This is a genomic window from Roseomonas sp. CAU 1739 (assembly GCF_039839775.1).
GTDB lineage: Bacteria > Pseudomonadota > Alphaproteobacteria > Acetobacterales > Acetobacteraceae > Neoroseomonas.
Map to the genome: position 1 here is coordinate 1 of NZ_JBDOQQ010000029.1, position 52,559 is coordinate 52,559.

Annotated in this window: 43 protein-coding genes and 1 pseudogene; 25 read left to right on the plus strand and 19 right to left on the minus strand. The window is 69.0% G+C overall.

All coding sequences use genetic code 11. The annotated features are described in order from the left end of the window. Positions 1–43 precede the first annotated feature (43 nt). Positions 44–4,306, plus strand: a complete 4,263-nt coding sequence (locus AAFN86_RS27750) for a chemotaxis protein CheB (RefSeq protein ID WP_347546869.1) — start codon at positions 44–46, stop codon at positions 4,304–4,306. 989 nt (positions 4,307–5,295) lie between these two features. Here AAFN86_RS27750 and nhaA read toward each other — a convergent pair. Beyond that, positions 5,296–6,690, minus strand: coding sequence for a Na+/H+ antiporter NhaA (nhaA, locus tag AAFN86_RS27755; RefSeq protein WP_347546870.1), 1,395 nt, complete (start codon positions 6,688–6,690; stop codon positions 5,296–5,298). A 265-nt stretch (positions 6,691–6,955) separates the two neighbouring features. On the opposite strand from nhaA, the gene AAFN86_RS27760 reads away from it, so the two are divergent. Then, positions 6,956–7,483 (plus strand): PRC-barrel domain-containing protein, encoded by a 528-nt coding sequence (locus tag AAFN86_RS27760; protein ID WP_347546871.1) that lies wholly within the window; start codon positions 6,956–6,958, stop codon positions 7,481–7,483. Positions 7,484–7,675: 192 nt separating this feature from the next. Here the strand turns inward: AAFN86_RS27760 and AAFN86_RS27765 are convergent, their stop codons facing one another. Further along, positions 7,676–8,230, minus strand: a complete 555-nt coding sequence (locus tag AAFN86_RS27765) for a sigma-70 family RNA polymerase sigma factor (RefSeq protein ID WP_347546872.1) — start codon at positions 8,228–8,230, stop codon at positions 7,676–7,678. A gap of 486 nt (positions 8,231–8,716) precedes the next feature. On the opposite strand from AAFN86_RS27765, the gene AAFN86_RS27770 reads away from it, so the two are divergent. From AAFN86_RS27770 to AAFN86_RS27780, 3 genes are all read left to right on the plus strand, one after another. Beyond that, positions 8,717–8,929, plus strand: coding sequence for a cold-shock protein (locus AAFN86_RS27770; RefSeq protein ID WP_347546873.1), 213 nt, complete (start codon positions 8,717–8,719; stop codon positions 8,927–8,929). Between the two features lie 385 nt (positions 8,930–9,314). Next, positions 9,315–11,660 (plus strand): glycosyltransferase family 4 protein, encoded by a 2,346-nt coding sequence (locus AAFN86_RS27775; protein ID WP_347546874.1) that lies wholly within the window; start codon positions 9,315–9,317, stop codon positions 11,658–11,660. Then, a complete protein-coding gene (locus AAFN86_RS27780; protein WP_347546875.1) occupies positions 11,657–12,952 on the plus strand; it encodes a glycoside hydrolase family 130 protein in 1,296 nt (431 codons plus the stop codon). The genes AAFN86_RS27775 and AAFN86_RS27780 overlap by 4 nt, the downstream gene beginning before the upstream one ends. Positions 12,953–12,956: 4 nt before the next feature. On the opposite strand, the gene AAFN86_RS27785 is transcribed toward AAFN86_RS27780, so the two are convergent. The 4 genes and pseudogenes from AAFN86_RS27785 to AAFN86_RS27800 form a co-directional block, all read right to left on the minus strand. Further along, complete coding sequence (locus AAFN86_RS27785) at positions 12,957–13,868, minus strand: class I mannose-6-phosphate isomerase (RefSeq protein WP_347546876.1); 912 nt, start codon at positions 13,866–13,868, stop codon at positions 12,957–12,959. Between the two features lie 106 nt (positions 13,869–13,974). Beyond that, entirely contained in the window at positions 13,975–15,621 is a 1,647-nt protein-coding gene (groL, locus tag AAFN86_RS27790; protein WP_347546877.1) for a chaperonin GroEL, read from the minus strand. A gap of 49 nt (positions 15,622–15,670) precedes the next feature. Further along, the gene (gene groES / locus AAFN86_RS27795) at positions 15,671–15,985 is read right to left on the minus strand and encodes a co-chaperone GroES (RefSeq protein WP_347546878.1); all 315 of its coding nucleotides are present in this window, start codon (positions 15,983–15,985) and stop codon (positions 15,671–15,673) included. Between the two features lie 214 nt (positions 15,986–16,199). Next, positions 16,200–16,694 (minus strand): annotated as a pseudogene (locus AAFN86_RS27800) (transposase); the annotation flags it as partial. Here AAFN86_RS27800 and AAFN86_RS27805 point away from each other — a divergent pair. The 3 genes from AAFN86_RS27805 to AAFN86_RS27815 all read left to right on the plus strand — a co-directional run bounded on the left by AAFN86_RS27805 (position 16,685) and on the right by AAFN86_RS27815 (position 20,545). Then, positions 16,685–17,281, plus strand: coding sequence for a hypothetical protein (locus AAFN86_RS27805; RefSeq protein WP_347546879.1), 597 nt, complete (start codon positions 16,685–16,687; stop codon positions 17,279–17,281). The pseudogene AAFN86_RS27800 and the gene AAFN86_RS27805 sit on opposite strands and share 10 nt — an antisense overlap. Then, positions 17,278–18,519 carry a hypothetical protein gene (locus AAFN86_RS27810; protein ID WP_347546880.1) on the plus strand — a complete coding sequence of 414 codons (1,242 nt, stop codon included), beginning with the start codon at positions 17,278–17,280 and terminating at the stop codon, positions 18,517–18,519. Before AAFN86_RS27805 ends, AAFN86_RS27810 begins: the two co-directional genes overlap by 4 nt. A gap of 385 nt (positions 18,520–18,904) precedes the next feature. After that, a complete protein-coding gene (locus AAFN86_RS27815) occupies positions 18,905–20,545 on the plus strand; it encodes a recombinase family protein (protein ID WP_347546881.1) in 1,641 nt (546 codons plus the stop codon). Between the two features lie 26 nt (positions 20,546–20,571). Here the strand turns inward: AAFN86_RS27815 and AAFN86_RS27820 are convergent, their stop codons facing one another. From AAFN86_RS27820 to AAFN86_RS27835, 4 genes are all read right to left on the minus strand, one after another. Further along, entirely contained in the window at positions 20,572–21,231 is a 660-nt protein-coding gene (locus AAFN86_RS27820; RefSeq protein ID WP_408906638.1) for a superoxide dismutase, read from the minus strand. 270 nt (positions 21,232–21,501) lie between these two features. Next, a complete protein-coding gene (locus AAFN86_RS27825; RefSeq protein ID WP_347546883.1) occupies positions 21,502–22,524 on the minus strand; it encodes a helix-turn-helix domain-containing protein in 1,023 nt (340 codons plus the stop codon). A gap of 236 nt (positions 22,525–22,760) precedes the next feature. Beyond that, the gene (locus AAFN86_RS27830; RefSeq protein ID WP_347546884.1) at positions 22,761–23,381 is read right to left on the minus strand and encodes a DedA family protein; all 621 of its coding nucleotides are present in this window, start codon (positions 23,379–23,381) and stop codon (positions 22,761–22,763) included. Then, entirely contained in the window at positions 23,382–25,070 is a 1,689-nt protein-coding gene (locus AAFN86_RS27835) for a glycosyltransferase family 39 protein (RefSeq protein ID WP_347546885.1), read from the minus strand. A 321-nt stretch (positions 25,071–25,391) separates the two neighbouring features. On the opposite strand from AAFN86_RS27835, the gene AAFN86_RS27840 reads away from it, so the two are divergent. Further along, on the plus strand, positions 25,392–26,645 hold the full coding sequence (locus tag AAFN86_RS27840; protein ID WP_347546886.1) for a transcription antitermination factor NusB: 1,254 nt from the start codon (positions 25,392–25,394) through the stop codon (positions 26,643–26,645). A gap of 536 nt (positions 26,646–27,181) precedes the next feature. Here AAFN86_RS27840 and AAFN86_RS27845 read toward each other — a convergent pair. The 3 genes from AAFN86_RS27845 to AAFN86_RS27855 form a co-directional block, all read right to left on the minus strand. Further along, positions 27,182–27,361 (minus strand): hypothetical protein, encoded by a 180-nt coding sequence (locus AAFN86_RS27845; protein ID WP_347546887.1) that lies wholly within the window; start codon positions 27,359–27,361, stop codon positions 27,182–27,184. Between the two features lie 492 nt (positions 27,362–27,853). Continuing rightward, the gene (locus AAFN86_RS27850) at positions 27,854–28,474 is read right to left on the minus strand and encodes a DUF2459 domain-containing protein (RefSeq protein WP_347546888.1); all 621 of its coding nucleotides are present in this window, start codon (positions 28,472–28,474) and stop codon (positions 27,854–27,856) included. A gap of 45 nt (positions 28,475–28,519) precedes the next feature. Beyond that, positions 28,520–29,500, minus strand: a complete 981-nt coding sequence (locus tag AAFN86_RS27855; protein ID WP_347546889.1) for a tripartite tricarboxylate transporter substrate binding protein — start codon at positions 29,498–29,500, stop codon at positions 28,520–28,522. A 110-nt stretch (positions 29,501–29,610) separates the two neighbouring features. Between AAFN86_RS27855 and AAFN86_RS27860 the strand changes: the two genes are divergently transcribed. The 4 genes from AAFN86_RS27860 to AAFN86_RS27875 all read left to right on the plus strand — a co-directional run bounded on the left by AAFN86_RS27860 (position 29,611) and on the right by AAFN86_RS27875 (position 34,084). Continuing rightward, the gene (locus tag AAFN86_RS27860) at positions 29,611–30,081 is read left to right on the plus strand and encodes an Lrp/AsnC family transcriptional regulator (protein WP_347546890.1); all 471 of its coding nucleotides are present in this window, start codon (positions 29,611–29,613) and stop codon (positions 30,079–30,081) included. 441 nt (positions 30,082–30,522) lie between these two features. Then, positions 30,523–31,182: a ribulose-phosphate 3-epimerase gene (gene rpe / locus AAFN86_RS27865; RefSeq protein ID WP_347546891.1), complete on the plus strand. Its 660-nt coding sequence runs from the start codon at positions 30,523–30,525 to the stop codon at positions 31,180–31,182. Then, positions 31,179–32,840 carry a heparinase II/III family protein gene (locus AAFN86_RS27870; RefSeq protein WP_347546892.1) on the plus strand — a complete coding sequence of 554 codons (1,662 nt, stop codon included), beginning with the start codon at positions 31,179–31,181 and terminating at the stop codon, positions 32,838–32,840. The genes rpe and AAFN86_RS27870 overlap by 4 nt, the downstream gene beginning before the upstream one ends. Next, positions 32,837–34,084 (plus strand): MFS transporter, encoded by a 1,248-nt coding sequence (locus AAFN86_RS27875; protein ID WP_347546893.1) that lies wholly within the window; start codon positions 32,837–32,839, stop codon positions 34,082–34,084. The genes AAFN86_RS27870 and AAFN86_RS27875 overlap by 4 nt, the downstream gene beginning before the upstream one ends. Positions 34,085–34,158: 74 nt before the next feature. Here AAFN86_RS27875 and AAFN86_RS27880 read toward each other — a convergent pair whose 3' ends face one another. The 5 genes from AAFN86_RS27880 to AAFN86_RS27900 form a co-directional block, all read right to left on the minus strand. Next, on the minus strand, positions 34,159–34,791 hold the full coding sequence (locus tag AAFN86_RS27880; RefSeq protein ID WP_347546894.1) for a flavin reductase family protein: 633 nt from the start codon (positions 34,789–34,791) through the stop codon (positions 34,159–34,161). A 4-nt stretch (positions 34,792–34,795) separates the two neighbouring features. Then, complete coding sequence (locus AAFN86_RS27885; RefSeq protein WP_347546895.1) at positions 34,796–36,289, minus strand: tripartite tricarboxylate transporter permease; 1,494 nt, start codon at positions 36,287–36,289, stop codon at positions 34,796–34,798. A 620-nt stretch (positions 36,290–36,909) separates the two neighbouring features. Beyond that, the gene (locus AAFN86_RS27890; RefSeq protein WP_347546896.1) at positions 36,910–37,803 is read right to left on the minus strand and encodes a PhzF family phenazine biosynthesis protein; all 894 of its coding nucleotides are present in this window, start codon (positions 37,801–37,803) and stop codon (positions 36,910–36,912) included. Positions 37,804–38,065: 262 nt separating this feature from the next. Beyond that, positions 38,066–38,572 (minus strand): tripartite tricarboxylate transporter TctB family protein, encoded by a 507-nt coding sequence (locus tag AAFN86_RS27895; protein ID WP_347546897.1) that lies wholly within the window; start codon positions 38,570–38,572, stop codon positions 38,066–38,068. Between the two features lie 19 nt (positions 38,573–38,591). Continuing rightward, the gene (locus AAFN86_RS27900) at positions 38,592–39,551 is read right to left on the minus strand and encodes a tripartite tricarboxylate transporter substrate-binding protein (protein ID WP_347546898.1); all 960 of its coding nucleotides are present in this window, start codon (positions 39,549–39,551) and stop codon (positions 38,592–38,594) included. 710 nt (positions 39,552–40,261) lie between these two features. Here AAFN86_RS27900 and AAFN86_RS27905 point away from each other — a divergent pair. From AAFN86_RS27905 to AAFN86_RS27920, 4 genes are all read left to right on the plus strand, one after another. Then, positions 40,262–40,681 (plus strand): hypothetical protein, encoded by a 420-nt coding sequence (locus AAFN86_RS27905; protein WP_347546899.1) that lies wholly within the window; start codon positions 40,262–40,264, stop codon positions 40,679–40,681. Between the two features lie 131 nt (positions 40,682–40,812). Further along, on the plus strand, positions 40,813–41,427 hold the full coding sequence (locus AAFN86_RS27910) for a hypothetical protein (RefSeq protein ID WP_347546900.1): 615 nt from the start codon (positions 40,813–40,815) through the stop codon (positions 41,425–41,427). A 52-nt stretch (positions 41,428–41,479) separates the two neighbouring features. After that, positions 41,480–41,914 (plus strand): hypothetical protein, encoded by a 435-nt coding sequence (locus AAFN86_RS27915; RefSeq protein ID WP_347546901.1) that lies wholly within the window; start codon positions 41,480–41,482, stop codon positions 41,912–41,914. Further along, positions 41,911–43,089: a JmjC domain-containing protein gene (locus AAFN86_RS27920; RefSeq protein WP_347546902.1), complete on the plus strand. Its 1,179-nt coding sequence runs from the start codon at positions 41,911–41,913 to the stop codon at positions 43,087–43,089. Before AAFN86_RS27915 ends, AAFN86_RS27920 begins: the two co-directional genes overlap by 4 nt. A 410-nt stretch (positions 43,090–43,499) precedes the next feature. Here AAFN86_RS27920 and AAFN86_RS27930 read toward each other — a convergent pair whose 3' ends face one another. Continuing rightward, a complete protein-coding gene (locus AAFN86_RS27930) occupies positions 43,500–44,534 on the minus strand; it encodes a substrate-binding domain-containing protein (protein ID WP_347546903.1) in 1,035 nt (344 codons plus the stop codon). 148 nt (positions 44,535–44,682) lie between these two features. On the opposite strand from AAFN86_RS27930, the gene AAFN86_RS27935 reads away from it, so the two are divergent. Genes AAFN86_RS27935 through AAFN86_RS27970 form a run of 8 tightly spaced genes read left to right on the plus strand, consistent with a single transcriptional unit; the run spans position 44,683 to position 52,425 of the window. After that, on the plus strand, positions 44,683–45,546 hold the full coding sequence (locus AAFN86_RS27935; protein ID WP_347546904.1) for an ABC transporter permease: 864 nt from the start codon (positions 44,683–44,685) through the stop codon (positions 45,544–45,546). Continuing rightward, entirely contained in the window at positions 45,534–46,313 is a 780-nt protein-coding gene (locus AAFN86_RS27940) for an ABC transporter permease (RefSeq protein ID WP_347546905.1), read from the plus strand. The genes AAFN86_RS27935 and AAFN86_RS27940 overlap by 13 nt, the downstream gene beginning before the upstream one ends. After that, entirely contained in the window at positions 46,310–47,104 is a 795-nt protein-coding gene (locus tag AAFN86_RS27945) for an ABC transporter ATP-binding protein (RefSeq protein WP_347546906.1), read from the plus strand. Before AAFN86_RS27940 ends, AAFN86_RS27945 begins: the two co-directional genes overlap by 4 nt. A 26-nt stretch (positions 47,105–47,130) precedes the next feature. Next, on the plus strand, positions 47,131–48,174 hold the full coding sequence (locus tag AAFN86_RS27950) for an ABC transporter substrate-binding protein (RefSeq protein WP_347546907.1): 1,044 nt from the start codon (positions 47,131–47,133) through the stop codon (positions 48,172–48,174). A 3-nt stretch (positions 48,175–48,177) separates the two neighbouring features. Further along, complete coding sequence (gene hisD, locus AAFN86_RS27955; protein WP_347546908.1) at positions 48,178–49,491, plus strand: histidinol dehydrogenase; 1,314 nt, start codon at positions 48,178–48,180, stop codon at positions 49,489–49,491. Next, a complete protein-coding gene (locus tag AAFN86_RS27960) occupies positions 49,491–50,690 on the plus strand; it encodes a DegT/DnrJ/EryC1/StrS family aminotransferase (protein WP_347546909.1) in 1,200 nt (399 codons plus the stop codon). The genes hisD and AAFN86_RS27960 overlap by 1 nt, the downstream gene beginning before the upstream one ends. After that, positions 50,687–51,448: an SDR family oxidoreductase gene (locus AAFN86_RS27965; RefSeq protein WP_347546910.1), complete on the plus strand. Its 762-nt coding sequence runs from the start codon at positions 50,687–50,689 to the stop codon at positions 51,446–51,448. Before AAFN86_RS27960 ends, AAFN86_RS27965 begins: the two co-directional genes overlap by 4 nt. Then, complete coding sequence (locus AAFN86_RS27970; protein WP_347546911.1) at positions 51,445–52,425, plus strand: alcohol dehydrogenase catalytic domain-containing protein; 981 nt, start codon at positions 51,445–51,447, stop codon at positions 52,423–52,425. The genes AAFN86_RS27965 and AAFN86_RS27970 overlap by 4 nt, the downstream gene beginning before the upstream one ends. The last annotated feature ends 134 nt before the right edge of the window (positions 52,426–52,559 follow it).

Below are 52,559 nucleotides of genomic sequence, written 5' to 3' on the forward strand. Positions count from 1 at the left end.
TGACCTGAATCCGGCGGAGCCGCGATCGCGGCAATCGTCGCCTTTGAGCGCTGACCCTGATGCCTTCCCGGTTGTCGGCATCGGCGCTTCGGCCGGCGGCCTCGACGCTTGCCGGAGACTCCTGGATGCGCTGCCTGCCAGGAATGGCACGGCCTTCATCCTGATCCAGCACCTCGACCCGACGCATGAGAGCATGATGGTGGACCTGCTCGCCGGGCACACCGCGATGGCGGTGCGCCAGGCGGCAGACGGCATGACGCTGGAGCCGGACCACCTCTACCTCATCCCGCCGGGCACATACCTTTCCGTCCAGGGCGGCGCGCTGCACCTGTCGCCACCGCAGGCGCGCCACGGTGCGCGCCTGCCATTCGATTTCCTTCTGCACTCGCTGGCTGGTGCATATGGCCCGCGCGCCATCTGCGTGATCCTCTCCGGCACGGGGATGGATGGCAGCCTCGGCGCGCGCGCCGTGAAGGACAAAGGCGGCCTCGTCATCGCGCAGGATCCGACCGAGGCCGCCTTCGACGGCATGCCGCGCGCGGCGATGGCCACCGGTGCGGTCGATCTCGTCCTGCCGGTGGCCGAGATCCCGAACGCTCTCCTGCGTCCGGGCCATCGCACGCCGGCGGATGCCGCCGACAGGGACTACCTGCCCGACATCATCGCCCTTCTGGCTGCCAAGACCGGGCAGGATTTCGCGCTGTACAAGCCGGGCACCCTGCGGCGACGCACCGAGCGCCGCATGACGCTGGCAGGAATGGAACGCAGGTCGCTCGATCGCTACCTCGATCTGCTCCGGCGCGATGACAAGGAACTCGAGGAACTCGCGAAGGACCTGCATATCCACGTGACCCGGTTCTTCCGGGACCAAAAGGTATTCGACGCGCTGGAAGCGGCCATTCTGCCGGATCTCGTGCGCAACCATCCGCCAGACCGTCCGCTTCGCATCTGGATCGCGGGATGCAGCACGGGTGAGGAGACCTATTCGCTGGCGATGCTCATTCTGGAACAGATCGCCGCGACAGGCAGCGACATCAGGCTACAGGTCTTCGCCTCCGATATCGACCCGGATGCAGTCGCAAGCGCGCGCGAGGGTCTCTACCCGGACAGCATCACGGAGGCGGTGTCGCCCGCGCGACTCGCCCGCTTCTTCGCCCAGGAGGATCGAGGCTACCGCGTCCTGCCGGACCTGCGCGGGAGGGTGATTTTCGCGGTGCAGGACATTCTGGCTGATCCGCCCTTCTCGCGCCTCGACCTCGTCTCCTGCCGGAACCTGCTCATCTATCTTGGGCCCGAGGCACAGGCCCGGATTATCGCCTTGTTCCACTTCGCCCTTCGCTCTGGCGGCGTGCTGCTACTCGGCAGTGCAGAGACGGTGGGCAGCGGCGATGACGGCTTCGCGGCGATTGCCGGAACGGAGCGTATCTATCGCCGCATCGGCCGCAGCCGTTCCAGCGAGCTCCGCGTTGCGAGCACCATTGATGATGGTGCGCGGGCCGCGGCTCGCCTCGGGCCGATCGTCGCGCCCATGCGCCCCGCGGTGTTGGCCGAGCTGTGCCGCCGACTGGTCATCGACGCATTTGCGCCGGCAGCGGTCCTGATCGATCGCAACAGCGTCTGCCTCTATTCCCTGGGGCCGACGGATCGATACCTGCGCTTGCCGCCGGGACATCCGACCCACGATCTGCTCGCCATGGCCCCACCGGCTCTGCGCTCCAGGCTGCGTACGGCGATCCAGAAAGCCGGTGAAGGAAGGGCACGAATCATCCTTCCCGGCGGCCGCACGCAACAGGACGGCACGCCGACGCGATTCAATATCGACGTGCGGCCAGTGCTGCACGATGGCGAGACGCTGTTCCTGATCTGCTTCGTCGATGCGCCGGCCCTGATGGCCACGCCGGGTGCTGCCGCGGGGTCGAAGGAACTCCCGCGGGCCACCGAGCTTGAGCAGGAACTCGAAGCCACACGCCAGGAACTGCAGGCGGCCATCCATAATCTGGAACGCGCCGCGGATGAGCAGAAGACGATCCATGACGAAGCGCTTTCGATCAACGAGGAGTACCAATCCGCGAACGAGGAGCTGCTAACCTCGAAGGAGGAGCTGCAGTCGCTGAATGAGGAGCTGACGGCGCTCAACGGCCAGCTCCAGGAGACACTCGAACGGCAGCGCACGACGTCGGACGACCTGCAGAACGTGCTGTACAGCACGGATGTGGCGACGATCTTCCTCGACCCAAGCCTCCGGATCCGCTTCTTCACGCCTGCCACGAAGGCGCTGTTTCAAGTCATCCCAGGCGATGTCGGGCGGCCGCTTGCCGATCTGCGTTCGCTGGCGACCGACGAGACCCTCCTGGCCGATGCACAGGCGGTGCTGACAACGGCGGTCCCGAACGGCCGGGAGATCGAAGGCCGGGACGGCCGTTGGTTCATGCGGCGGATCCAGCCCTATCGCACGCATGATGGCCGGGTGGAGGGTGTCGTCATCACCTTCACCGACACCACCGAACGCAAGCACGCAACCGCGGCGCTGGAGGCCGCCAAGCACCTCGCCGAGCAGGCCAGCGTCGCGAAGTCGCGTTTCCTTGCCGCGGCGAGCCATGATCTCCGGCAGCCGCTCCAGACGCTGGTACTACTGCAGGGATTGCTTGCGAAGGCCGTGCAGGGAAAGCCGGGGCAAGATCTGGTGGCCCTGATGGATCCGACCCTGAGCGCCATGTCCAGCATGTTGAACACGCTGTTGGACATCAATCAGATCGAGACGGGCACCGTGACCACGCAGGTCGCGAGCGTTCCCGTGAACGACATCCTGACCCGGATGCACGAGGAATTCACGTATCACGCGCGCGCGCAGGGGCTTGTGCTGCATGTCGTGCCCTGCGGCCTGTCGGTACGCACCGATCAGCGCCTGCTCGGGCAGATGATCCGCAACCTGTTGTCGAACGCGTTCAAGTACACAAGGCAAGGCAAGGTACTGCTCGGTTGCCGTCGGCACGCAGGGAGGCTTCGCATCGAAGTCTGGGATACCGGAATCGGCATCGCGCCGGACGAACAGCAGGCGATCTTCGATGAGTATCATCAGGTCGACAATGCCGCGCGCGAGCGCAGCCGCGGTCTCGGCCTCGGCCTGTCGATCGTCGGGCGCCTCGGTGCGATGCTCGGACATCCGGTGAAGGTTCGCTCCGAGCCTGGTCGGGGTTCGGTCTTCAGCATTGATGTGGCCTTGGCCCCGCGTGGCTCCGATGCGCTTCCGTTACCGACGACAGTGCAGGCCGATGATTCAGACGGCGCGCGCCGCAGTGGCGTGATCCTGCTGGCCGAGGACGATCCCGAGGTGCGCGATCTCCTGACCCGGGTGTTGGAGGAAGAAGGCCATCGGGTGATCGCGGCACCCGACGGCAGCACCGCGCTCGAGCTGGTGGCAGGTGGAGGCCTCCGCCCGGATCTCCTTCTCGTGGACTACAACCTCCCGGGCGGCATGGATGGCCTGCAACTGTCCGCGACGTTGCGGAAAAGGCTGCACCATCATGTGCCAGCCATCGTGCTGACCGGCGACATCTCGACCAGCACGCTTCGCGAGATTGCAATGCTGGACTGCGTGCGGCTGCACAAGCCGGTGAAGCTGCCCGAACTGACCGAGACGATTCAACACGTCCTCGTGTCAGCGCCATCCCTGGCGCGTACCGCCGACGCGGCGTCGCCGACCATATTCATCATCGACGACGACAGCCAGGTGCGCGCCGCCATCCGGGCCGTGCTTGAGGATGCGGGCATGCTTGTCGAGGATCATGCAGACGCCAAGGCGTTCCTCGATGTCTATCGGCCTGACGGCGAGGGGTGCGTGCTGGTCGATGCCCGCCTGCCCGGGATGGATGGCCTGGAGCTGCTGGATCGGTTCCGGGCCGCGGGACATCGGCTGCCGACGATCATGATCACCGGCCATGGTGATGTGAGGATGGTGGTGCAGGCCATGAAGGCGGGTGCCGTGGATTTCATCGAGAAGCCCGTCAGCCGGGACGATCTGCTCGCCAGCATCGGCCGGGCGCTCGAGCGGGCGCGAGATTCGAGTAAGCGACTGGCCTGGCACGACAGTGCTGCGAACAGCATCGCAGGCCTGACGGAACGGCAGCGCGAGGTGATGGATCGGGTTCTCGCAGGACACCCCAGCAAGAACATCGCCGCGGATCTGGGCATCAGCCAGCGCACCGTGGAGAACCACCGCGCCGCGGTCATGCGGAAGACCGGGGCTGCGTCACTGCCTGCCTTGGCCCGACTGGCCCTCGCCGCGGCCGCAGGCGCACAACCATGAGTGGTCGCCGGCGCTCCGCGGTTAGGTAGTTTCCGAGGCTGGCACCTCGGTGCGTGGCGGCGTCTCCTGGCCATGCCGGCACCCGTGAGGGCCGTCCGAGGTGACTGCAGAGCCAACCACGATCCGGGCCGATAACCCCCGACACTCGCGGTTGTGCCATTGTCGCTCGGCGATCGGCCTCACGTGCCCGCGGGATCCTGGAGATCACCATGACGCAGTTGCCATCGCGCTCCCCGACAGACAGCCTGCTGACGATCGTGTTTGACCACGGGGTCGTCTCACGCGCCTTCGCTGGAAGCGTCACACTTGGCGATATTGCACAGATGCGGGGACGTGTGGCGCGCGGCCGCTACGGGGCTCCGGTTGCCATTTCGGTCGTTCTTGGACATCCAGGCGCTGACGCGTCCCGCGATGGTTCGGCATCCCGACACTGATCTGGATGCTTCCGCCTGCATCGTCAGGATGCTGGCCGTAGATCTCTCGATCCTGTTCGAGATGTCCCAGGTACCGAGTGTCGATGGGTGGGTTTAAGTTCCGGCCTTCCCAGACACCCTCGGCCGCGCCGGCCTCGTATTGCCCCCCCCGGGGCCGGCGCATTCTTCATGACACCATCAAGTCGCATGCGAACCGTGGCGTCGTCCGAACCCCCGCTCGCATGACAGGGCATTGTCATTGGGCCGCCTGTCCGATGCAGCGCGCCGTCGGCGGCCCCGATCCCCGATGTCTCTACCCTTTTCGGGCTGGCGGGGGCGCTGACTGCGCCCTTGTAGCGGAGAAGGGAGACGCAGCGGCGATCACCTTCACCTTGGATTGCTTGGGCTTCTTCGCTTCCCGGCTGTTCCGCTTCTGACTCTTGGCCATTGCTCTCTCCTGTGGTTGGCGGGCGCAGCACAACGCTGGTCGTCCGGCGCATTCTCATGTCACGTTGCGGTCCGCTTGGCCGCGAGCGATGTGCCTGCACCGTGCACGTCGTGATCCGCACCGTGGAATCACAGGGCACGGAGAGGCATGATTTCGTGCTGCCCGGCATCGGCAGCGCCCGCGATAGCCGCCCGACGGCGCCCGATATGACCAAGCCATGCCAGCAGCGAGAGTCCCCCCGCCGCCGAGATGACGGAGGCGACCAGGATGCCGAGCTTCGCGGCCTGAAGCAGCTCATCCTTGAAGGCAAGCTCCGCAATGAACAACGCCATGGTGAAGCCGATGCCAGCGAGCATGCCGCCGCCGGCCAGCACGCCCCAGCCCAGGGCCCTCGGTCGCACGGCCATGCCCGAGCGTACCGCCAGCCAGGCGAAAGCCAGAATTCCGACCGGTTTGCCAAGAGCAAAGCCGATCACCACGGCCAAGGTGACCGGATTGGCAAGACCGGCGAGGGAAACATGCACACCTGCATTGGCCAGTGCGAACAGCGGCATGACGCCGAGTGCCACCCAGGGGTGCAGGATCAATTCCAGTCGCTCCACCGGCGCCAGTGCCTCCCGCGTCGCCTTGCCAGCCGAGCGCAGCAACTTCCTGTCCTCGGTATCCCCGCTCCAATGGTTGCCGGGTGGATAGGCGAGGACGCGACGTAGGATGGCGCGCAGGCGCCGGTCGCTGACCCAGCCGCGCGTCGGCGTCAGCAGACCGAGCGCCACGCCCGTAACCGTGGGGTGGATCCCCGAGGCATCTATGGCAAGCCAGATCAGGATGCCCGCCAGCACATAGACCAGCAGACTCCGGATGCCGAGCTGCCTCAGGCCATACACGCCCGCGAGGCCCGTGATGCCGACCGCGAGCGCGGTCCAGCCGACGCCACTGCTGTAGCCGATCGCGACGACCAGGATGGCGCCGATGTCGTCAACCACCGCGAGGGACAGCAGAAAAACGCGCAGCCGCCGCGGCGCATTCTGCCCCAGCAGCGCAAGGCACCCGATGACGAAGGCGGTGTCGGTCGCCATGACGACGCCCCAACCGTGTTCGCCGGGCTGGCCGAATTGCAGCACGAGGTAGATTGCCGCCGGTGCCAGCATGCCGCCCGCTGCTGCAGCGATCGACAATGCGGCGATGCGTGGCTCCCTGAGTTCGCCGACAACCAGTTCGCGCTTGAGTTCGAGCGCGACGACGAAGAAAAAGAACGTCATCAGGCCATCGTTGATCCAGTCGCGAAGCGGGCGCTGGAACTGGAAGGAGCCGGCACGCAGGCCGATGGGTGTGTCCCAGAAGGCCAGAAAGCCATCGGCCCACGCCGAATTCGACAGTCCGAAGGCGACCATGGCAGCGATGAGAAGGACGGCGCCGCTGACAGTCTCGATCCGCAGGAACCGCGCGAGGGGCCTGGTGAACCGGTCGATGGGCTCCCTGGGCAATCGCCCGAGCCGAGGGTCTGCCTTCTGGTCTTGATCCAAGCCGGCTGACTCCGTTGCGTAGGCTTGGAACATGGTGATGACACGTGGTCGCTGCAGGACGGTGGTACCTTGCGGTACGTCGATTCCGGCACGCCTGGTCGGCCCTCACGCGCTTGGTCAGCCGTAGACGATCATGTGGGGGCCGGTGCGGGATCGGTGCACGATTCAAAACTCTATCCGAGCCCAGGCAACCTGAGGGGTCTGCGCCGGTTGCTCTTTCGATCGGCATATCCGCCGACCAGCGACCTCCCGGAGAATGCCACCCATGACCCCCCGCATCCTGATGCTGAAAGCCACCGTCTGCAGCGCGATACTCGTCGTGCCAATGTTGGCGTACGCGCAGACCGCCGATACGCGCGCCCCCGCCGCCCCGCAGGCGACGCCGGCGAAGCCAGCCGTGCCCGGCATCGCCTCCTCGACGACGACGACCACCCCGACGACACCGCCCGCTCCATCCGTCGCGGTCGCACCGGCCGCCGCCGCGCCGGGTGTCTCGCCGATGCCGACCCACGCTTCGGCAGAGCAGCGGACGAGCCGCATCGTCGGCTCCACCGTCTACAACAATGGAGGCGATTCGATCGGCTCCGTGGACGACCTGATCCTTGGGACCGGCCCTGCCGGACCGACGGCCGTGCTCTCGATCGGCGGGTTCCTGGGCATGGGCTCCCGTCTGGTGACGGTGCCGCTGCGGGATTTGACCTACAACCAGCAGACGAGCCGTTGGCAGTTCGCCAGTGCGACGAAGGAGAACCTGGCCGCGCGGCCGGCCTTCACCTACGAGCCCCGCGGCTGATCCGGCATAGCGCCGCGCCGACGTGAGCGCACCGCAGCGTCGTACGGAGTACCGACGCTGCGGGTTGGAGGCGTGATAGTCCACTCCGTCCCTCGTCGTATATCGTGCTTTCCGGGGTGCCCTGAGCGATGGCACTGTTCCTGGGAGACCGTGTCTGAATGTCGTCTTGGTCCGCGTCGCGTATCGAGCGGACTAGTGATAGGCAGACTGCATCTGCTTCCGCATTGCGGCCCGCGCACGATGCACCCGGCTCTTGATGGTGTTGACGGTGCACCCGGAATCCTTCGCGATGATCGCATAGGGAACCTTTTCGTCAGCAGCACGCCGCAGAACGAACTGCGCCTTGATGGGCAGAAGTTCAAACTGCCGCTGCAGATCCTGGAGCTCCAGCCCCTGCATCTGCGTGGGCGCGGTGCTCGCATTGTCCAGATCCACCGCATCCATGCATACGAGCCGTCGCTTGCTCCTCACATATGCGGTGAGGAAGCGGTTGCGCACGATGGTGAAGGCCCAGGCACGAAAGTTAGTCCCTGGTTGGAATCGATCCACCGCGGCCAGTATGCGGACGATGGAATCCTGAATCAGGTCTTCGGTGTCGTGATGATTGCGGGTCAGGGCGCGCGCGTAGCCTCGCAGCGAAGGCAGTGCCGCGAACAACGCGTCCATAACGCTTGGCATTGGCGAATTCATCGCCATCGCGGGCGGACGCTCGCTGAATTGCGAGTCAGGCAGTCGAAGCGGCCTCATGGCCACTCTCCTCTTTCGATGCATCAATGATGAAGTGAAGGCCGCCAGCGGTCATGGAGAGCCCGCGGCTACAACGTCCGTCAGGTACATGATCGCGAGCTCTTGGATGCATGCCGCTCAGGGCGAGCAGACATCGTGACGCATCTATGCATCGACGTGACGGTCGCGACAGCATCGGCTTCTACTCAGTGCCGGCATGGACGGCCTGCTGATCAGCATGCGGAGCCGTTCGATAACCTGGCTCGATCGTGGCTACTGCACGTGCAGCTTCGTGACGAGCACACCTGTCGCGCTGTCGTACGGTATTGCCTCGTTCAGGGTTGTAGAGCGTGCGGCGACGTCCCACTTGGAAAGGGTCAGAATCGTCCGGTCCGGCCTGCCCTCCTTGCTCACGATCGAGCCCCGAGTCCGGTGCATGTTTCCCTACGAGGCTTGAACCCCGCGCGTTCCAGCGCGGCGGCAGCGCTTTATGCGAGGAGCATCACAATGGCTGTAGGCACCGTGAAGTGGTTCAATGCGACGAAGGGCTACGGCTTCATCCAGCCGAGCGATGGATCGAAGGACGTCTTCCTCCACGCTGCTGACGTCGAGCGCGCGGGCATCGAAAGCCCGAAGGAAGGCCAGAAGCTGGAATATGAGCTCCAGCAGGGCCAGCAAGGCAAGGTTTCGGCTGGCAATCTGAAGGTTGCGCAGAACTAGGCGCGGCAGCTCCGCGGTGCGATGATCTCGATGAGCGAGGAGCACACGCTCCGTCCATCGGTACTTGCGGAACAGGTTGGCCTCGATCTGCATTCAGCATGAGGCCTTCTCGGGATTCAAACGAAACGTCAGCGCGACATCGGCGTTTCAGTCGGACGTGACGTGCATCTGGTATCCGCGCGTGATGACGAATAGGTCTGTCTCGGCCTGTTGGTTCGTGTAGGCGGCGTGTGACGCCCCCGCCTCAACGCGCGCTGCGGTGACCCGCAGATCGCACGTGTCGAGCCGCTGATGGGAAAGCAGGGTCGGTGATCCCTCCAGTGCTATCGAATCTCGCGCACTGGACCCAAAACCATCCCCCGGGCGGATCAGGAGCCATGCCACGATGAAGTCGTCAGTCCCACCGCTCAACCGTATCGCCTTCCTTGGCAATCATCCCCCGCGGATGTGTGGCCTCGCCACCTTCACGGGCGACCTGCGCAGTGCCGTCGCCGGCGCGCTGCCCGACGCCGAATGCTTCGTCATGGCGATGACAGAGGCGGGTGCCTGCCACGCCTATCCGCCGGAGGTCTGGCTGCAGATCCCGGAGAACGATACGTGCGCCTATGGCCGTGCCGCTGAATTCCTCGGCGAAGTGAACGCCGACATCCTGTGTGTCCAGCACGAATACGGCATCTTCGGCGATCGCGATGGGGAACGGGTGCTGACCCTGCTCGAAGGTGCCACGATGCCGGTGGTGGCGACGCTGCACACTGTGCTTGACCGCCCCACGCGCGGCCAGTTCCGCGTGATGGAGGAAGTGATCCGCCACGCCGGGCGGCTTGTAGTGATGACCGAGCGGTCGCAGCGTATCCTCACCAACGTTCACAACGTCCCCGCGGACCGCATCACCGTGATTCCGCACGGTATCCCGGATATGCCGGCCGAGACGCCACCCACCGGGCACAAGGCCGAGTTCGACGCCGTCGGGCGGACAGTGCTGCTCACATTCGGGCTGCTGTCGCCAGGCAAGGGGATTGAGCAGGCCATTCGCGCCATGCCTGCCATCGCCGCGCGCCGACCGGATGCACTCTATCTCGTCGTCGGCGCCACCCATCCGAATATCCTGCGACGGGACGGCGAAGCGCATCGCGACTCCCTCAAGCGCCTCGCGGCGGAACTCGGCGTCAGCGACCATGTGCGTTTCCTCGACCGCTTCGTCGATTTGCCGACGCTGACACGCGCCATTGCCGCCGCCGATATCTACCTCACCCCGTATCTGAATGAGGCGCAGAGTGTCTCGGGAACACTCGCCTACAGTTTCGGGATGGGGAAGGCGGTAGTCTCGACACCCTATTGGCATGCTGCGGAACTGTTGGCGGAGGGGCGCGGCGTGCTGGTGCCCTTCGCCGATCCGCCGGCGATTGCAGCCGCGGTGGTGGGCCTGCTCGCCGACCCTGACCGGCTGCGGGCGATGCGTGAGACGGCCTATACGCTTGGACACGACATGCGGTGGTCGCGCATCGGCGAGCGATATCGTGCCGTCTTCGACCAGGCACGGCTGGAAGCGACGCGTCGTGCAAGGCCGCAACAGCTGAAGGCGCCTGCGAAGGCGGGGGGTGCTGGCGTCGTGGCCTCGCTGCGGCGCAGCGTCTCACCGCAGGGCGGCATGGTCCCGCCAGTGAACCTTGCGCATCTCGCGCAGTTGCTGGATGCCACCGGACTTGCCCAGCACGCGACGTTGGCGATCATCGACCGCGAACATGGCTATTGTGTCGACGACAATGCCCGCGGGTTAATCCTTGCCACGCAACTGACTGGCGGCCGCGCGGCGTCGTCGCCCGCGGGTGATCTATTCGGCATCACGGCAGCCTTCGTGCAACACGCCTGGGATGCCGGGGCCGGGCGGTTCCGCAACTTCATGGCCTATGACAGACGCTGGCTGGAAGCCGCCGGTTCCGACGACAGCCACGGCCGCGCCGTTTGGGCGATCGGCACCGTGGCGGCAAAGGCTACCGACGCGTCGCATCGCGCCTGGGCTTATGGCCTGCTGGAACGGGCCGCGCCGCCCGTGCTTGCGCTGACCTCCCAGCGCGCTTGGGCCTTCGCCCTGCTGGGCATTGTCGAATCCCTGGCCGCACGGCCGGAGGATATGCGCTTGGTACGGCTGCGGTCGGCTCTCGCGGAACGACTCTACGATCACCTGCGCGGCAATCGACGCCCAGGCTGGACCTGGTTCGAGGAGGTCGTCTCGTACGATAATGCCCGCCTGCCGCAGGCGCTGATTGCTGCTGGCCATCAGGCCGGGCGGCCGGAATGGGTCGCGCTCGGCATCGAGGCGCTTGGCTGGCTCTGTCAGGCCCAGACTGCGGAGGCCGGGCATTTCCGCCCAATCGGCTCCGAGGGCTTCTGGCATCGAGATGGCGAACGCGCGGTCTTTGACCAACAGCCGCTTGAGGCCGCCGCGACCATCGGTGCGTGCCTCGAAGCCTGGCGCGTGACGGGCCATGAGGACTGGCTGACCGAGGCCCAGCGCGCCTTCGCCTGGTTCCTCGGCGACAATGATCTCGGGCAGCCACTGTATGATGCACGTACCGGCGGATGCTGTGACGGGTTGTTGTGTGACCGTGTAAACGGAAACCAGGGTGCAGAATCGACTCTCGCCTTCCTGATGGCTTCGACCGAGCTTCGCGCTGCGCTGACTGCGGCGTCACTCAGCCTTGCTGAAAGCTTCGTGCAGGTCGCCGAGTGACCGACAACTATGCCGGCCTCGTCAGGCTGCCGATCTTGATCGAACCCGACCCCGCCCGGGTCATTCTGCGTCCGTTTCTCTCCGCCCTTGATCCGCGGGACCTGCATCGGTCGGACCTGCTGCGCGCGACGCGCCTGATCGACCGGATCCTGGCGATGGACGTGGCGGCGGTCGAATCGGAGTTCGCGACAACGCTGCGCGACTTTGGTGCGCGACACGCCGACCTCGCGACCACCCTCGCCGAGCGGTACGCGCAGATCCGCGACCTGCTGGGCCTTGAGGAAGACCCGATCGAGTCGCGCCGATTGCTGATCGGAGCCTTCTTCAGCAACGAGTACACCTTTCAGTCGAGCGCGCTGTTCAACCCATCGATCGTCCCGCATCCCGACCAGACGGGTCTTGAGGCCGGAGAGCTGCGCTTCGTGATGAGTCTCCGCGCCACCGGCGAGGGCCACATCAGCTCTATCTGCTTTTGCTCCGGCGTGGTCACCGGGGCGGGCGAGATCCGCCTTGATCCACCGGGCCGCTTCGCCACGACCCCACGGCGCAGCACCGCGGCGCGGCTGGCCGATGCCTACGATGTGACCTTTCAACCCGGCACGGACCTGGGCGAGCGCGTCATCTTCCCGATCACGCAGCAGCAGCGCAACGGCATCGAGGATGCGCGCCTGGTCCGCTTCGTCGAAAATGACGGTCGCGCGACCTACTTCGCCACCTACACTGCCTATTCCGGGCGGGAGATCGCGCCCGAGATGCTTCGGACCGATGATTTCCGGCGCTTCTCCTTCATACCGCTGCGTGGGGATGCGGTCAGCAACAAGGGCATGGCGATGTTCCCGCGTCGCGTCGGCGGACGTTATGCGATGTTGGCGCGCTCGGATGGTGAGACGCTGCAGCTGGTGACATCCGACGACCTACACGTCTGGAACGACGCGACGGAGATCCTCTCCGCGGCGGAGCCCTGGGAATTCGTGCAGATCGGCAATTGCGGCAGCCCGATCGAACTGCCGGAAGGTTGGCTTGTCATCACCCATGGTGTGGGCCCGATGCGTCGGTACTGCATCGGCGCGGCGCTGCTGGACCTGAATGATCCAAGCCGGATGATCGCGCGGTTGCGCAAGCCTCTGCTCACGGCGATCGGGGCCGAGCGAAATGGCTATGTGCCGAACGTCGTCTATTCCTGCGGGTCTTTGGCGCATGCAGGAAGGTTGATCCTGCCCTACGCGACTTCAGATACCGCCACGCGCTTTGCCGTGATGCCCGTAGCGGATCTGCTCGCAGCAATGAGCTGAAGGCTCAGCCCATCGCGAGGCATGGGCTTGGGCCGGGGCCAGGATGCAGTACCGCGAGTGCCGCACCGGCGAATCTGACAGGGTTGCTCATCGCCGGGACGAACACGGCCGCGCCGCGCGCCAGGACGCGACCATCCATCGTGGCGCCGTCTGCGAGCGGCACGACGATATGCTCGCGGCTGCCGTCCGACCGCAGCGTGAGGCCGTCTTCGGTCTCAATTCGCTCCAGCACGAAGCGCGGCGCGACAGCCAGAGTCTGTCGCGCAGCCACCGTTGCGGCGCCCATGACAACGCGGGAACCGCGGAGATCGGCGACCGACAATGCCTCATCGAGCTGCAACGGGCGTGGCCGTCCGTAGTCGAAAAGGCGGTAGGTGACATCGATCGGATCCTGCACCTCCAGCAGCACCAAGCCGGCGCCAATCGCGTGCACCGTGCCGGCCGGAACGAATAACGTCTCGCCAGTGCGCACTGGGTGCTGACGCATCAGCGACAGCACGGTCCCGTCTGCTGACGCCGCGCGCAGCGTTGTGGCGGAGACCGGCTGGCGAAAGCCGATCGAGACCTGAGCGTCAGGCGCCGCCTCCAGGATATGCCAGGCCTCATCCTTCCCGGATGCGAGCATGCCAGACGCACGCGCCGCCGCGTCCGTCGGATGCACCTGCACCGATAGCGGCGCCGACGTGAAGAGCAGCTTGGCTAGCAAGGGCGGCCCGGTGCGAGCCGGCTGATCGCGCGCCAGCAGGGCACCGAGAGTGCCGCCGGTCTCGACCTCACAGTTTATGTCGGTCAGCCACGCTTCCCCGATCGGTCCGTGCGTGCCGACGCGAGAGGTGCTGACCCAGCCCCCCAGATCCCTATGGCCCCAGATTCTTTCGGCAAGGAGCGGCAGGATCCGTATTGGCGTTTGCCTCATGAGTTCCGGCTCCAGGCTGGCACGCTGTTGGTGGGCGATCCAAGCGCGAAGGGCGGGCCTCTCGACCCGCCCCCCCCTCAAGATGCCCGGATGTCCAAGCCGACCATCAGAAGTCCATGCCGCCCATGCCACCCATGCCGCCGCCAGGCGGACCGCCTGCCGTGGCATTGCGATCGGGCCGCTCGGCCACCATCGCTTCGGTGGTGATCAGCAGCGACGCGATCGATGCCGCCCCCTGCAGCGCCGAGCGCACAACCTTGGTCGGGTCGATGATGCCAGCGGCCACCAGGTCTTTGTACTCACCGAGCTGGGCATCGTAGCCGTATTCGTAGGTATCGGTGCGCAGCACCTCGCCCGAGACCACGGCGCCATCCTGGCCGGCGTTCGCGGCGATCTGGCGCAGCGGCGCCTGGATCGCGCGGCGTACGATCTCGATGCCGGTCTGCTCGTCCGGGTTGGACCCCTTGAGGCCGGCGAGCTTTACCGATGCGCGCACGAGTGCGACGCCGCCGCCCGGGACGATGCCTTCCTCGACAGCGGCGCGGGTCGCATGCAGCGCGTCATCGACGCGGTCCTTGCGCTCCTTCACCTCGACCTCGGTCGAGCCGCCGACGCGGATGATGGCGACGCCACCGGCCAGCTTCGCCAGCCGCTCCTGCAGCTTCTCACGGTCGTAGTCCGAGGTGGTCTCCTCGACCTGTGCCTTGATCTGCGCAATGCGGCCCTGGATCGCGTCCTTCTCGCCGGCACCGTCGATGATCGTGGTGTTCTCCTTCTCGATCCGCACGGTCTTGGCGCGCCCGAGCATCTCCAACGTCACGCTTTCAAGCTTGATGCCGAGGTCCTCGCTGATCACCTGGCCGCTGGTGAGGATGGCGATATCCTCCAGCATCGCCTTGCGGCGATCGCCGAAGCCCGGCGCCTTGACCGCCGCGACCTTCAGGCCGCCGCGCAGCTTGTTGACGACCAGGGTGGCCAGCGCCTCGCCCTCGACGTCCTCGGCGATGATCAGCAGCGGGCGCGTGGACTGCGCCACGGCCTCGAGCAGCGGCAGCATGACCTGGAGGCCGGACAGCTTCTTCTCGAAGATCAGGATGTAGGGGCTGTCGAGCTCGGCGATCATCTTCTCCGCATTCGTGATGAAATACGGGGAGACGTAGCCGCGATCGAACTGCATGCCCTCGACGATATCGAGCTCGGTCGCGACGCTCTTGGCTTCCTCGACTGTGATCACACCTTCCTTACCGACCTTGTCCATCGCCTTGGCGATCATCTCGCCGATCTCCGCGTCACCATTGGCGGAGAGCGAGCCGACCTGGGCGACCTCCGCCGAGGTGGAGATCTTCCGACTGTTCGTCTCGAGGTCGGCGACGACCAGGGCGACGGCCTTGTCGATGCCGCGCTTCAGGTCCATCGGGTTCATGCCGGCGGCAACGGCCTTGGCACCTTCACGCACGATGGATTGCGCCAGTACGGTCGCGGTGGTGGTACCGTCGCCTGCGGTGTCGCTGGTACGTGACGCCACTTCGCGCACAAGCTGCGCGCCCATGTTCTCGAACTTGTCGGAGAGTTCGATCTCCTTGGCGACGGTCACGCCATCCTTGGTGATGCGGGGGGCGCCGTAGCTCTTGTCGAGCAGTACGTTGCGACCCTTCGGACCCAGCGTCACCTTCACGGCGTCGGCCAGGATATCCACGCCACGGATCATACGCTCGCGCGCCGAAGCGCCGAACTTCACGTCCTTAGCAGTCATTGTGTTCTACCTTTGCAAATCGGTTGTCGGTGGTCGCGAAGCGGCGCCTTCAGGCGGCCTTCTTCGCGGCGGCGGTGCCTTCGAGGATGCCCATGATGTCGGACTCCTTCATGATCAGGAGCTCCTCACCATCGAGCTTCACCTCGGTGCCCGACCACTTGCCGAACAGGATGCGGTCGCCGGCCTTCACGTCGAGCGGACGGATCTCGCCCTTCTCGTTGATGATGCCCGCGCCGACGGAGACAACTTCGCCTTCCTGCGGCTTTTCCTTGGCGGTGTCGGGGATAATGATGCCGCCGGCAGTCTTTTCTTCCGCGGTGACGCGGCGAACGAGAACGCGGTCGTGCAGGGGACGGAAATTCATGCGGCCCTCTCCTTGAGCTTCTTGTGGATTGCCCCGCTGCGGCTAGCGCCGGCGCTGCGTTGGCAGCCGCTTGGCACTCTCACGGGCAGAGTGCCAATCAACTGGGCCTTCCTGGTCCTAATGTCCATCGTTCATTCGGATCAGCCTCGTTTTATCGGGGACGACGAGCACGCCTTCTTGCCGTAGGGCGCCGCCTCAGAGTCTGTCTCGAATCCTAATTCGAATGAGCGAGGCGGCGCAGGAGGATGACGACGGCGACGACGTAGAGGAAGGCGTTGGCGGAGGCGATGGTGGCCTCGAAGCTCTTGGCGAGCCTGTGGTCGCGTCCGACCCAGACGAAGCAGCGTTCGACCATCCAGCGCCTCAGATGCACGGCGAAGCCGATTTGATCCTTCGGCTTGCGCACAATCTCGGTGGCGGTGCGAGTGGCATCGGCGACACGATGGGCGGCGTCTCCCGCGCCGGCGAAGGCCTTTTCGACGAACGGGAAGTGGCCTCTGGAGGCGTGCAGCAGCGGGATCGCGTCATCACAATCCTTCACTGACGCGGCGTGGCATTGGAGAACCATGGGGCGACCGTCGGTGTCCACCATGGCGTCACGCTTTCGACCGGTAACCTTCTTGCCGGCGTCGGAACCGCGAGGCCCAACAGTTCCGGTGGTCTTCTTGCTCTGGCTGTCGATCACGGCCGCGCGTGCGCGTGTCGAACGTCGCCAGCCTTCACCTTGTACGCAACTTCGTAGGCAGCCCGGCGAGCGGCACCGAACGTTCAGGTCGGCGGTTCCTCGTCGTGTCTTCGAGCCAGGTCAAGAACGAAGAAGGGCAGGAGATGGAACTCCGCCCAGAGACCATCGCCCTGATGGACTTGTTCGTTCGCCACCACAGGCCGGCGCTGGTGCGCGACGCCGGGCGCGATGACGAATGCCTCTTCCCGGGTCGGACACGTCAGGGCGGGCTGGATGTTGGTACCCTCCGCAAGCGTGTCATGTGCGCGATCAGGGAGCGGCTTGGTTTGCTCGTCTCGCCGCATCTGTATCGCTCGATAGCTGTCATGGCGTATCTCGAACGGCGTTCAGGCGATTTCGTGACGTTGATGAAGCTGCTCGGCCATCGTCGCCTGGAAACCCTCATGAAGCACTACGCCTTCATTGACCGCGCAGCGTCGGCCAAGGCGGTGCAGGACCTCATTCTCCATGGCCGACAGGTCGAAGCGCCGCTGTGTCCGGGCAGCCGGAAGACGTGGCCTCAGGCGTGCCTGAGCCAGCCGGGAGTTGCATATTTGGAGACGCTCCATTGAGCCGGGAAGCGCAGGAAGCATCGGGACGCGGCGGCCGGCAACAGGGTGTTGTCGCCGTCCTGCCTCGGCGCGGAGAAGCGGGGCGCCGGGTCGCCTGGACGCCGGAAGAATGGCCGCCGGTCGATGCCGCATCCTGGCGCCGGGCTGTTGCAGCCAATGACGGTCCGCGTCGCCGTCTCCCCCTGGACGAGGAACCTTCCCCGGCAGCGGCGTGGGCGACCCCCACACGGAAGGCAGCAGAACTCGCCTACGGCCTATGGTTGGCATGGTTGGATCTGGCCGGGGGATTAGATCCGGAGGAGCCGGCCGGCGTCCGGGTCACGCCGCAGCGCATCGACGCCTTCGCCGATTTCCTTCGGGGGGCGGGCTATAGCGAGACGAGCGTTGGCTTCCGCCTTGGCAAGTTGACAATGGCTCTGGATGCCATCGACCCCGCCGGCGCGGCGGCGCGAAACTGGCTGCGACGCTTCACCCGATCCTTGCCTGGTTGCAAGGGAAAGGACCGAGCAATCGAGCTGGCCTTCAAGGTGTCGGCCGGAGATCTCTTCGCTCTTGGCCTTCGCCTGATGGAACAGGCAAGGGACCTCGCCGTGCGCCCGCGCGCCAAGACGGGGCTGCGCGCGGCGGTACTGCACCGCGACGGTCTCCTGATCACCCTGCAGGCGTTGCTGGCGCTTCGTCCCAGAAATCTGCTGGGCCTTGAGGAGGGTGCGACCCTTCGCCGTCACGATGCGGGCGGCGGAAGTCCCGTGGACTGGCAAATAGCCTTCCCCGGAAAGCAGATGAAGGCAGGCCGAGGCCATGCCTTGCCGATCTCCGCTGAGCTTGCCCCCCATATTGAATGGCACCTGGTGGTCCATCGTCCGCGCCTCATCGCCGCGGGGAAGGCCGATCTTGCCATACCGACGACGCTGTTCATCACTGATCGCGGTCTGCCGCTCGGGCCGGCGCCGGCATGGGCGGCCGTGACAGGCCGCGTAAAGGCCGCATTCGGGGTCAGCGTGTCGATCCACGAGTTCCGCCACGTCATGGCGTCGACCGTGGCGATCGACGCGCCCGGGATGATGGGCGTTCTGCCGGCAGCACTGGGGCACGCGGACGAGCGGCCTGTATTGGATCACTATGATCTCGGCACAGGACTCAAGGCAGCGCGGCGATGGCAGGACGCATTGGCCTCAGAGCGCGGCGAGCCGGTCGCGCTGTTCATGCGCGAGGTGGCGGCGCTTCCCGACGCGTAGGCTCTTGGCCGCAGGCCATCAGTGTACGAGGGTGACCGCTTGGCGCGGACGGCGCGAATGGCCTGAGTGCACGCGGGATTTGGCGACCTGCTGGTGCACAGCGTGTACCGCGCCGTCTGCTCGCGCGATTTTCCCCTTTGCTGCCATGGCAGACCCGTCTGGCCATGCGCAAGCAGCCTCGTCGCCAGCCAGCATCGACCGATCCAAATGACGCGTGTCCGCGCCATGCCGCGGTCGCTCCGCCGATCGACGATCACCTGCTCACCCTGGCCCGAGCCCTCGCCCGCCAGACGGCGCGGGAACTCTGGACAGCGCGCGCCATCACCGTCCAAACTCAGGGTCACGCCAAGGAGGGCAGCACCCCGGACACCCGGAAGGACTGCCAATGCGGACCCGCTGCGCCCTCTACGCTCGGTACTCCTCCGACAACCAGCGTGAGGCGTCGATCGAGGACCAGCTCCGCATCTGCACCGCGCGCGCCGAACGGGAAGGCTGGACTGTAGTCGCCGCATTCAGTGACGCGGCCAACTCAGGCGCCACCACACTGCGCCCCGGCTATCAGGATCTGCTCGACGCCATGCGGAGCGGCAAGATCGACATCGTCCTGACTGAGAGCCTCGATCGGCTCTCCCGCGACCTCGAGCACGTCGCCGCCTTCCACAAGCAGGCTCAGTTCAGCCGCGTCGCCATCGTCACCCTATCCGAGGGCGAGATCTCCGACCTCCATGTGGGCCTGATAGGCACAATGGGGGCACTCTATCTCAAGGACCTCGCTGCCAAGACTCATCGCGGCCAGGAAGGGCGCGTGCGCAAAGGCCATGGCTTTGGTCGCGTTCCGTATGGATATCGGCTGATTCGCCGGCTCGGTGCCGACGGTGAGCCAGAGCGCGGCCTTCGCGAGATTGATCCTGTCGAGGCTGCCACCGTTCGCAGGATGTTCGAGGCCTACGCCGAGGGTCGCAGCCCTCGGGCCATCGCCCAGGCACTGAATGCCGGCGGGACTGTCGGTCCGGCCGGAACTCCTTGGTATGATGTAACGATCCGAGGACGGCCGGGGCGCGAGGACGGGATCCTGAGGAACCCGATCTACGTCGGGCGGATGCGGTGGAACCGGCATGCCCGCGTCCGCGATCCGGTCAGCGGACAACGTGTCTATCGTGCCCACGTCGCGGAGGACATCGTCGAGGTCGCGGTCCCGGAAATGCGGATTATCAGCGATACTCTCTGGTGCCGGGTCCAGGAGCGGCTTGCCGCCGAGGCGGCCCCGAGGCGCGACCGGGACATCCCGGTATTCTGGGATCGCAGGCGGCCTCGCCATTTGCTGAGCGGCAAAGTCGTGTGCGGCGATTGCGGCGGCGGCTTCAGCGCCATGGGCAAGGACTATCTTGGGTGCCTGCCGGCGAGGCGGGGGCACGGCTGCCGCAACACCCGGTGGGTCCGCCGGCCCAAGCTGGAAGCCCAGGTGCTCGAGGCGTTGGCGACCAGGCTGATGCAACCGCACCTCGTCGCGGCGTTCTGCGCAGCCTTGGTCACCGAGTGGAACCGGCTGAATGCCGAGGCCTCCGCCGGCACCGAGGCAGCGAAGCGGGACTTGCAGGTCGTCGATCGGAAGCTGGCCAACCTGGTGGAGGCCATTGCTGACGGGGTGAGGGCGTCGGGCGTGCAACGAAAGCTCGAAGAGCTTGAGGCGCGGCGGAAGGACCTGCTGGCAGCGCTGGCCGAGGCCCCGGCGGCGGCTCCGGTGCTGCATCTGAACCTCGCCCAGGTCTATGCCGACCGAGGCGCGACGCTCCGCCATGCGATCGACGCTGGCGGGGGCACAGAGGTCCTGGAGGCAGCCCGGGCGCTGATTGACAAGGTCATCGTCAGCCCTGGCGAGGGCCCTGATGATCCGCCCGGGATTGAATTGATCGGTCAACTCATGGCTATTCTCAAGGCTGGCGGCGCCTTCCCGGTTGGGGACGACGCCACCGTAACCCATCGCGTGACAGCCATGACCTCAAGTTCGAAAAAAAGGTGGGTATAGGGGAGTTCATCTCCCCCAACCTTCCTTCAGACCCGCAGCGTGCCGCCCTTCGCCGCGGCATACCGCTCGCCGATCTTCTCCCAGTTCAACACGTTCCACCACGCCGACAGGTAGTCCGCCCGGCGGTTCTGGTAGCGCAAGTAATAGGCGTGTTCCCACACGTCGTTGCCCATCAGCACCCGCCCGCCATCCATCAGCGGAGTATCCTGGTTGGGCTTGGACACCAGGGACAGGTTGCCTCCCGGCGTGACGGCGACGAACACCCAGCCCGACCCGAATACGCGGGTGCCAGCGGTGTTGAAGTCGGTCTTGAACTTGTCCATGCCGCCGAGGTCGCGGTCGATCGCGGCCTTGAGGTCGCCGGTGGGCTCGCCGCCCGGACCGCCCATGATCTCCCAGAACATGGTGTGGTTGGCGTGGCCGCCGCCATTGTTGCGGATGGCGACGCGAACCGCCTCGGGCACCTGGGACAGGCGCATCAGGATCTCGTCCACCGGCATCTGCGCCAGCGCCGTATGGTCCTTCACCGCGGCATTGAGGTTGGCGACATAGGCCGCGTGGTGGCGGTCGTGGTGGATTTCCATCGTCATCGCGTCGATGGCGCGCTCATTGGCGTCCTTCGCGTAGGTCAGGGGCGGCAGGGTGAACGGGCCTGCCGGAGCCTGGGCATAGGCCGGGCGGCGCATTGCCGCCGCGGCCAGGACCCCTGCCGTGCCGAGAAGCATGCCGCGACGGTTCAACATGGTCATCGATCAGAGCCCTTCCTCCAGGTGAGGGGAGGATGGGGGCTGCATCGCCCGCCCGCAACCGTCGCGATAGGCCGCCTGCGGCAGGTTCGGTGGTCCCGCCCCTCGGGCTGTGGCGCCGCCGCGAACCGTTGGGGCAGGGCGCGGCCGCGACGGGATCGCCGGTCCCCGCCAGCCGGGGGCGGGCCAGGTGCGTCGCGGCCGCCGGGATCAGAGAGCGCGCAGGCAGGCGCTCAGGCTGCCCAGATCCGACGGCACCAGCGGCTTCCAGGCTGGCGACAGGGTCCCACCGGCCCGCGCCGCGAGCCGCACCTCGCTTGGCGTCGCGCCGAATTCGCGGCGGAAGATGCGGCTGAAGGTCGAGGGCTCATAGAAGCCGCAGGATTCGGCGATGGCGGCAATCGACCCGTCATTCGCGGGATCGGACAGCGCGGCGTGGATGGCGCGCAGCCGATGGCGCTGGATGTAGCGGATCACCCCGCCTTCGCCTTCCAGCAACCGGTAGAGCTGGGACCGTGACATCCCCACGTCGCGGCACAGCGAGGCCGGGGTCAGCGTGGCGGAATGCAGCCGCCGGCGGATCACCTGGCGAACGCGTTCCAGCCGCGTCAGGTCCAGTTGCGCCCCCGCTTCGGCGGTGCGTGCGGCGGTTGGTGCCACGCATGCCGCCACCATGGCCTGGATCGCATCGCCGAGGGCGTTGAGGTCGTCATCCGCCAGCCCGGGCAGGGACCGTTCCAGCAGCCGCAGGTAATCCGCCAGCAGCAGGCCAAGCCCGCCGCCGATCACCTGGCCGCGTGCCTTGTCGAGTTCCGGCGCAAGCGCGGCGAAGCGGTCGCGGGGCAGATACAGGTGGAGCCGGTCATCGGCGTCCCGTTCGCTTTCGATCGGGTCGGCGAGGGAGACGAGGAAGGGTGCGCCGGCCGGCACCGGCAGCCCGCCATCGGTCAGCGTGATGCGGGATTCGCGCGTGCCGATGGCGATCACCCAATGGTCGGTCGGGTCGCGGCGGACATGGCGCGCGGTGCGCACCGAATGCAGCCCGGGTGCGCGGACGCGGCTGAGAATGGCGCCGCCGGCCGACAGGGTGGTGCTGTCCGCCTCGAAGGGCTGTTCCGCCTCATCCCGGCGCCAGTTCAGGTCGAATACGGGATTGAACCATGCGCGCCAGGCTTCGCGCTGTTCGCGGCCCGGCAGCGATCGCGTCGAGAAGACATGGGGGATGATCGCCATGCGCGATGGTTCCTGCTCCGCCGCCGGGCCACGGCCCGGACTTTCGCTGGCCGAACCGGCCTGCCATCCAGCGGCCGTGGCGACCCCGACGTCGAGCGGACCTCGATATCAGGCCGTCAGCCTGTGGTTGCAGCGGCCCGTTGGTCCACTCCCTTCGCCCGCTTGGCGCGCGAAAGGAGTGGCGAGGACACTAACGCCAGGGGGCACCCCCGCGCGTCAAGCACGGAATAGCCAGGTCATCCCTGTTGCCGGCGTCGCCGGGCCCGCCGGAAGGCGTAGGCGAGATGCGCGGCATAGCCGCCCACGGCAACGCCGACCACGACCCAGGCCAACGGCTCGACCCAGCCTTCGACCTTGTCGTAGTGCTCCTCGAGGAAATACCCGGCCAGCGCCAGGAAGGTGAGCCACACCGCCGAGCCCAGCGCGGTCCACAGGTAGAAGACGGTGCGCGGGATCTCGACCATGCCGGCGGGCACCGAGATCAGGGTGCGCACCCCGGGGAACATGCGCCCGATGCAGATGGCGAAGGGGCCCCAGCGCTTCAGCATGTCCGTGGCGCGGTCGAGGTCTTCCTCCTCCACCGCGAACCACTTGCCGAAGCGGGCGACCAGCGGGCGGAAGCGTTCCACCCCCAGCCAGCGGCCGAGCTCGTACCAGAACAGATTGCCGGCCAGCGTACCGGCCACCGCGAAGGCGACCAGCCACAGCAGGGACATCTGGCCGCGCGCGGCGGCGAAGCCCGATGCCGCCATGATCAGTTCCGACGGGATGGGCGGGAACAAGTTTTCCAGCACCATCAGCGCGAAGACGCCCCACAGGCCGCCGGCGGCGACCATCTCCGTAACCCACGCGAACATTCAATCCACCTTGAACAGGGACATCGCGACCCAGCGTCCGCGCACATAGTTCAGCCCCGTGACGGTGCCGAGGTTGCGCACCGCCAGGCCCCGTTCCGCCACCGCGCGCTGGAAGGCCGCTTCCTGCCTGTCGTTCACGGCCACAATGCGGCCGGGTCCGCCGGCGAGGAATTCCGCCGCCGCGGCCCCGTCCCGCAACAGCCGGATATCGCCGCCCATGGCGAATTGCAGCGAGGGTTCATGGTGCCCGACCACGCCGAAATTGCCCGCCGGCAGGCCGGGGGCGACGGCGGCGACCTGCGCGGCCAGCCGCGGCGACAGCCATACCGCCTGCAGCCGCGGTATCACGCCTTCCACCACACAGGCATAAAGCGGCACGGCCAGGATCGCCCCAGCCAGCGCCGCGCGCCCCCACTGCGCCTGGCGGGCCATGCGCAGCAGCGCCCAGGCCATGAAGGCCCCGGCCGCGAGGCCGGCGATGGCGAAGGGATCAAATCGCCCTTCCACCCGGAACACGGCCGCGCCGGCCAGCAGCGGCAGCCCGACCGCCACGCCGCCAAGCGCTGCACCCGAAAGCCAGTCGATCCAGCGCGGCGGCGCGACCCGCAGCGGGTCCATCGCCCAGCGCGCGCCCAGCAGCATCAGCGCCGGGAAGGCCGGCAGTGTGTAGTGCGGCAGCTTGGTCGCCACCGCCTCGAACAACAGCCAGGTGGGCACCGCCCAGGCCAGCAGGAAGCGCACCGCCGGCTGCATCCGGTCGGCCCATGAACCGGGCAGGGAACGGAGCACGATCCAGGCCGAGGGGAAGGCCGTGATGCCGAAGATCGCGGCATACATCCCCGGCGGGCCCCAATGGGCTTCCTCGCCCGAACTGACCTTGTCGAGCATGTCGCCGCCGATCGCCTCGGCGAAGAAGCGCCCTTCGGTGGCGATGCCGATGGCGACGAACCAGGGTGCGGCGAACATCACCATCAGCGGAATGCCCCAGCCCGCGCGCAGGGCATCGAACCAGGGGGCGGACGGCTTCCACCAGGGCGACCCGGCCGGGCGGTCCATCGCCGCCAGGGTGATGCCGGCCAGCAGCGGTACCATCGGCGCGATCGGCCCCTTCAGCAGGACACCGATGCCCAGCGCCGCCCAGAACCCCGCCGCCTGCCCCGCGGTGAAGGATTGCGGCGTGAGGTACGCGCGCCCCATCAGGCCCATGGCGATTGTGATGGTCGCCAGCAGCGCGGCATCGGTCTTGGCGATATGCGTCTCGACCAGCAGCACCATGCAGGGGGCGAGCATGGCCGCGGCGATGAAGGCCGCCCGCCGGCCGACCAGCGCGCGGCCCAGCAGGCAGGTCGCCAGCACCGCGACCAGCGCGCCGGCCAGGGATGGCAGCCGATACGCCCAGATCTGCCCGCGCGCCCGGATGCCCACGGCCTCCAGCGCATGGACGGTGGCGGCCTGCGCCCAATGGATGCCGGCGGGCTTCTTGTTGCGCTCCACTTCACCCAGGCGGATGCGGACATAGTCGCCGCTGTCCACCATCTGGCGGGACGCCTGGGCAAAGCGCGATTCGTCGCGATCCCCGGCGGGGATGGTGAAGAAGCCGGGCAGCCACAGCAGCAGGCACAACAGCACCAGCCACAGGGCCGGCCGTCGCGTCTCGGGCAGCCGTTCGAGGAAGTCAGCAGGGCGCATCGCGCGGGGCGTCTAGCATGCAACGTGCTGCGGTGCCATGAAGCGGCGGCGTCGTGACGGTGGGGCAGCGCGTTGGAGGGGCCTTGCCCCTCCAAACCACCCCACCAAAGGCTTAAGGCCTTTGGAAACCGTCACCTGGCGTCGGGCAGGGCTGTCAGAATGAGTGCCAGCATGCGTTTTGGTGCCCGGCACATAATTTGACGATCACGACAGATGCCCTGCCCGGCGCGACGTATTGGTTTCCAAAGGCCTTAAGCCTTTGGTGGGGAGGCCCGGAGGGGCAAAGCCCCTTCGGTCCCACCCCCAGCCCCGCGAGACCTTTTGGCACCCCTTTCCGGACTACCGACCCGCAAGGCGGCGCGCGACCTGCTCGACGCGACGCTGGAACAGCGCAAGCCGCTCGAGGACGCGCTGGAACACCTGTCCAAGCGGCTGGACCCGCGCGACCGTGCGGCGGCCCACCGCATTGCCGCGATGGTGCTGCGGCGCCTGGGCTGCATCGACGAGGTGCTCGCCCCCTTCCTGCGCAAGGAACCGCCACCGCCGGCGCGCCACGCGCTGCGCATCGGCGCGGCGGAGCTACTGCTGCTCGACACCCCGGCGCACGCCGCCGTCGCCACCGCCGTCGCCCTCGCGCCCAAGGCCTTCGCCGGGCTGGTGAATGCGGTGCTGCGCAAGGTCGCGACCGAGGGTCCGGCCGCGCTGGAGGGCCTGGACGCGCCGCGGCTCGACACGCCGCAATGGCTGTGGGCGGCTTGGCATGCGGCCTATGGCCCGGCGGTGCGCGCCATCGCCGAGGCGCATCGCGGCCCCGCCCCGCTGGACCTGACCCCCGCGCCGGGTGCGACCCCGCCCGAGGGCGCCGAGATCCTGCCAACCGGGTCCTGGCGCTTCGCCGCCGGCACCCGCGTCACCGACCTGCCCGGCTTCGCCGAGGGACGCTTCTGGGTGCAGGACGCCGCCGCCGCCCTGCCCGCCCTGCTGCTTCAGGCCCGGCCCGGCGAGCGGATCGCCGACCTGTGCGCGGCACCGGGCGGCAAGACGGCGCAACTTGCCGCCGCCGGGGCCGTGGTCACGGCGGTCGAGCGCGACGCCGGCCGCGTGGCCCGCCTGTCGGAAAACCTGGCCCGCCTGCGGCTTTCCGCCGAGATCATCCGCGCCGACGCCGCCGCCTGGTCGCCGGCCGCGCCCTTCGACGCCATCCTCCTCGACGCCCCCTGCACCGCGACCGGCACCATCCGCCGTCACCCCGACGTGGCGCACGCCAAGCGCCCCCGCGACGTGCAAGCCGCCGCCGAGGCGCAGGTACGGCTGCTGAAGGCCGCCGCCGGCATGCTGAAGCCGGGCGGGCGCATCATCTTCGCCACCTGCTCCCTGCAACCCGAGGAAGGCGAGGCGCATCTGGCCCGCGCCGCGTCGCTCGGGTTGGCGCACGACCCGTTTACCCCGGGCGAGCTGCCGGGGCTGCCGGAGGCGATCTCGCCGGCAGGGTGCCTGCGGACGCGACCGGATTTCTGGAGCGCACGGGGTGGGATGGATGGGTTTTTCGCGGCGCGGTTTCGCCGGGCCGGGTGAGGGGCGCGGAGAGGGACGTCGCCCCTCTCCGGACCTCTCCCCACCAGGGGCCAACGGGCCCCTGGACCGCGGGTTTGTGCGGCCCTGGGCCGTGGTCGCTTGCCTTGGGGCTTCATTACCGCCGGGCCGGCCGCGCTCATGATAAGCAGAACATGCCGGAAGCATCGGCCAGGATCCGGTGCTTCTCCGGCATGGTCGGCCAGTTCGTGCCACTGGTCCGAGGGACGCGTATCGGCCGCGGAGAGGGCGTCTTGCCCTCGGCCTAAAGACAACGCCCGGTGCCACCAGGCGGCATTTCGAATGCCCAGGGCACTCGGCGCCAGACACCAGTGCCAGGCGCAATCCCCGGCTTTGCCCGCGTGTCCAAAGCGACTTTCAATTCCGGGCCAAACCTCGCCGCCCAGCGCCAGGTAACGGTTTCCAAAGGCCCACCGGCCTTTGGTGGGAGAGGTCCGGAGGGGGCAAAGCCCTCTCCGGTTCGACGTCTCCCCGAACCATCCCCGCGCCGCTGAGGCGGCGTCCCTTCGACCTTCGGTTCAGTGCGACGAGCCCTGGCTGTCCGACACGCGCGTCGTCCGCCGCCGCGGCGTTGCCTTGCTGGTCCGCCGTGGTGGTGGCGCGGGCGGCTGCGTCACTGCGCGCAGGGGCGGCAACGGCGGCATGTCCGGCTGGCGGAGCAGCGCGCTGCGCAGCAGCAGGTCGCGGCGGATGGACATCAACTCGGCTTCCATGGGCGATTCGTGGTCACGACGGTGTTGAACCCGCCAATCGGGGCAAATGAAGGACTTCAGGGCGACCGATCCGTGACATTCCGCACAGGGAAGGGCCTTTGGGGGCGCTCCCGTACACTGGCGGGACCGGGTGAAGGCACCGCAATCTTCGCATCCCACCCTTGCGATGGGCGGCGTCATGCGAAACGGCTCCCTGCCGCCGCCCCCTCGGATGGTGGCCACGCCGCGATGCGGGGCCGCGCATGCACGACCGCGCCCGGGCTGACCGTTACCCTCGGAACACCCGTGCCGGGCGCGCAGGCCAGGCCGCGGATGCGTGCGCCAACGTCCCAGTGGAACCGCAATGCCACTGGTCCATGCAATGGCGCGTAGAGCAGGATCCATTCGTCTTTGCTCACGCCTCCTGCTCCATGCCTTAGTTTGATCGTGTGATTCACGCCTCCGGCGATTCCACTTGCGGCGATCACGCTTTGGGCATCAGCCCTGGGCGGCTTGGCGGCGGGCCTCGATACGCAGTGCGGTCATGGCTTCCCCGCGGAAGCGGATGCCGGCGACCGGGACGGGAAGCCCGGCCGCGGCGAGGGCCGCCATGACCCAGCCGTTGCAGGTGAAGCCCAGGCTGTAGCGCTGGGCCGAGGGCAGCAGCAGCCTGGCGCCGTTCTCCGGTGCCGGCGCCAGCGGGCCCGGCAATTGGTCCAGGATGAAGCCGGCGATGGCGGCGTGGCCGCCCATGGGCAGGCGCAGGGCGACGTGCTCCTCGGCCCCTGGCGGCGCCGGGCCTTGCAGCGCGCGGACCGAGACGGCGGCCGGCCCGCCGGCGATCGCCCCCAGCGCCTCCGCCGATCCCGGCCGCGCGGCGCGCATCCAGGATTCCAGCCCGAAGCCGAAGGCGAAGGCCTGCGCCGCGGGGGCCGCGCCCGCGAAGGGTGCCAGCGGCCCGGCCCGCACGGTCGCTGCCAGCACGCACAGATCCGTGTGCCAGGATTCGGCGGCGACCAGCAGCGTCGCCTGCGACAGCGGCGCGGGGTCCCGCCCCCCGTCCGGCGCGGCGCAGGCGCCGAGCAGGGCGGTCGACAGGAGGGCGCGCCGGGGCAGCATCCATCCGTTTCACCATGTCGTGTCGCGGCCGGTCCAGCCTGCTGCCTATTCCGACCGCGCGCCGGTGCGGCGCACCAGGGCCGGCCAGCGCTCGGCTTCCGCCCGCACCAGGGCGGCGAAGCGGTCCGGGCCGTGTGCGGTGACGGTGAACCCCTGGCCGGTGAGGTCCTCGGCGATGGCCGGCTGGGCGAGGATGGCGGCGAGTTCTGCGGCGAGGCGATCGATCGCCGCTGGCGGCGTGCCCGCCGGGGCCAGGATCCCCTGCCAGGTCACGACGTCGAAGCCGGGCAGCAGGGTTTCGGCCACGGTTGGCACGTCTGGGATGGCGGCGGACCGGTCCGCCCCGGTCACCGCCAGGGCGCGCAGTCTGCCGCCACGGATGTGCTCGATCGCCGCGGGCAGGGTGACGAACAGCGCCCCGACATGCCCGGCGACCAGGTCGACCACGGCGGGGCCGCCGCCGCGATAGGGCACGTGGGTGAAGCGCAGATCGGCCTGCAGGGCGAACAGCGCCCCGGCCAGGTGGCCGATCGACCCGTTGCCCTGGGAGGCGACGGTCAGCCGACCCTCTTCCTCCTTCGCCCAGTCGACGAAGGTCGCCACGCTGGTCACCGGGGATCGCGGATTGACCACCAGCACCTGGGGCGCGCGCACCGCCTCGATGATCGGGGCGAAGTCGCGCACCGGGTCGAAGCCGACGCGCGGATAGAGCGCCGGGTTGATCGCCAGCGGGTCGGACCCGACCAGCAGGGTCAGGCCATCCGGCCGGGCGCGGGCGACCAGTTCGAAAGCGAGGTTGCTGCCGGCGCCGGGGTGGTTTTCCGCGACCACCGGCTGGCCCAACCGCGGCATCAGGTGGCGCGCCAGCAGCCGGCCGAGGATGTCGAGGCTGCCGCCGGGGGCGACGGGGATGACGATGCGCACCGCCCGGTCCGGCGCCCAGGAAGTGGGCTGCGCGCCGGCGGCGCGGGACATGAGCCCGGCTGCGCCAAGCAGGGTGGATCGGAGGAGGTCGCGGCGGATCATGGCAGGCATTCCGGCGGCTTGATGGAATGGGTTTCTCCAATGCCGCTGAAATCTTGCAAGCAAAAGATTTTCCATCTACTGAATATCGAAAATCAGCCAAGGACTTGCCTGTGAGCCGCCGCTTTGAGCCCGACGATACCGACCGCGCCATCCTCCGCCTGATCCAGCGCGACGCCGCCCTCTCGCTCGCCGATATCGCCAAGGAAGTCGGGCTGACGCCGACACCCTGCTGGAAGCGCATCCGCAAGATGGAGCAGGAGGGTGTGATCACCGGCCGGGTGGTGCTGCTGGACCCGGAGAAGGTCGGCCTCGGCGTCTCGGTCTTCGTGGCGATCGAGACCGGCGACCATTCCGCCAACTGGATCGAGACCTTCGCCGCGACGGTGGGCAAGATGCCGGAAATCGTGGAGTGCTGGCGACTTGGCGGCGACGTGGACTACCTGCTGCGGGTGGTGGTGCCGGACATGCAGGCCTTCGACACGTTTTATCGCCGGCTGACCGCGCAGGTGCCGGCGTTGCGCAAGGTGACGTCGCGGTTTGCGATGGAACGGGTGAAGAGCACGACAGCGCTGCCGATCTGACGGCGATCGGAGGCGCGGCGGCAGTGAGGAACCGGAAGGGTCGTTGCCCCCTCCGGACCTCCCCCACCAAAGGCCAGGGGCCTTTGGAATGCCGTCACTTGGCGCTGGGCAGGGCTGTTTCGTTGACATGGAACGGTAAGCGGGCGCGCGAGTGGTGTCTGGGCTTCCGGCGTGGCGCGACTTTGCTCGTTCCGAACGCCTGTACCGCTCGCCGCCAGGTATCGGTTTCCAAAGGCCCTGGCCTTTGGCGGGCTGAGGTCCGGACAGGCGCAAAGCCCCTCTCCGCCTTCCTTTCCTTCGCGCAGTCCGGCCGGCGCCTCTCTCCGCAAGCCACGGCGCGCCAATGGCGCACAGCGTTCCGGATGCTCCGCCGGGAGCGAACGGTGGCTTGCGGCAGGGCGCCGGTTGTCGCGCTTTGTCGCAAACGGCTACAACCGACTCGTGCCCGCACCGTTGATCGCTCCCTCCCTCCTCGCCGCCGACTTCGCCCGCCTGGGTGAGGAGGTGGACGCCATCGCCGCGGCCGGTGCGGACTGGCTGCATCTCGACATCATGGATGGGCATTTCGTGCCCAACATCTCCTTCGGGCCGGTCATCGTGAAGGCGCTGCGCAAGCGCAGTGCAATGCCCTTCGACGTGCATCTGATGATCGCGCCGGCCGATCCGTATCTCGCCGCCTTCGCCGAGGCCGGCGCAGACCTGATCAGCCTGCATCCGGAAGCCGGGCCGCATCTGCATCGCTCGCTCCAGACCATTCGCGCGCTGGGCAAGAAGGCAGGGGTGGTGCTGAACCCGGCCACGCCGGTCGACGCGGTGGTGCATGTGCTGGACCTGACCGACCTGATCCTGGTGATGTCGGTGAACCCTGGCTTTGGCGGGCAGTCCTTCATCGACAGCCAGTTGGCGAAGATCGCCACGCTGCGGCAGATGATCGACGCGACGGGGCGGTCCATTCATCTCCAGGTCGATGGCGGCGTCACGGCAAAGACGGCGCGGCCCTGCATTGAGGCCGGCGCCGACGTGCTGGTCGCCGGCACCGCGGTGTTCGGGCAATCCGACTACGCCGCGGCGATCGCCGCGATCCGCGGGGCCGCCGCATGATCGGCATCCTGCGCGGGGCCCGGCAGAAGCTCGCGCGGCTCAAGCCCGTCCGGGTGCCGGATGCCCCGGCGCGGGCCTTCCGCGACCTGTGGCCCGGCGATCCGGCGCGCGGTGCCCGGCTGCTGCGGGGCGAGTTCGAGACGCTGGGCACCGCCCGCATCCTGCGCCCCGGCCTGCCGGGGACCGAGGGCTGGGACACCGCATCCGGCACGGCTGCCTGGCGCGCGGCTGCGCACGGCTTTGCCTGGATGCGCGACCTGCGGGCGCTGGGCACCGATGCGGCACGCCTGCATGCCCGCGCCATGACGGATGACTGGCTGGCGCGCGGCGCCGACGAGGCCGTGGCCGATGCGCCCGAGGTGGTCGGCGCGCGGATGTCCGCCTGGCTCGGCCATTGGGATTTCTTCGCCGCGACCTCCGAGGACGCCTTCCGCCGCGCGGTGATGACGCGCATGGCGCAGGACGCCCGCGACCTGTCCGCCGCCTTGCCGGCTGAGGCCGAGCATCGCGGCGCGCTGGCCGCGCTGAAGGGCGCGATGGCGGCGGCGATCGCCTTGCAGGAGGACGCCTACCTCCAGCGCGCCGCCCGTTTCCTGCCGGCCGAGATCGAACGGCAGTTCCACCCCGATGGCGGGCATGTCGAACGATCTCCGTCGATGCAGTTGCTGGCACTGCAGGACCTGATCGAGATCCGCAACCTGCTGCATGGCGCGGGGATGGAACCGCCGCCGCATCTGGCGGCCGTGCTGGACCGCGCGGCGCCGGCGCTGCGGCTGTTCCGCCATGGCGATGGCGGGCTCGCGCTGTTCAACGGCACGCGGGATGAAGGCTCGGCGCTGCTCGACCTGGTGCTGACGCAGGGGCAGGCACGCGGGCGCGCGCCGCTCGATTTGCCAGAGACGGGGTTCCAGCGGTTGCAGGCGGGGCGCACGCTGATCATCGTCGATACCGGCGCGCCGCCCACGGCGCGGGCCACCGCCGGGGCCGAGGGCGGGTTGCCGGCCGGCGCCGACCGCTTCGCCCATGCCGGAACCCTGGCCTTCGAGATGTCGATTGGCCGTGACCGGCTGATCGTCAATTGCGGCGCCGCCCCGGCGGCCGAGGAAGCCTGGCGCGACGCGCTGCGCGCCACCGCGGCGCATTCGACGCTGGTGCTGTCCGACACCAATTCGGCGGAACTGCGGCCCGAGGGGTTGGGGCGCCGGCCCGAACAGGTTGAGACGGCGCGCCATGAATCGGCCGGCGCGCAATGGCTGGAGGCGAGCCATGACGGCTGGCGCCGGGCCTTCGGCGCGGTGCATAGGCGGCGGCTGTATCTCGCGGAATCCGGCGACGACCTGCGCGGGGAGGATGTGGTCGAGATCCCCGGCGATGCCGCCATCCCGGCGTTTTCGCTGCGCTTCCACCTGCATCCGGGCGTCGTCGCATCGCTGCTGCAGGATGAAAGTGCCGCGCTGCTGCGCCTGCCATCGGGCATCGGCTGGAAGATCCGCGCCAGCCGCGCGCGCGTGGCGCTTGAGGACAGCGTGTATCTCGGCGGCGAGCCGCGACGCTCCTCCCAGGTCGTGCTGCTGGCGGAGGAGGGCGAGACCTCGGTGCAATGGGCGATCACCCGGGTCTCGATGCCCGCGCCCGGCACGACGCCGGCCGTCGAGTGAACCGCAAGGCCCTGGCCTGGGCGTCCTTCGACTGGGCGAACAGCGCGTTTCCGACCGTCGTTTCGACCTTCGTCATCGCTGCCTATTTCACCCAAGGGGTGGCGCCGGATGCCGCGACCGGGCAGGCGCAATGGGGCTGGATGCAGACCATCGCGGCGCTGGCGATCGCGCTGTTGTCGCCGCTGCTCGGCGCCATTGCGGATCTTGGCGGGCATCGGCGCATGCTGCTGGCGGCCTGCACGCTGGTGACGGCGGTGTTCACCGCGCTGGTGTGGTTTGCCGCACCTGATCCGTCCTACACGGTGTGGCTGCTGGTCTGCGTCGGCATCGCCACGGTCGGCTTCGAACTCGGCACCGTCTTCTACAATTCCATGCTGCCGGAGGTCGCGCCGCCGGCGCAGATCGGGCGAGTCTCGGGCCTCGCCTGGGGGCTGGGCTATGCGGGGGGGCTGGCGTGCCTGGCCATAGCGCTGGTGCTGCTGGTGCAACCCAACCCGGCGCTGTTCGGGCTGGATCGCGGAACATCCGAACATGTGCGCGCCACCGCCCTGCTGGTTGGTGCCTGGACGCTGATATTCGGCTGGCCGGTGCTGCTGATGGTGCCCGACCCGCCGGGCGAGAGACTGCCCATGGGGCAGGCCGTGACCACCTGCGTCGCCGAGACGAAGCATCTGGTGCGCGGGCTGCCGAAGCGGCCCGACATGCTGCGCTTCCTGATCGCGCGGCTGTTCTACACGGATGGGCTGAACACGCTGTTCGCCTTCGGCGCCATCTTCGCCGCCGGCGTCCATGGCCTGGATTTCGAGGAGATCCTGCTGTTCGGCATCGCGCTGAATGTCACGGCAGGCCTCGGTGCCGCCGGCTTCGGGCTGGTCGAGGACCGGGTCGGGTCCAAGCGCACGGTGATGGTCGCCCTTGTGTCCATGGTCGTGCTTGGGGCGGCGCTGTTGCTGACCGACAGCAAGGCCGTGTTCTGGGGCATGGCCATGGCGCTCGGCATCTTCATGGGGCCGGCACAGGCGGCATCGCGCACGCTGATGGCGCGCATGGCGCCGGAAGGCGAGATCGCCGCACATTTCGGGCTGTTCGCGCTGTCGGGGCGGGTCACCGGCTTCTTCGGCCCGGCGGTGCTGGCGGCGGTGACGCACGCGACCGGCAGCCAGCGCGCAGGGATGTCGACGGTGCTGGTGTTCCTGGCGGTGGGGGCGGCGATCCTGGCAACGGTCAGGCCGGTGCGGGGGTAGGGCGGCCCCCGGTCGGGTTACGATGATGGCCCGAACGTGGCAGGTGCGATTCCACCCGCCTCAGGACCACGCGGTCAGCGATCGGGTTGCCCCGCCCCGAACACCCCGCCATCGGTCGGGCGCAGCGCCTCGAACATCTCGGTCACCACGGCGTAGTCGCGGTACCCGCAGCGCGCCAGCGGCTGGGCCGCGGCGGTGTCGAAGCGGCCATTGCGGAGGAACGCTTCGTCGATATGCACGCCAACCACCTGGCCTATGATGATCCAGCCATCCACCGCCTTGCCGTCCACGTCGTGCAGCGGCATGGACTGCACCACCCGGCATTCGAGTGACGCCGGCGACGCGGCGACGCGCGGCGCCTTCACCACGCGGCACGGCGCCGTCTCCAGCCCTGCCGCGGCGAATTCGTCCTCCCCGGCCGCCAGCGCGGCGGAGGAGGTGTTCATCGCGTCGAACAGCGGCTGCGTGGACAAGTTGAACACGAACTCCCCGGTCGCGATGGCGTTCGCCGCGCTGTGCTTCATCGACTCGCTGGTGAACATCAGCATCGGCGGGCGCGAATGCACGGCGTTGAAGAAGGAATACGGTGCGAGGTTCGGCCGCCCCTCAACGTCCAGCGTCGAGATCCAGCCGATCGGCCGCGGCGCGACGATCGCCTTGAACGGGTCATGCGGCAGCCCGTGGCCATTACGCGGTTCGTAGAACATCGGGTCAGACCTTCCGCGCGATGGCGCCGTATAGCCGCGGCCCGGCCAGCGCCAACACCGCCAGCGCCATGATGATCGCGCTGCCCGGCCGCGTGATGAACACCGACCAGTCGCCCTGGCTGATCGTCAGCGCCTGGCGCAGCGCCTGTTCGGCCATCGGCCCAAGGATCATGCCGATCACCACCGGTGCCACCGGGAAGTCGAAGCGCCGCATGAACATCGCGACCACGCCCAGCGTGTAGAGGATCACCAGGTCGATGACGCTGTTGGAGATGCCGTAGGTGCCGATCGTCGCGAACACCAGAATGCCGGCATAGAGCTGCGGCACCGGAATTTTCAGGATGCGCACCCACAGCCCGACCAGAGGCAGGTTCAGCACCACCAGCATGACGTTGGCGATGAACAGGGATGCGATCAGCGTCCAGACCAGCTCCGCCTGCTGGGTGAACAGCAGCGGCCCCGGATTGATGCCGTAGGACTGGAAGGCCGACAGCATGATCGCCGCCGTCGCGCTGGTCGGCAGGCCAAGGGTCAGCATCGGCACCAGGATGCCCGCCGCCGCGGCGTTGTTCGCGGCCTCCGGCCCGGCCACGCCCTCGATGGCGCCGACCGTGCCGAATTCCTTCACGTATTCCGGCTTCGCCAGTTTCCGCTCGGCATAATAGGACAGCATGGTCGGCATCTCGGTGCCGCCCGCCGGCAGCACGCCGAAGGGAAAGCCCAGCCCGGCGCCGCGGATCCACGGCCAGAAGGACCGCTTCAGGTCCTCCCGCGACAGCATCAGCCGGCCGACCTCCAGCACCTCCTGCTTACCCGCATGGTGGCGCCAGGCCATGTACAGCGCCTCGCCGACCGCAAACAGCGCGACGGCGACGAGCACTACATTCACGCCATCCAGCAGTTCCGGCACGCCGAAGGTCAGCCGCGGCTGGCCGGTCTGCAGATCGACCCCCACCAGCCCCAGCATCAGCCCGAAGGCCAGCGAGGTCAGCCCGCGCAGCGCCGATGACCCCAGCACCGCCGAGACGGTGACGAAGCACAGCACCATCAGCGCGAAGTATTCCGCCGGCCCCAGCACTAGTGCCCATTCCACGATCACCGGCCCCAGGAATGCGATCCCCAGCGTGCCCACCGTGCCCGCCACGAAGGACCCGATCGCCGAGGTCGCCAGCGCCGGCCCCGCGCGCCCGTTGCGCGCCATCTTCGCCCCTTCGAGCGCGGTGATGATCGACCCGCTCTCGCCCGGCGTGTTCAGCAGGATCGAGGTCGTGCTGCCGCCATACATCGCGCCGTAGAAGACACCGCAGAACAGGATGAAGGCGCCCGTCGCACTGACCGAGAAGGTGATCGGCAGCAGCAGCGCGATGGTCAGTGCCGGGCCGATACCCGGCAGCACGCCAACCGCGGTGCCGAGGAAACAACCAAGCAACGCCCAGGCGAGATTGGCCAGGGTGAGGGCATTGCCGAAGCCGAGAGCGAGTCCCGAGATGGAGTCCATGAATCAGCCTCGCAGGGATACGGGACGTTCGGCGGGATGGCGCGGCTGAAGGCGGAGGGGGCCTTGCCCCCTCCGGACCTCCCCCACCAAAGGCCAACGGGCCTTTGGAATGCGGGTTTTTGGCGCGGAGCGCGGCGGGGGCGCTGCATGCCGAAGGGCACGGCGGCGCTCGGCGCGAGCGCGGAGGGCTTGGAAAGCCACCCCGGCCGAGCAACAGGAATCGGGTTCCGGCACCCTGCTCGCCCGCGAATTTCGGGTCCCCTGCGCCGCGGTCGAGCGGCCCGGGCGCGCAGCTGACCAGTTTGGCACCAGGTTGAGGTTTGCAAAGGCCCGCCTGAGGATCCTGATGGAGGGGCTCTGCCCTTCCAAACCACCCCGCCAGGGGCCAGCGGGCCCCTGAACCACGGACACCGGGCGTCGGGCCCGCCAGGTTGTTCGGCCCATCCGAAGCCCGTTCCGCGCACAGGAGCACGCTTCGCCGCCGATACCGCCCTCGGCGCACCGCACCAGACGGAGGTTTGCAAAGGCCTGTAGCCTTTGCTGGGGTGAGGTTTGGAGAGGGGCAAAGCCCCTCTCCAACTGCCCCGCGCACCCACGGGACAGCGCCCCCCCGCACCGCCTCACAGCACGGCCTCGCCCCGCAGCACCGGCACGCAATGCCCGCCGACGCGGGCTCGGATGCCGTCAGGCATGCGCCGCGCACCCGCCAGCAGCAGCGAAGGCCGCCCCATCTCGACACCCTGCGTCATGTCCCAGCTGCCCTCGGTGCCGCCATCGAGGTTCAGCAGGAAGCCGGCCAGCGGTGTCGCCGCGCTGCCGGTTGCCGAATCCTCCCAGGTGCCGGTCAGCGGGGAGAACATGCGCGTCCGCACTGCCGTCCCGTCGCGGCAGTACAGGTACAGCGATAGGAAGCCGCGCGTCTGGTCCGGATGCGCCGCGACGGCGCGGCGGAAGGCGCCAAGGTCGGGTGCGGCGGCGGTGAGGCCCGCCGGCGTCACCTCGGTCAACAGGCGGTGGTTGCCACCATCGGCGGCGAGGGTCGGCGTGTGCCGCGCGGTGACGATTGCATCTTCGGGCAGGCTCGCGCAGGCCGCGGCGATGGCTACGGGCAGTTCCGCGCCGATCCGCAGCGGCTGCGGGGCGGCGACCTCGGCACCCAGCACGCGGCCGGTGTCGTCGCGCAGCAGCGCGACTTCGACCAGGCCGGCAGGTTCCTCGAAGCGGTAGGTGCGCGGATTGTCCTCGTCCTCGCGGCCGAGCACGAAGGCAGTGCCGACATTGGGGTGGCCGGCGAAGGGCATTTCCGCGACGCGGTTGAAGATGCGCACGCGGGCGCTGTTGTGGGGATGCGCCGGCGGCAGGACGAAGGTCGTCTCGCTCAGGTTGAACTCGGCGGCGAGCGCCTGCATCTCGGCATCCGACAGGCCGCGCGCATCGGGAAATACGGCGAGCTGGTTGCCACCGAAGCGGCGGTCGGTGAAGACATCGACAGTGACGAAGCGGAAGGCGCGCATTGCTTATGCCCTCAGACGGCGGGCGCCGGGCATCCGCCCGGCTTGCCTTCGCGCCACGCGCTGGTGCGCTGGGGACGGCGGGTGGTTTGGGCGCGGTCGCGCTGTGCGCTCGCAGCCCGAAGCAGAGCCTCGGGCTGGTGCGGGATGATGGGCACGGGGCCTGCTGCCCCGATGCGCGCCGGATCTCCCCTCAGACGCACGGCGCGGCCGCGCCGTGCGCTCGCGGCCCGGGGCGGAGCCTCGGGTCGATAGGGGGTGGTCGTCATGGGACTTCCTGACCAAGCGCCCGCAGGATCGCCCCTTCGAGCACGCCGGCGCCGATGTTCACGCCGAGCGCTTCGACGAACAGGAAGAAGGCGCCGAGCGAGACGGCGAGTGCAATGACGGCGTCGCGCAGCGGTGCCCGCGACCCGAAGGCCCGCGCGGTGCAGACGAACTGCACCGCCGCGCCGATCGCGAAGCCGAGCGGCACGATGAGCACCAGGTTCAGCAGCATGCCGCCACCCAGCCAGGCGAGCGCGGGCAGGTTGGGCGGCCCGGCCTCGGCCACTTCGGGCAGATCGGCGCTCCAGCCACCGCGCAGTGCCGCGGCGCAGATCAACAGGCCCAGCACGACCAGCGCGGCGGCGATGACCGCCGGCACCAGCTTCGGGCCCACCACCGCATAGACCGGCGTCACCGGGATGACCCAGGTCAGCCATACGGTCATCAGGCCCAGCCCGGTAACCCCGAGGCCGACCATCAGGTCGGGAAACGCACCCTGCTTCATGGCGTCGCGACCCCGCCGGTCAGGCGAGGCCGAGATCCTTGAGCACGCCCTCGGTTTCGCTGCGGTCGCGATCGAGGAACTGGTCGAAGGCCGGGCCAGTGAGGAAGGCATCCTCCCAGCCGCGATCCTCGAGGATGCGGCGCCAGGCCTCGGTGGCGTGGATCGCGGTCATCAGGTCCACCAGCGCCTGGCGCTGCGTCGCGTTGATCCCTGGGGCGCCGAACACGCCGCGCCAATTGGTGGCGACAACGTCGATGCCGCTTTCCTTCAGCGTCGGCACCGCGGAATCGAGCCGGCGTTCGCCGGTCGTGGCCAGGGCGCGCACACGGCCGGCCTTGATCTGCTCGGAGAATTCGGACCAGCCGGAAATGCCGGCCGCAACCTGCCCGCCGAGGATCGCCGCCTGCGCCGGCCCGCCGCCTGGGAAGGCGACGAAGGAGGCCTCGCGCGGCTGGCGGCCGAGCTTCTGCAGCATCAGGCCGAGGATGATGTGGTCGGTGCCGCCGGCGCTGCCGCCGGCGACCGAGACGGCGCGCGGATTGGCCTTCAGCGCGTCGGCGAGTTGGCCGATGTTCTGGATGGGGCTGTTGGCCGGCACGATGATGACGCCGGCTTCCTCGGTCATGCGGGCGACCGCGACGGTGTTCTGCAGCGAAATCGGCGTCTTGTTGGTCAGCGCCGCGCCGACCATGACGGACCCGCCGACCATCAGCGCGTCGGCGCGCCCGCGTCGCTGCTGCAGGAAGCGCGGCAGGCCGACCATGCCGCCGGCGCCGCCGACATTCTCGAACTGGAGGGTGCCGACCAGGCCCGACGCGCGCGCCGCCTGTTCGATGGCGCGGCCCAGGCCGTCCCATCCGCCGCCGGGCCCGGCGGGTACGAACATGTACAGGCTGGCGAAGCGCTGCTGCGCGAGGGCGATGCGCGGCAGGACGCCAAGCGCTGCGGTTGCGGCAATAAGGCTACGGCGATGGGTCATGGATGGTGGTCCCGGTCGTTTCCCTGGTGTCGGCCAGCATGCGACGGCGCCGTGCGCCGCGCAAACGCGGATGGGGACGGGGCTTGCGCGCTCGTGGCGCATGAACAATAATGAGACGCATTCGCAATTAAAGGCGCCATGCCCCCCTCCGCCACCTCCTCCCGACTCCACCGCCGGCTGCTGAAGGTCGAGGCTTGGGCCGCCGGCATCGCCTCGCGCCCCTTGGCAGGCCGCAGCACGCACGGGCGCAACGCATCCGCGACGCGGGGCCCGGACCATCGATCGGACCGCCAGCCGGAACCGACCGACAGCAACGTCTCGTTCCTCTCCTGGCGTTGCTGATCCCCCCCCCCGCCGGTCGTGTCCCGCCCGCTCCCCTTGCTGGTGCGCCGGCAGGGGAGCGGGCCAGCAGGCCGCGGAAGACGGCAGTGGTTTGCGGTCGACCGTGCTCACGCACGGCCGCTCCAAACCAATGTTTGAGCGAGCAGCCTTGCGCGCCTGATCGATTCCGGTCGGACGTGGTCTTTTCCAGGGACCGCTGATCCGGGACCGGCGCCAGCGGGGCGTCGCGGCCGGGATCGGCGGCAACAGGTCCGATGGGGCTTGCTCCGACACGGAGCGGCACGGAAGGATGCTGTCCTACCGATTCGAGGGGGGACACGGTCCTGGACGACAATGATGCGCCGCGCCTGCGGCGCCGGATGCTCGTGGTGAAGGTGGCGACGCTCGGTGCCGCGGCACCGGCCCTGGCCGGCTGCGTCGTCGTGCCGAACAATGCCGGCTATGCGCCGCAGCCCCGAGGCACCGGGTTGACCGATGCCGACCCGAATGACGGCCCGGGGCAGGGCCGCGGCGGCAATCGCGTGCGCACCGGCTACACGGATTCCGACCCCTCCGATGGGCCGGGCCAGGGCCGCGGCGGCTACAGCCCGGCGCGCCGGCGTACCGGCTTCACCGATGCCGACCCGTCCGACGGTCCCGGCTATGGCCGCGGTGGCGGGCGCGCACGGGGCACCGGCTACACCGATGCCGACCCGAATGACGGGGCGGGCCAGGGGCGTGGCGGCACGCGCCGCGCGGTCACCGACAGCGATCCGCGCGACGCGCCGGGGCGCGGTCGCGGTTATTGACGACCGATCCGGCCGCTTGCGGCGGATCAAGCCGCGAAACCGTGCGATGGGGCACTCACCCCTCTCTCACCTCGCTTGCCGAGACTGGCGCCTCGGCCCGATGATACGCCGGGGGAAGGAGAGGGATGAGCATGACCGAGACGGGCGCGCCCCTGACCGGGGGCAAGGATGCGGCCGACGAACCGGAACGCCGGGGCCTCGGGCGCCGGCTGCTGGTGTTGCGCGTCGCGACGGCGGGCATCGCCGCCGCCGCCGTCGCGCCGGCGGCCGAGGCGCTGGAGCCGACGCCGGTGCAGTACCGCACCGGCCTCACCGATTCCGATCCGAGCGACGGGCCGGGCTTCGGCCGTGGCGGGTATCGCGGGCGGCCGCGCACGGGCATCACCGATTCCGACCCGAATGACGGGCCGGGCTTCGGCCGTGGCGGGTATCGCGGTGGGCGGACGGGGATCACCGACAACGACCCCAATGATGGGGCGGGCAATGGCCGCGGCGGGTATCGTGGGCCGGCACGCACCGGGCTCACCGACAACGACCCGAACGACGCGCCGGGCAATGGTCGTGGCGGCTACCGTGGGCCTGCACGCCCGCAGGGCCGGGCCTATACCGGCATCAATGACGGCGATCCGACCGATCCGTCCGGCTATGGCTCGGGGTGGCGGCAGCGGCGCGGCACGGGCATCACCGATTCCGATCCGAATGACGGGGCCGGGCAGGGCCGCGGCGGCGGCGCCCCCCGCAAATGAACCGGCACCGGATGGCGGTCGACCGCGATGCGCGGTGGCAGGCGCGGACGTCATGCCCGACGTGAAGGAGGGGCGCCTCGGCCGCCTGTCGCGGCGCATGCTGATGGTCGGCGGTGCGGTGGGCCTGGTGCCCGCGACATCGGTGGCGCAGCCGCGGACCGGAACCTCCGACAGTGACCCGCGGGACCCGGCCGGGCGCGGCCGACCCTATACCGGCCAATCCGACAGCGACCCGCGCGACGGCGCCGGCCGCGGACGCCCCCGCACCGGGGTTTCCGACAGCGACCCACGCGATGGCGCCGGGCGTGGCCGGCCCTATACCGGCCAATCCGACAGCGATCCGCGCGACGGCGCCGGACGCGGACGCCCCCGCACGGGCTATTCCGACAGCGACCCGCGCGATGGCGCCGGGCGTGGCCGGCCCCGCACCGGCTTTTCAGACAGCGATCCGCGCGATGCCGCCGGACGCGGACGAGGATCACGATGAGCGCGACTGTGGCAGAGGAAGCCTGGACCCTGGCCTTCGGGACGCTGTCCCTGGAGGACGGCATGGCCATGCGCGAAGGGACCGCCTGGCGGCTGATGCCGGGCAACGACCCTGAGCGCTTCGCGGGGCTGCTCTCGGTCGCCGATCTCGATGCCTTCCTGCGCACCGATGCCGCGCGCACGCCGCGCGTGTCGATGGCCGATGGCGCGCGCCAGGGCAGCGCCGCGCTGCCGATCGACGACTACATCGAGGAAGGCGGCGACCGCGTGGACCTGCCGCAGTTGTTCGCCCGCCACGACGAAGGCGCGAGCCTCGTCGTGTCCCAGTTCCACGAGGTCCATCCGCCGCTGGCGCGCTTCTGCCGCGGGCTGGAGAAGGCCTTCCTGCATGGCGTGCAGGCCAATATCTACCTGACGCCGCCCGCCGCGCAGGGCTTCCGCGTGCATTTCGACACGCATGATGTGCTGGTGATGCAGGTGTCGGGCCGCAAGGCGTGGCGGGTGTGGGACCACATCCCCTATCCCGCGCCGACGCGCCACACGCCCTGGGCCAACAACGCCTCCGTCGAAGGCGAACCGCACGCGCTTCTGATGGCGCCGGGCGATGCGCTGTACCTGCCGCGTGGCGTGATGCACGAGGCGATGGTGCAGCAGGGTGGCGAACCGTCCCTGCACATCACCATCGGGCTGATGGAACCGGGGCTGGGGGAGATGTTGCGCAACCTCCTCGCCGACCTTGAAGCCGAGGAGCCGGCGCTGCGCGCCGCCATGCCGACCTGGCGCCTGGCGGAACCGGACGGTGCCGCCGTGCTTCAGGGCCGGCTGGCCGCGGCGCTGGCGGCGCTGGCCCGACCCGACATCGCCGACCGGCTGACCATGGCGGCGCTCGACCGCGTGGCGCGCGACCGCATGGCGCTGCCGGGCCGCTCGCTGCACACGCCGCCGCCCGGGCCGGATGACCGGCTGCGCCTGTCCGAGACCATGCACCACACGCTGGTGCCCTTCGAGACGGGCGGCGCCGCGCTGCGCTGGTATGGCGGCGTGGAGAAGCTGACCGCCCAGGAACTGGAATGGCTGATGGGTCTGGAGGACGGCGCGACGGCGGCGGAACTGGGGGAGGATGCGCTCGCCTTCTGTCGGCGCCTGGCGCAGCAAGGGGTGCTTGAGCGGGTGTAGGGCGGCGCTGGATGGGACCGGAATGGGGCTTTGCCCCGTTCCGGACCTCATCCCGCCAAAGGCCCAGGGCCTTTGGAAACCAGCGCTTCGACGCCGGCCCTGCGCGCAGGGACATCGCCGCGAAGGCCCTGTCGCCGTCCGTCCGAACAATCCGTCGCGCGCCCCGAAATCCCCGCTCGACAAGCAGCCTCACGACCAGCGCCGCCTGATCGAGCCTTGCTTCAGCAAGCGCAAGCCGTTCCGCCGCGACGCAACCCGCTGCGAGACGACTGCCGGAAAACACCCCGGCGTCGTCACTCTCGCCGCAATCATCCTGTGTTTGGGGTGAGTGCCCACGACCCTCGCACCCCGGCCTGCCATGGCGGGCCTTGCCATCCCGTGGCGCAACTTTCCGGCGGTGCGCGCCGCGTTCAGCGCCGTGGGGCCGCGCGGCCGGGAGGTGGCGCCGTCGTACCACGCAGCATGATGGGCGCCTCAAGTTCCGGCGGCAGTGGCGGCACCTCGCCGGCGGCGAGCGCGGCAAGGTGGTCGGCGGCGCGGCGCCCCATCTCCGCGGCCGGCACGTGCACGGTCGTCAGCGGCGGGTCGCCATGGGCCGGAAATTCGAGGTCGTCGAAGCCGGTCACGGAGATATCCGCCGGCACCGACAGGCCGCGCGCGCGCGCAGCGGCGACGGCACCGAAGGCGAGGTGGTCGTTGCCGCAGATCACCGCGGTCGGACGCGGGTCGAGTGCCAGCAGCGCCGTCATGGCGGCATGGCCGTCCGCCACGCTGTAGGCGCGCTCCGCAAGCAGCGGCGGTTCCAGCCCGAGCCCGGCCTCGGCCAGCGCGGCACGCACGCCGGCAATGCGCGCGGCCGCACGGTCGTTGCCGCGCGCGACGCCGGCGATCATGGCGATGCGGCGATGCCCGAGTTCCAGCAGGTGGCGTGTCATGCGTGCGGCGGCGGCGGCGTTGTCGAAGCCGATGCAGGGGCGCGCGCAGCCCTCGGCGTGGTGCGTCCAGGTGATCACTGTGGGCATCTCGGCCGGCAGCAGGGACCAGGTCTCGGGTTCATGCGCCGCGCCGACCAGCAGGATGCCATCGACACCGCGCTGCAGCAGTGATCGCAGACCGCGGGTTTCGAGCGCCGGATCGTAGCCGGCGCTGGCCACCAGCAGCGACATGCCATGCGCGGCATCGAGCCTGCGCTGGAAGGCGTCCATGCAGGTGGCGAAGATGGCATTGTCGAGGGTCGGCACCACCGCGCCCATCGCTCCCGTCCGGCGGGAGGCCAGCGCCCGGGCGGCGCCGTTCGCGAGATAGCCGAGTTCCCGCGCCGCGGCGTCCACCCGGCCGCGGAGTTCGGGCGAGACGCGATCGGGCATGTTGAGGGCGCGGCTCACGGTGGCGACCGAGACCCCCGCCGCCGCGGCCACGTGCCGGATGCTGATGCGCTTCGCCATCCGGCGATTGTAAGCGATTTCAGTCGTGCGGGGAAGCAAGTGAGAAGCCAGCGTTGACAGCTCTGCCTGCCTTGTGGTCGTATCGTGAAAACGTTTACAAATGATCCGTGCTTCACCGCACCGAGGAAACGAACAGGACAGGTCAGCCATGTCGGGAGCCGACATGACGGCGACGGAGCGTGCCCCGGCGGGCATAGCGCCCGTCCCGCCCCGCCCAGCCGCCCCGCGCCGCCTGCGGCGCCTCGGTGGCGCGCGCCGGCGCCTGGCCATCGGATCGGCGAGCCTGGTGGGGCTGCTGGCGCTGTGGTGGGTGCTGACCACCGGCACGGGCTTCGTCACCGCCTATCGCTTTCCCTCGCCCGAGGAATTCTGGGCGGCGCTGACCCAGTTCGTGACCGATGGCTATGCCGGCGGCACGCTGTGGGTGCAGGCCTGGTACTCCACCCGCCTCGTGCTGATGGGCTTCGCTGTGGCGGTCGTCACCGGCGTGCCGCTCGGGCTGCTGATGGGGGTTTCCGCGCGCGCCGAGGCGCTGCTCAACCCCGCCTTCCTGCTGGTGCGGCCCATTCCGCCACTGGCCTGGATCCCGTTGGCCATCGTGTGGCTCGGGCTTGGCGACGCGGCGAAAGTGCTGGTGATCTGGTTCGCCGCCTTCGTGCCATCCGTCATCAACACCTGGACCGGCGTGCGCGGCGTGGACCGCACCCTGATCGCCGCGGCGCGGGTGCATGGCGCACGGCCGTGGCAGCTGCTGGCCGAGGTGATCGTGCCCGGTGCGATGCCGATGATCTTCATCGGGCTGCGCCTCTCGCTGCAGGCCGCCTGGACGACCCTGGTTGCAGCCGAGCTGGTGGGCGCCTTCTTCGGCCTGGGGCGGGTGCTCGACGCCGCCTATCGCGACATCAACCCGCCGATGATCGCGGTGGCGATGGTGGTGGTCGGCATACTGGGCGCGGCGACCACGCGCCTGCTCGCCATCGCCGAGACGAGGCTCATGCCATGGCGCAGCTAGGCTTCGTCGAACGTATCCTGCTGACGCTGGCGGGCGCTGCCGGGTTCTTCGCGCTGTGGCACGGCGTCGCGGAGTCCGGGCTGGTGACCGCCAATGCGCTGCCGACGCCGGTCGCGGTGCTGAGCACCGCCTGGCGGCTCTGCTTCGAGCCCTTCGCGGGGCATACGCTGGTCCAGCACCTGCTCGCCAGCCTCGGGCGCTTCGCCATGGGTTTCGGGCTCGCTGCGATGGTCGGCGTGCCGCTCGGCCTGGCGATGGGGCGGTGGCGGCTGCTGGATGACATCGTCACGCCGATCTTCGAGATGCTGCGCTTCGTCGCCCCGCTCGCCTGGGTGCCCTTCGCCGCGCTGTGGTTCGGCACGGGCATCGGCGGGCCGGTCATGGTGATCTTCGCCGGTGCGTTCCCGCCCTGCCTCATCAACGCCTATCGCGGCGCGAAGCTGGTCGAACCCCGCATCGTGGAGGCGGCGCAGGTGCTGGGCGCCTCGGGGCCGCGGATCATGCTCGAAGTGCTGCTGCCCGGCAGCCTGCCGTCCATCGTGGCGGGGCTGCGCGTGTCGGCCGGGCTTGCATGGCAGTCGCTGATCGGGGCCGAGCTAATCGTGGCGTCCGCAGGCATCGGCTACGTCATGGTCCAGGCGCAATCCAACCTGGCGCCGGCAATCGTGATGTCGGGGATGCTCGCGGTCGGCATCGTCGGCGTCGCACTCGACGTCGCGCTCCGCCGCACCGAGGCGCTGGTGAAATCCCGCTGGGGGCAGGCATGAAGGACATTCACTTCGACGCCGTCGGCAAGGCCTTCCCGACGCGCGCGGGCGGCGCGTTCGTCGCCATCTCGGACGTGACGCTGACGGTGGCTGAGCGCGAATTCGTCGCCGTCGTCGGCCCCTCGGGCAGCGGCAAGACGACGCTGATGCGTATGGCCGCGGGGCTCGACCACCCGACCTCCGGCTGCGTGCGCGTCGGCGGCAAGGAGGTGCGCGCCCCCGGCCCCGACCGCGCTGTGGTCTTCCAGCAATTCGCCCTGTTCCCGTGGAAGACGGTGCGGGAGAACATCGCTTTCGGCCTGCGCTGCCAGGGTGCATCGCGCGCGAGGCAGGACGAGGTGGTGGCGCGCTACCTCAAGCTCATGAGCATGGAAGGGACCGAGGACCGCTACCCGCACCAGCTGTCGGGCGGCATGCAGCAGCGTGTCGCGATCGCACGGTCCTACGCCATCGAGCCCGACGTGCTGCTGATGGACGAGCCCTTCGGCGCGCTCGACGCGCAGACGCGCACCGTCATGCAGGAGGAGCTGGTGCGGCTGACGCGCCGCGAGCCGCGCACCACGCTGTTCATCACCCATGCGGTGGAGGAGGCGGTCTACCTCTCCGATCGTGTCGTGGTGCTGGCGCGCGACCCGGGACGCCTGCGCGAGATCGTGGACGTCAGCGCGGTACGCACCGCGGAAAGCTGGGACACCATGCCGATCGACGCGGTGATGGACCTGCCGAGCTTCACGCATCTGCGCACCCATGTCTGGCGCCTGCTGCGCGACCAGATCCGGCCCGACGACTGACAAGCAACAACAGGAGGATGACGTCCATGCACACACGACGCACGCTGCTCGCAGCCGCCGCGCTGGCGCTGCCGGCGATCCGGCCGGCAATCGCGCAGGGCCTGGCATCCATCAAGGTTTCCTACCAGCCTGCGTTGTATTGGGCGCTGCCTTTCTTCATCGCCACCGAGAAGGGGTGGTGGCGCGAGGCGGGGCTGCAGCCGGAATTCTCGACCTTCGCGGCGGGTGCACCGCAGGTGGCGGCCCTGGCCGCGCGCGCCTGGGACGCCGGCGGGACGGGTTCGGCCCCTGCGGTGCTCGGCGCGCAGCGCTTCGGGCTGCTGACGGTCGGCATCACCAATGACGAGAGCGCCGGCAATGCGCTGGTCGCGCGGCGCGCGGATGTCGAGCGCATCCGTGCCAATCCCGCCAGCCTGCGCGGCCAGCAGATCCTGCTGACCACCAACAGCACGGGGGAATACGCGACCTTCGCCTGCCTCGAGCGCTGGGGCCTGTCGCGGCGCGACGTGACCTTCGTCAACCTCGGCCAGGCGCAGATCATCAGCGCCTTCTCCTCCGGCAACGGCGCGCTCGCCGGCGTCTGGGCGCCCAACATCTACACGCTGCAGGAACGCGCCGAGGGCATGGTCATCTGCTCCGGCAAGGATGCCGGCGCGACAGTGCCCGGCGCGTTGATCCTGCGTGCCGATTTCGCGCGGGAGCGGCCCGAGCTGGCTGCGGCATACCTCGCCGTCTTCCTGCGTTCGATCGCGTGGCAGAAGCAGAACCGTGACGAGACCATCCGGTTGATGGCGCGCTTCTACCAGCAGGGCGGCGTCACGCTGCCCGACCAGTACCTCGCGGCCGAGATCGACACGCGGCCAACCTTCACCCTGCCCGAGCAGTTGCGCCTGCTCGACCGGTCGGCCGGGGCATCGACCGCGGATGGCTGGTTCGCGAAACTGGGCGAGTACCTGCGCGCCGTGGGCACGTTGCAGCAGGTGCCCGAACCGAGCAGCTTCATCACCGACGAGTACATGAAGCGCGTCGCCGACAATCCGCGCCTCGCCGCCTTAGCCATGGCGCGCTGAGCCATGGCGACCCATTGGCTCAAGCGGGCGGCGCGCACGCCCGCCAGCAACGAGGATGCGGCCCGCGAGGTGGCGGGCCGCATGATCGCGGAGATCGAGGCCGGGGGCGAGGACGCCGCGCGGCGCTTCGCGCGCGAGCTCGACCGCTGGGATGGTACGATCCTGCTGGGACCTGAGGAGATCGCGCGCACCGTGCGCGCCGTGCCGGACCAGGCGCGCGAGGACATCGATGCCGCCATCGCCAATGTCCGGCGCTTCGCGGAAGCGCAGCGCGCCAGCCTTCGCGACTTCGAGATCGAGGTCTCGCCCGGCGTCACGGCGGGCCAGCGCGTGATACCCGTGGACTGCGTCGGTGCCTATGTGCCGACCGGGCGTTATGCGCATATCGCCAGCGCCTATATGGGCATCGCCACGGCGAAGGCGGCTGGCGTGCGGCATGTGGTGGCATGCAGCGCGCCTTATCGCGGCGGGCCGATCCATCCGATGGTGCTCTATGCGATGCATCGCGCCGGTGCGGACACCATCCTGACGCTGGGCGGCGTGCAGGCGATCGCCTCGCTGGCCTTCGGGTTGTTCTCGGGGCGCGCGGCGGATGTGATCGTCGGGCCGGGCAACAAGTTCGTCGCCGAGGCGAAGCGCATGCTGTTCGGCCGCGTCGGCATCGATGTCTTCGCCGGGCCCTCGGAGGTTGCGGTGATCGCGGACGCCACCGCGGATGTGGACATCGTCGCGGCCGACCTGGTCGGCCAGGCGGAACATGGGCATGAGAGCCCGGCCTGGCTGATCGCGCTGGATCGCGACATGGCGGAGGCGGTGATGGCGCGGGTGCCGGCGCTGATCGCCGCGCTTCCGCCGACCGCGCGCGACGCCGCCGCGGTCGCGTGGAACGACTACGGCGAGGTCGCGGCCTGCGACACGCGCGAGGAAGCGGCCGCGCTGTCCGACCGCTATGCCTGCGAACACCTTGAGGTGCAGTGCGCCGACCTGCCCTGGTGGCGGGAGCGATTGGTGAACTACGGCAGCCTGTTCCTCGGCGAGGAAAGCACCGTCGCTTTCGGCGACAAGTGCAGCGGCCCGAACCACGTGCTGCCGACCAAGGCAGCGGCGCGGTATTCCGCAGGCCTGTCGGTGCACAAATTCCTCAAGCCGCTGACCTGGCAGAGCGCGACGCGCGAGGGGGCGAAGCGCCTGTCGGAGATCACGGCGCGCATCTCTCGCCTCGAAGGCATGGAAGCGCATGCGCGCACGGCCGACCTGCGGCTGGCGAAGTGGTTCCCGGGGCATAACCTGCCACTCGGCGAGCCGGTGCAGGGGTGATGCCGGACGCAGCGCGCCTCGCATTCGACCTCGGCGCGCCGCCTCCGGTGCCGGAGGAAGCGATCGCGGCCGCGCAGGCGTTGCTGCAGGGTGGCTGGCTGCATCGCTATGGCGAAACGCTGGGCGATGCGTCGGATGCGGCGCTGCTGGAGGAGGAATTCGCGACGCTGCTCGGCGCGCGCTACTGTATTGGCGTGAATTCCTGCGGCAGCGCGCTGTTCCTTGCGCTGTACGGCAGCGGCGTACGCGCCGGCGACAAGGTTCTGATGAACGGCTTCACCCTGGCACCGGTGCCAGGGGCGATCGCCCATCTCGGCGCCGAGCCGGTCATCGTCGAGGTGACGGACGAGTTGGTCATCGATCTCGACGACCTCGCCGCAAAGGCGCGGGCGAGCGGCGCGCGGCACCTGCTGCTGTCGCATATGCGCGGCCACATGGCCGACATGGATCGCGTGATGGCGCTATGCGACACGCTCGGCGTGTCCGTCATCGAGGATTGCGCCCACACCATGGGCGCGCGATGGGCGGGCCGCCCGAGCGGGCGCTTCGGCCGTGCGGGGTGCTTCAGCCTGCAATCCTACAAGCACGTCAATGCGGGCGAGGGCGGGTTGATCGTCACGGAAGACGAGGATCTGGCGGCGCGCGCCATCCTCGCCTCCGGCAGCTACATGCTCTACGGCCAGCATCGCGCGCGGCCGGCGGAAGACGTGTTCGCGCGCTGGCGCGATGTGACACCGAATTTCTCCCTGCGGCTGTCGAACCTCGCTGCGGCGGTGGCGCGCCCGCAACTGCGGCTGCTGGAGGAACGTGCGCGGATCTGGAGCGACCGCCATGCGCGCCTGGCCGCACTGCTGGGCGCGATCCCGGGCATCCGCCTGCCGCATCGCCCGCAGCAGGAGGAGCATGTGCAGAGCTCCATCCAGTTCGCCGTGACGGGGCTCGATGCCGCCGGCTTCTGCCACTTCCTCGATGCCTGCCGATCGCGTGGCGTGTACCTGAAGTGGTTCGGCGGCGAGGCGGCGGAGGGCTACACCAGCGCGCCGCGGCATTGGTGCTTCCTGCGCGATGCGCAATCACCACCACGCACGGCGGCGGTGCTGGCGCGGCTGTGCGACATGCGCATACCGCTTTCGCTTCCGGTCGAGGCGTGCGAGGCCATCGTCGGCGTGATCGCGCAGGAGCTGATGCGCCAGCGATGACGAACATTCTGACCCGCTTCTCGTTGCAAGGCCGCGTTGCGCTCGTCACGGGCGGGTCCTCCGGGATCGGCCTCGCCATTGCGGAGGCGCTGCACGAGGCCGGCGCGGCGGTGGTGCTCTGCGCGCGACGGGCCGATACGCTGGACGCGGCCGCGCAGCGGCTGGGACCACGCACCGCCACCTGCATCGGCGATGTCGCGCGGCGCAGGGACCTTGCGGGCATTGCCGCGCGCGCGGCCGAAGCCTTCGGCGCGCCGGACATCGTGGTGCATGCGGCCGGCCTCAACGCGCGCCAGCGGTGGCAAGATGTGGACGATGCGGGCTGGGATGCGCAGATCGAGAGCATGCTCGCCGCGCCCTTCTTCCTCTCGCGGCACCTGGTGCCGGCGATGCGCGAGCGCGGTTGGGGGCGCGTGCTGAACATCGCATCCCTGCAATCGGTGCGCGCCATGCCGGACAGCATTCCCTACGGCGCGGCGAAGGGCGGCATCATGCAGGCGACGCGCGCGATGGCCGAGGCCTGGGGCCGCCTCGGCGTGACCTGCAACGCCATCGCGCCCGGCTTCTTTCCCACCGCGCTGACCGCGCCGGTCTTCGCCGATGCCGAACGCGCGGTGCGACTGGCTGGCCAGACCTGCCTGGGGCGGAATGGCAAGCTCGAGGACCTGCAGGGAGCAGCGCTGTTCCTGTGCTCGCCAGCGGCGGATTACGTGACGGGCCAGACACTTTTCGTGGATGGAGGATTCACCGCGCGATGAAATCGCTCGTATTCCTGGGTGCCGAGAGCATGGCGCTGCGCGAGAAACCCGACGCAGCGCCACGCGCGCCCGGCGAGGTATTGCTGCGCGTGGATGCCGCGGGCATCTGCGGCAGCGACCTGCATGCCTATCACGGGCACGATCCACGGCGCGTGCCGCCGCTGGTGCTCGGGCACGAGGCGGTGGGGCGACTTGCCGATGGCCGGCGCGTCGTACCGAACCCGCTGATCTCCTGCGGGCGATGCGCGCGCTGCGCCGAGGGGCGTCCGCACCTGTGCGCGGACCGAACCATGCTCGGCATGCAATATCCCGGCTGCTTCGCGGAGGTGGTCGCAGCACCGGCATCGAACCTGATCGAGGTGCCGGAGCACGCCAGCGACATCGCCGCCGCGCTGACGGAGCCCGCGGCCTGCGTGCTGCACGCGCTGGATCTGTCCCAACGCGCCCTGTGGCGCCCACTGGCGGAGGCGCGCTGCCTGGTGATCGGCGGCGGGGCGATCGGGCTGCTGGCGGCGCTGTATCTGCGCGCCTGGGGCGCGCGTGACACCCGGCTGGCCGAGACGGGCGAAGGGCGGCGGCGCACGGTGGAGCGCGCCGGCGCGGCGGAGGCCTTCGACCCGCGTGCGGCGGCACCGGAAGCGGGCGCCTTCGATTTCGTGTTCGACGCCGTCGGTAGCGGCGGAACGCGTCGCATGGCGGGCGCGGCCGTGGCGCCGGGCGGCGTGATCCTGCACATCGGTTTGCAGGACAATGAAGCAGGCCTCGACACGCGACGGATGACGCTGCAGGAGGTTACCGTGCTCGGCACCTATTGCTACACGCGCGCCGACATGGTGCAGGCGCTTGCCGCGTTGGCGGGCGGCGTGCTCGGCGACCTGGCCTGGGTGGAGGAACGTCCGCTCGCCGATGGCGCTGCGGCCTTCGCGGAACTGGCGTCCGGGCGCTCCGCCGCCCCGAAGATTATCCTGAGACCATGAGGAGGAAGACGTGACCGTGCATTTCTGCGTACACGACGAAGGCGATTCCGCCGGCGTCGTGGTCGTCGAGGGGATCAAGTCCGGCCAGACGCTGAATGGCTGGATCATGGACCAGGACCGGATGATCGAATTCC

Excerpts from the sequence above, each read along its gene's own strand:
- AAFN86_RS27760 (WP_347546871.1), top strand. The coding sequence starts at position 6,956 with ATGACCCCCCGCATCCTGATGCTGAAAGCCACCGTCTGCAGCGCGATA.
- AAFN86_RS27765 (WP_347546872.1), bottom strand. The coding sequence starts at position 8,230 with ATGAGGCCGCTTCGACTGCCTGACTCGCAATTCAGCGAGCGTCCGCCC.
- AAFN86_RS27770 (WP_347546873.1), top strand. The coding sequence starts at position 8,717 with ATGGCTGTAGGCACCGTGAAGTGGTTCAATGCGACGAAGGGCTACGGC.
- AAFN86_RS27775 (WP_347546874.1), top strand. The coding sequence starts at position 9,315 with ATGAAGTCGTCAGTCCCACCGCTCAACCGTATCGCCTTCCTTGGCAAT.
- AAFN86_RS27785 (WP_347546876.1), bottom strand. The coding sequence starts at position 13,868 with ATGAGGCAAACGCCAATACGGATCCTGCCGCTCCTTGCCGAAAGAATC.
- groL (WP_347546877.1), bottom strand. The coding sequence starts at position 15,621 with ATGACTGCTAAGGACGTGAAGTTCGGCGCTTCGGCGCGCGAGCGTATG.
- groES (WP_347546878.1), bottom strand. The coding sequence starts at position 15,985 with ATGAATTTCCGTCCCCTGCACGACCGCGTTCTCGTTCGCCGCGTCACC.
- AAFN86_RS27815 (WP_347546881.1), top strand. The coding sequence starts at position 18,905 with ATGCGGACCCGCTGCGCCCTCTACGCTCGGTACTCCTCCGACAACCAG.
- AAFN86_RS27820 (WP_408906638.1), bottom strand. The coding sequence starts at position 21,231 with ATGCGCCGCCCGGCCTATGCCCAGGCTCCGGCAGGCCCGTTCACCCTG.
- AAFN86_RS27825 (WP_347546883.1), bottom strand. The coding sequence starts at position 22,524 with ATGGCGATCATCCCCCATGTCTTCTCGACGCGATCGCTGCCGGGCCGC.
- AAFN86_RS27830 (WP_347546884.1), bottom strand. The coding sequence starts at position 23,381 with ATGTTCGCGTGGGTTACGGAGATGGTCGCCGCCGGCGGCCTGTGGGGC.
- AAFN86_RS27835 (WP_347546885.1), bottom strand. The coding sequence starts at position 25,070 with ATGCGCCCTGCTGACTTCCTCGAACGGCTGCCCGAGACGCGACGGCCG.
- AAFN86_RS27845 (WP_347546887.1), bottom strand. The coding sequence starts at position 27,361 with ATGTCCATCCGCCGCGACCTGCTGCTGCGCAGCGCGCTGCTCCGCCAG.
- AAFN86_RS27850 (WP_347546888.1), bottom strand. The coding sequence starts at position 28,474 with ATGCTGCCCCGGCGCGCCCTCCTGTCGACCGCCCTGCTCGGCGCCTGC.
- AAFN86_RS27855 (WP_347546889.1), bottom strand. The coding sequence starts at position 29,500 with ATGATCCGCCGCGACCTCCTCCGATCCACCCTGCTTGGCGCAGCCGGG.
- AAFN86_RS27870 (WP_347546892.1), top strand. The coding sequence starts at position 31,179 with ATGATCGGCATCCTGCGCGGGGCCCGGCAGAAGCTCGCGCGGCTCAAG.
- AAFN86_RS27880 (WP_347546894.1), bottom strand. The coding sequence starts at position 34,791 with ATGTTCTACGAACCGCGTAATGGCCACGGGCTGCCGCATGACCCGTTC.
- AAFN86_RS27885 (WP_347546895.1), bottom strand. The coding sequence starts at position 36,289 with ATGGACTCCATCTCGGGACTCGCTCTCGGCTTCGGCAATGCCCTCACC.
- AAFN86_RS27890 (WP_347546896.1), bottom strand. The coding sequence starts at position 37,803 with ATGCGCGCCTTCCGCTTCGTCACTGTCGATGTCTTCACCGACCGCCGC.
- AAFN86_RS27895 (WP_347546897.1), bottom strand. The coding sequence starts at position 38,572 with ATGAAGCAGGGTGCGTTTCCCGACCTGATGGTCGGCCTCGGGGTTACC.
- AAFN86_RS27900 (WP_347546898.1), bottom strand. The coding sequence starts at position 39,551 with ATGACCCATCGCCGTAGCCTTATTGCCGCAACCGCAGCGCTTGGCGTC.
- AAFN86_RS27910 (WP_347546900.1), top strand. The coding sequence starts at position 40,813 with ATGACCGAGACGGGCGCGCCCCTGACCGGGGGCAAGGATGCGGCCGAC.
- AAFN86_RS27915 (WP_347546901.1), top strand. The coding sequence starts at position 41,480 with ATGCCCGACGTGAAGGAGGGGCGCCTCGGCCGCCTGTCGCGGCGCATG.
- AAFN86_RS27920 (WP_347546902.1), top strand. The coding sequence starts at position 41,911 with ATGAGCGCGACTGTGGCAGAGGAAGCCTGGACCCTGGCCTTCGGGACG.
- AAFN86_RS27930 (WP_347546903.1), bottom strand. The coding sequence starts at position 44,534 with ATGGCGAAGCGCATCAGCATCCGGCACGTGGCCGCGGCGGCGGGGGTC.
- AAFN86_RS27935 (WP_347546904.1), top strand. The coding sequence starts at position 44,683 with ATGTCGGGAGCCGACATGACGGCGACGGAGCGTGCCCCGGCGGGCATA.
- AAFN86_RS27940 (WP_347546905.1), top strand. The coding sequence starts at position 45,534 with ATGGCGCAGCTAGGCTTCGTCGAACGTATCCTGCTGACGCTGGCGGGC.
- AAFN86_RS27945 (WP_347546906.1), top strand. The coding sequence starts at position 46,310 with ATGAAGGACATTCACTTCGACGCCGTCGGCAAGGCCTTCCCGACGCGC.
- AAFN86_RS27950 (WP_347546907.1), top strand. The coding sequence starts at position 47,131 with ATGCACACACGACGCACGCTGCTCGCAGCCGCCGCGCTGGCGCTGCCG.
- hisD (WP_347546908.1), top strand. The coding sequence starts at position 48,178 with ATGGCGACCCATTGGCTCAAGCGGGCGGCGCGCACGCCCGCCAGCAAC.
- AAFN86_RS27960 (WP_347546909.1), top strand. The coding sequence starts at position 49,491 with ATGCCGGACGCAGCGCGCCTCGCATTCGACCTCGGCGCGCCGCCTCCG.
- AAFN86_RS27965 (WP_347546910.1), top strand. The coding sequence starts at position 50,687 with ATGACGAACATTCTGACCCGCTTCTCGTTGCAAGGCCGCGTTGCGCTC.
- AAFN86_RS27970 (WP_347546911.1), top strand. The coding sequence starts at position 51,445 with ATGAAATCGCTCGTATTCCTGGGTGCCGAGAGCATGGCGCTGCGCGAG.